Source organism: Arthrobacter sp. NPDC097144 (assembly GCF_044762205.1).
In the GTDB taxonomy this organism is placed as follows: domain Bacteria; phylum Actinomycetota; class Actinomycetes; order Actinomycetales; family Micrococcaceae; genus Arthrobacter_B.
Genome location: NZ_JBIWDW010000006.1, coordinates 56174 through 113505, shown reverse-complemented (window position 1 = coordinate 113505; position 57332 = coordinate 56174). Strand labels below are relative to the sequence as shown.

Annotated in this window: 53 protein-coding genes (1 of these 53 cut by a window edge); 31 read left to right on the top strand and 22 right to left on the bottom strand. The window is 65.0% G+C overall.

The window, feature by feature from the left end; genetic code table 11:
• Positions 1-26 precede the first annotated feature (26 nt).
• The 7 genes from ACIQXM_RS14575 (at position 27) to ACIQXM_RS14545 (ending at position 6543) form a co-directional block, all read left to right on the top strand.
• Complete coding sequence (locus ACIQXM_RS14575) at positions 27-2723, top strand: GNAT family N-acetyltransferase (protein ID WP_400932725.1); 2697 nt, start codon at positions 27-29, stop codon at positions 2721-2723.
• A gap of 109 nt (positions 2724-2832) precedes the next feature.
• The gene (locus ACIQXM_RS14570) at positions 2833-3504 is read left to right on the top strand and encodes a DUF5998 family protein (protein WP_400932723.1); all 672 of its coding nucleotides are present in this window, start codon (positions 2833-2835) and stop codon (positions 3502-3504) included.
• A 6-nt stretch (positions 3505-3510) separates the two neighbouring features.
• Positions 3511-4734 carry an alkaline phosphatase family protein gene (locus ACIQXM_RS14565; protein WP_400932721.1) on the top strand — a complete coding sequence of 408 codons (1224 nt, stop codon included), beginning with the start codon at positions 3511-3513 and terminating at the stop codon, positions 4732-4734.
• Positions 4735-4736: 2 nt separating this feature from the next.
• Positions 4737-5489, top strand: coding sequence for a thymidine kinase (locus tag ACIQXM_RS14560; RefSeq protein WP_400932719.1), 753 nt, complete (start codon positions 4737-4739; stop codon positions 5487-5489).
• A gap of 82 nt (positions 5490-5571) precedes the next feature.
• Positions 5572-5838: a GrpB family protein gene (locus ACIQXM_RS14555; protein WP_400932717.1), complete on the top strand. Its 267-nt coding sequence runs from the start codon at positions 5572-5574 to the stop codon at positions 5836-5838.
• Between the two features lie 44 nt (positions 5839-5882).
• Positions 5883-6347: a hypothetical protein gene (locus ACIQXM_RS14550; RefSeq protein ID WP_400932715.1), complete on the top strand. Its 465-nt coding sequence runs from the start codon at positions 5883-5885 to the stop codon at positions 6345-6347.
• A gap of 1 nt (position 6348) precedes the next feature.
• Positions 6349-6543: a helix-turn-helix transcriptional regulator gene (locus ACIQXM_RS14545; RefSeq protein ID WP_400932713.1), complete on the top strand. Its 195-nt coding sequence runs from the start codon at positions 6349-6351 to the stop codon at positions 6541-6543.
• Between the two features lie 54 nt (positions 6544-6597).
• On the opposite strand, the gene sepH is transcribed toward ACIQXM_RS14545, so the two are convergent.
• The gene (gene sepH / locus ACIQXM_RS14540) at positions 6598-8082 is read right to left on the bottom strand and encodes a septation protein SepH (RefSeq protein ID WP_400932711.1); all 1485 of its coding nucleotides are present in this window, start codon (positions 8080-8082) and stop codon (positions 6598-6600) included.
• 309 nt (positions 8083-8391) lie between these two features.
• On the opposite strand from sepH, the gene ACIQXM_RS14535 reads away from it, so the two are divergent.
• Entirely contained in the window at positions 8392-8694 is a 303-nt protein-coding gene (locus tag ACIQXM_RS14535) for a DUF4193 domain-containing protein (RefSeq protein WP_400932709.1), read from the top strand.
• 62 nt (positions 8695-8756) lie between these two features.
• Here the strand turns inward: ACIQXM_RS14535 and ACIQXM_RS14530 are convergent, their stop codons facing one another.
• On the bottom strand, positions 8757-9221 hold the full coding sequence (locus ACIQXM_RS14530) for a DUF3093 domain-containing protein (RefSeq protein ID WP_400932707.1): 465 nt from the start codon (positions 9219-9221) through the stop codon (positions 8757-8759).
• 149 nt (positions 9222-9370) lie between these two features.
• On the opposite strand from ACIQXM_RS14530, the gene dut reads away from it, so the two are divergent.
• The 4 genes from dut to ACIQXM_RS14510 all read left to right on the top strand — a co-directional run bounded on the left by dut (position 9371) and on the right by ACIQXM_RS14510 (position 11798).
• Complete coding sequence (gene dut, locus ACIQXM_RS14525; protein WP_400932705.1) at positions 9371-9886, top strand: dUTP diphosphatase; 516 nt, start codon at positions 9371-9373, stop codon at positions 9884-9886.
• A gap of 61 nt (positions 9887-9947) precedes the next feature.
• Positions 9948-10718, top strand: coding sequence for a DUF3710 domain-containing protein (locus ACIQXM_RS14520; RefSeq protein ID WP_400932703.1), 771 nt, complete (start codon positions 9948-9950; stop codon positions 10716-10718).
• 4 nt (positions 10719-10722) lie between these two features.
• Positions 10723-11079: a hypothetical protein gene (locus ACIQXM_RS14515; protein WP_400932701.1), complete on the top strand. Its 357-nt coding sequence runs from the start codon at positions 10723-10725 to the stop codon at positions 11077-11079.
• Positions 11076-11798 (top strand): DUF3159 domain-containing protein, encoded by a 723-nt coding sequence (locus ACIQXM_RS14510; protein ID WP_400932699.1) that lies wholly within the window; start codon positions 11076-11078, stop codon positions 11796-11798. Before ACIQXM_RS14515 ends, ACIQXM_RS14510 begins: the two co-directional genes overlap by 4 nt.
• On the opposite strand, the gene ACIQXM_RS14505 is transcribed toward ACIQXM_RS14510, so the two are convergent.
• Both ACIQXM_RS14505 and ACIQXM_RS14500 read right to left on the bottom strand, forming a co-directional pair.
• Entirely contained in the window at positions 11795-12451 is a 657-nt protein-coding gene (locus tag ACIQXM_RS14505; protein ID WP_400932697.1) for a potassium channel family protein, read from the bottom strand. The two genes, ACIQXM_RS14510 and ACIQXM_RS14505, sit on opposite strands and share 4 nt — an antisense overlap.
• Positions 12448-13122: a potassium channel family protein gene (locus ACIQXM_RS14500; protein ID WP_400932695.1), complete on the bottom strand. Its 675-nt coding sequence runs from the start codon at positions 13120-13122 to the stop codon at positions 12448-12450. Before ACIQXM_RS14500 ends, ACIQXM_RS14505 begins: the two co-directional genes overlap by 4 nt.
• Before the next feature lie 137 nt (positions 13123-13259).
• On the opposite strand from ACIQXM_RS14500, the gene ACIQXM_RS14495 reads away from it, so the two are divergent.
• From ACIQXM_RS14495 to ACIQXM_RS14470, 6 genes are all read left to right on the top strand, one after another.
• Positions 13260-14570: a class I SAM-dependent RNA methyltransferase gene (locus ACIQXM_RS14495; RefSeq protein WP_400932693.1), complete on the top strand. Its 1311-nt coding sequence runs from the start codon at positions 13260-13262 to the stop codon at positions 14568-14570.
• Between the two features lie 324 nt (positions 14571-14894).
• Positions 14895-17720 carry an aconitate hydratase gene (locus ACIQXM_RS14490; RefSeq protein ID WP_400932691.1) on the top strand — a complete coding sequence of 942 codons (2826 nt, stop codon included), beginning with the start codon at positions 14895-14897 and terminating at the stop codon, positions 17718-17720.
• Between the two features lie 184 nt (positions 17721-17904).
• Positions 17905-19878 carry a 1-deoxy-D-xylulose-5-phosphate synthase gene (gene dxs, locus ACIQXM_RS14485; protein WP_400932689.1) on the top strand — a complete coding sequence of 658 codons (1974 nt, stop codon included), beginning with the start codon at positions 17905-17907 and terminating at the stop codon, positions 19876-19878.
• 40 nt (positions 19879-19918) lie between these two features.
• Positions 19919-20767, top strand: coding sequence for an SDR family oxidoreductase (locus ACIQXM_RS14480; RefSeq protein ID WP_400932687.1), 849 nt, complete (start codon positions 19919-19921; stop codon positions 20765-20767).
• An 83-nt stretch (positions 20768-20850) separates the two neighbouring features.
• A complete protein-coding gene (locus ACIQXM_RS14475) occupies positions 20851-21168 on the top strand; it encodes a primase-like DNA-binding domain-containing protein (RefSeq protein WP_400932685.1) in 318 nt (105 codons plus the stop codon).
• Between the two features lie 78 nt (positions 21169-21246).
• Positions 21247-22224 (top strand): aldo/keto reductase, encoded by a 978-nt coding sequence (locus ACIQXM_RS14470; protein WP_400932683.1) that lies wholly within the window; start codon positions 21247-21249, stop codon positions 22222-22224.
• A gap of 181 nt (positions 22225-22405) precedes the next feature.
• Here the strand turns inward: ACIQXM_RS14470 and ACIQXM_RS14465 are convergent, their stop codons facing one another.
• The 4 genes from ACIQXM_RS14465 to ACIQXM_RS14450 all read right to left on the bottom strand — a co-directional run bounded on the left by ACIQXM_RS14465 (position 22406) and on the right by ACIQXM_RS14450 (position 27071).
• Positions 22406-23065 carry a maleylpyruvate isomerase family mycothiol-dependent enzyme gene (locus ACIQXM_RS14465; RefSeq protein WP_400932681.1) on the bottom strand — a complete coding sequence of 220 codons (660 nt, stop codon included), beginning with the start codon at positions 23063-23065 and terminating at the stop codon, positions 22406-22408.
• 50 nt (positions 23066-23115) lie between these two features.
• Positions 23116-23556: a cytidine deaminase family protein gene (locus ACIQXM_RS14460; RefSeq protein ID WP_400932679.1), complete on the bottom strand. Its 441-nt coding sequence runs from the start codon at positions 23554-23556 to the stop codon at positions 23116-23118.
• A 126-nt stretch (positions 23557-23682) separates the two neighbouring features.
• Entirely contained in the window at positions 23683-25824 is a 2142-nt protein-coding gene (locus ACIQXM_RS14455) for a 3-hydroxyacyl-CoA dehydrogenase NAD-binding domain-containing protein (RefSeq protein ID WP_400932677.1), read from the bottom strand.
• A complete protein-coding gene (locus tag ACIQXM_RS14450; RefSeq protein WP_400932675.1) occupies positions 25824-27071 on the bottom strand; it encodes a thiolase family protein in 1248 nt (415 codons plus the stop codon). The genes ACIQXM_RS14455 and ACIQXM_RS14450 overlap by 1 nt, the downstream gene beginning before the upstream one ends.
• Positions 27072-27297: 226 nt before the next feature.
• Between ACIQXM_RS14450 and ACIQXM_RS14445 the strand changes: the two genes are divergently transcribed.
• From ACIQXM_RS14445 to ACIQXM_RS14410, 8 genes are all read left to right on the top strand, one after another.
• Positions 27298-28701 carry an MFS transporter gene (locus ACIQXM_RS14445; RefSeq protein ID WP_400932673.1) on the top strand — a complete coding sequence of 468 codons (1404 nt, stop codon included), beginning with the start codon at positions 27298-27300 and terminating at the stop codon, positions 28699-28701.
• Between the two features lie 186 nt (positions 28702-28887).
• Positions 28888-30237, top strand: a complete 1350-nt coding sequence (locus ACIQXM_RS14440) for a hemolysin family protein (protein ID WP_400932671.1) — start codon at positions 28888-28890, stop codon at positions 30235-30237.
• Complete coding sequence (locus ACIQXM_RS14435; RefSeq protein ID WP_400932669.1) at positions 30234-31274, top strand: hemolysin family protein; 1041 nt, start codon at positions 30234-30236, stop codon at positions 31272-31274. Before ACIQXM_RS14440 ends, ACIQXM_RS14435 begins: the two co-directional genes overlap by 4 nt.
• Positions 31275-31422: 148 nt before the next feature.
• On the top strand, positions 31423-32226 hold the full coding sequence (locus ACIQXM_RS14430) for a class I SAM-dependent methyltransferase (RefSeq protein WP_400932667.1): 804 nt from the start codon (positions 31423-31425) through the stop codon (positions 32224-32226).
• Between the two features lie 60 nt (positions 32227-32286).
• The gene (locus ACIQXM_RS14425) at positions 32287-32964 is read left to right on the top strand and encodes a hypothetical protein (protein WP_400932665.1); all 678 of its coding nucleotides are present in this window, start codon (positions 32287-32289) and stop codon (positions 32962-32964) included.
• A 441-nt stretch (positions 32965-33405) separates the two neighbouring features.
• Positions 33406-35895, top strand: coding sequence for an excinuclease ABC subunit UvrA (gene uvrA, locus ACIQXM_RS14420; protein ID WP_400932989.1), 2490 nt, complete (start codon positions 33406-33408; stop codon positions 35893-35895).
• 59 nt (positions 35896-35954) lie between these two features.
• A complete protein-coding gene (locus ACIQXM_RS14415) occupies positions 35955-36509 on the top strand; it encodes a GNAT family N-acetyltransferase (protein ID WP_400932663.1) in 555 nt (184 codons plus the stop codon).
• On the top strand, positions 36473-37057 hold the full coding sequence (locus tag ACIQXM_RS14410; protein WP_400932661.1) for a GNAT family N-acetyltransferase: 585 nt from the start codon (positions 36473-36475) through the stop codon (positions 37055-37057). The genes ACIQXM_RS14415 and ACIQXM_RS14410 overlap by 37 nt, the downstream gene beginning before the upstream one ends.
• Positions 37058-37147: 90 nt before the next feature.
• Here ACIQXM_RS14410 and ACIQXM_RS14405 read toward each other — a convergent pair whose 3' ends face one another.
• On the bottom strand, positions 37148-38971 hold the full coding sequence (locus ACIQXM_RS14405) for an immune inhibitor A domain-containing protein (RefSeq protein ID WP_400932659.1): 1824 nt from the start codon (positions 38969-38971) through the stop codon (positions 37148-37150).
• A 198-nt stretch (positions 38972-39169) separates the two neighbouring features.
• Between ACIQXM_RS14405 and ACIQXM_RS14400 the strand changes: the two genes are divergently transcribed.
• Positions 39170-40966 (top strand): bifunctional metallophosphatase/5'-nucleotidase, encoded by a 1797-nt coding sequence (locus tag ACIQXM_RS14400; protein ID WP_400932657.1) that lies wholly within the window; start codon positions 39170-39172, stop codon positions 40964-40966.
• Positions 40967-41067: 101 nt separating this feature from the next.
• On the opposite strand, the gene ACIQXM_RS14395 is transcribed toward ACIQXM_RS14400, so the two are convergent.
• The 4 genes from ACIQXM_RS14395 to ACIQXM_RS14380 all read right to left on the bottom strand — a co-directional run bounded on the left by ACIQXM_RS14395 (position 41068) and on the right by ACIQXM_RS14380 (position 44174).
• Complete coding sequence (locus tag ACIQXM_RS14395; protein ID WP_400932655.1) at positions 41068-41601, bottom strand: hypothetical protein; 534 nt, start codon at positions 41599-41601, stop codon at positions 41068-41070.
• An 8-nt stretch (positions 41602-41609) separates the two neighbouring features.
• A complete protein-coding gene (locus ACIQXM_RS14390) occupies positions 41610-42041 on the bottom strand; it encodes a GNAT family N-acetyltransferase (protein WP_400932653.1) in 432 nt (143 codons plus the stop codon).
• Between the two features lie 82 nt (positions 42042-42123).
• Positions 42124-43431 carry an HRDC domain-containing protein gene (locus tag ACIQXM_RS14385; RefSeq protein WP_400932651.1) on the bottom strand — a complete coding sequence of 436 codons (1308 nt, stop codon included), beginning with the start codon at positions 43429-43431 and terminating at the stop codon, positions 42124-42126.
• A gap of 113 nt (positions 43432-43544) precedes the next feature.
• Complete coding sequence (locus ACIQXM_RS14380; RefSeq protein WP_400932987.1) at positions 43545-44174, bottom strand: DUF3000 domain-containing protein; 630 nt, start codon at positions 44172-44174, stop codon at positions 43545-43547.
• 203 nt (positions 44175-44377) lie between these two features.
• Here ACIQXM_RS14380 and solA point away from each other — a divergent pair, with 203 nt between their 5' ends.
• Positions 44378-45553, top strand: coding sequence for an N-methyl-L-tryptophan oxidase (gene solA / locus ACIQXM_RS14375; protein ID WP_400932649.1), 1176 nt, complete (start codon positions 44378-44380; stop codon positions 45551-45553).
• Between the two features lie 91 nt (positions 45554-45644).
• On the opposite strand, the gene ACIQXM_RS14370 is transcribed toward solA, so the two are convergent.
• From ACIQXM_RS14370 to ACIQXM_RS14345, 6 genes are all read right to left on the bottom strand, one after another.
• Positions 45645-46736, bottom strand: a complete 1092-nt coding sequence (locus ACIQXM_RS14370) for a threonine aldolase family protein (protein WP_400932647.1) — start codon at positions 46734-46736, stop codon at positions 45645-45647.
• Positions 46737-46817: 81 nt separating this feature from the next.
• The gene (locus ACIQXM_RS14365) at positions 46818-47588 is read right to left on the bottom strand and encodes an SDR family NAD(P)-dependent oxidoreductase (protein WP_400932645.1); all 771 of its coding nucleotides are present in this window, start codon (positions 47586-47588) and stop codon (positions 46818-46820) included.
• A complete protein-coding gene (locus ACIQXM_RS14360; RefSeq protein ID WP_400932643.1) occupies positions 47589-48980 on the bottom strand; it encodes a DUF6421 family protein in 1392 nt (463 codons plus the stop codon).
• 179 nt (positions 48981-49159) lie between these two features.
• Positions 49160-49480, bottom strand: coding sequence for a hypothetical protein (locus tag ACIQXM_RS14355; RefSeq protein ID WP_400932641.1), 321 nt, complete (start codon positions 49478-49480; stop codon positions 49160-49162).
• A 115-nt stretch (positions 49481-49595) separates the two neighbouring features.
• Positions 49596-49979, bottom strand: a complete 384-nt coding sequence (locus ACIQXM_RS14350) for a VOC family protein (protein WP_400932639.1) — start codon at positions 49977-49979, stop codon at positions 49596-49598.
• Between the two features lie 47 nt (positions 49980-50026).
• Positions 50027-51607: a peptide chain release factor 3 gene (locus ACIQXM_RS14345; RefSeq protein WP_400932985.1), complete on the bottom strand. Its 1581-nt coding sequence runs from the start codon at positions 51605-51607 to the stop codon at positions 50027-50029.
• A 299-nt stretch (positions 51608-51906) separates the two neighbouring features.
• On the opposite strand from ACIQXM_RS14345, the gene ACIQXM_RS14340 reads away from it, so the two are divergent.
• Positions 51907-53073 (top strand): acetyl-CoA C-acetyltransferase, encoded by a 1167-nt coding sequence (locus ACIQXM_RS14340; RefSeq protein WP_400932637.1) that lies wholly within the window; start codon positions 51907-51909, stop codon positions 53071-53073.
• Positions 53074-53253: 180 nt separating this feature from the next.
• Positions 53254-54297 carry a tryptophan--tRNA ligase gene (trpS, locus tag ACIQXM_RS14335; RefSeq protein ID WP_400932635.1) on the top strand — a complete coding sequence of 348 codons (1044 nt, stop codon included), beginning with the start codon at positions 53254-53256 and terminating at the stop codon, positions 54295-54297.
• A gap of 139 nt (positions 54298-54436) precedes the next feature.
• Here the strand turns inward: trpS and ACIQXM_RS14330 are convergent, their stop codons facing one another.
• Positions 54437-55717, bottom strand: a complete 1281-nt coding sequence (locus ACIQXM_RS14330; protein WP_400932633.1) for a M14 family zinc carboxypeptidase — start codon at positions 55715-55717, stop codon at positions 54437-54439.
• Positions 55718-56212: 495 nt separating this feature from the next.
• On the opposite strand from ACIQXM_RS14330, the gene ACIQXM_RS14325 reads away from it, so the two are divergent.
• Entirely contained in the window at positions 56213-56593 is a 381-nt protein-coding gene (locus tag ACIQXM_RS14325; protein WP_400932631.1) for a hypothetical protein, read from the top strand.
• A 120-nt stretch (positions 56594-56713) separates the two neighbouring features.
• On the opposite strand, the gene ACIQXM_RS14320 is transcribed toward ACIQXM_RS14325, so the two are convergent.
• Positions 56714-57313 carry a V-type ATP synthase subunit D gene (locus ACIQXM_RS14320; protein ID WP_400932629.1) on the bottom strand — a complete coding sequence of 200 codons (600 nt, stop codon included), beginning with the start codon at positions 57311-57313 and terminating at the stop codon, positions 56714-56716.
• 13 nt (positions 57314-57326) lie between these two features.
• Positions 57327-57332 carry the 3' end of a V-type ATP synthase subunit B gene (locus tag ACIQXM_RS14315; RefSeq protein WP_400932627.1) on the bottom strand. 1407 nt of this gene lie beyond the right edge of the window, so 6 of the gene's 1413 nt are visible here — the last part of the coding sequence; the start codon falls outside the window, past its right edge — the gene reads right to left on this strand; its stop codon occupies positions 57327-57329.

Here is a 57332-nt window from a genome sequence, read left to right as displayed (position 1 = left end):
AGAAAATTTCCCACTACTCTGAGTCTATGGCGGAGCAGGGACATTACCCCGAATATTGGGAAGCTGACGTGGTGTTGCGGGACGGCGGCACCGGGCATCTGAGACCTGTGACACCCGGGGACGCCCAGGCGCTGCAGGAGTTCCACATGCGCCAGTCCCAAAGCTCCATCTATCTGCGCTTCTTCACCTATAAGGCCAAGCTCAGCTCCAAGGAACTGGCACGGTTCACCAACGTGGACTACAAGGACCGGGTGGCCTTTGTCATCACCATCGGCTCGGAGATTATCGGCATCGGCCGCTACGACCGCCTCGATGATCCCACGGAGGCTGAGGTTGCCTTCAACATTTCGGACGGCCACCAGGGCCGCGGGCTGGGTTCCATCCTGCTGGAACACCTGGCCGCCGCCGCCCGGGAAAACGGCATCCGCCGGTTCTCCGCCGAAGTGCTGCCTGAAAACCGCAAAATGATCGGGGTCTTCGCGGACGCCGGCTATGAGGTGCGCCGGCATTTCGACGACGGCGTCATCGCCCTGGATTTCAACATCGACCCCACGGACAAGTCCCGGGCCGTAATGGAAGCACGCGAGCACCGCGCGGAAGCCCGCAGCGTGGCGGACCTTCTCTCGCCGTCGTCGGTGGCGGTCATCGGAGCCAGCCGCGAGTGGGGCAAGGTGGGCTACCAGCTCCTGGAACACATCATCGAGGGCGGGTTCACCGGCTCCGTCTACGGGGTGAACCCGGAGGCCTTCGAGCTGGCCGGAATGGTGTCCTACGCGCGGATCGCGGATATCCCGGAACCGGTGCAGCTGGCCGTCATCGCCGTTCCCTATGACCAGGTGCTGCCCGTGGTGGAGGAGTGCGGCCGCGCCGGCGTCAAGGGACTGCTGGTGGTCACCGCCGGTTTCGCGGGCGACGGCGAACGCGGCCTGGCCCGCCAGCGCCGGCTGGTGCGGCACGCCCGCGCCAACGGGATGCGCGTGGTGGGCCCGGCGTCGCTGGGTCTGATCAACACCCGCCCCGACGTTAGCCTGAACGCCTCCATGGCGCCGTCCATGCCGGTGCCCGGGGGACTGGGACTGTTCAGCCAGTCCGCAGCGATCGGGGTGCTGCTTTACGCGGCGGCACAGCGGCGCAGTTTGGGCCTGTCCTCCACCATCTCTGCGGGAAACCGGGCCGATGTCTCCGGCAACGACGCCATGCAGTACTGGGAGGATGACACTGACACCCGGGTGGTGGGCATGTACCTGGAATCCGTGGGCAACCCCCGCAAGTTCTCCCGCATCGCCCGGCGGCTGGCCACCTCCAAACCCGTGATCGTCGCGAAGTCCGACGTCACCGGACTGCAGCTTCCCCCGGGCCATGCCGTGCGGACCACGCAGGCGCCGGCCGGGGCACTGGATGCCATGCTGCGGCAGTCGGGGGTGATCCGGGTGAACACCAACGAGCAGCTGATGGACGTGGCCCAGATTGCCGTCAGCCAGCCGCTTCCGGCCGGCCGTTCCCTGGCGGTCTTCAGCAACTCCGCAGCGCTGGGACGGGTGGTGGCCGATGCCGCCGTCGGCCTGGAACTGGAAGTGGGCAGCCTGGAGACTGACCTTTCCCTGGACAGCGGCATGAGCGTTGCACTGCCGCTGCTGCGGGCCACCGTCACCAAGGCGCTCGCGGACGATGCCGTACATGCCGGCGTGGTGACCCTGCTGCCCTCGGTTGGGCTGACCACCGAGAAGATTGCCCGGTGCCTGCAGGAATGCGTGGCGGAAACGGGCAAGCCCATCGTCGCCGCCTTCACCGGCATCATGGATCCCGGTGCGCACGTGGAGGGACTGTTCACGGCAGGAGGCCGGGAGGAGGACGGGCGCCAGTCGGGCCTGCCGTGCTTCGCGAGCCCGGGCGCCGCCGTCACCGCGCTTGCCTCCCTGATGAGATACACCGAATGGGCTGCGCGCGACCACGGCCAATACCTGGAGCCGGCCGGAGTGGATCCGGACGCCGCCCGCGTCTTGATTGAGGAACTGCTCACCTCAGTGGCGGGGGATGAGCTGATGCGGCTGCCCTCGGCGGCGGCCGCGCAGCTGCTCGGCTACTACGGCGTGCAGCTGCTGCCCTCGGTTCCGTTTACCAGTGCCGACGAGGCAGTGGCGGCAGCGGATTCCGTCGGCTGGCCGGTCGCCATCAAAACCATGGACGAACACCTGCGCCACCGCCTGGACCTTGGCGGGGTGCGCCTGAACATCTCCACCCCCGAGGAGCTCCGGAGCAACATTGCCCAGATGAAGCAGGCGCTGGAGCCCTACGGCAGCTTTGAGCTTGAAGTGCAGACCATGGCTCCGGCCGGGCAGGGGTGCACCGTGCGGGCCATCGAAGATCCGCTGCTGGGGCCGGTGCTGTCCTTCGGCCTGGCCGGGGATGCGGTGAACCTGCTGGACGACTGGGCGCATGGCATTCCGCCGCTGACCAACACCGATATAGCTGACCTGGTGCGTGCCCCGCGCGCCTCCGGCAAGCTGTTCGGGTACCAGGGGCTGCCCAAGGCCAACGTTGCGGCCCTCGAGGACCTGATATCCCGGCTGGCGCTGCTCAAGGACGAACACCCCGAGATCGCCCTGCTGGAGATCAACCCCGTGCTGGTTTCCACCACCGGAGTCACTGTCCTCAGCGCCGACGTCCGTGTCGGCAACCCGCAGCAGCGCACTGACAGTGCCCGGCGGGCCATGCGGGATTAGGCCCGTTCACGCCGGGTCCGGGCGAAGGTGCAGGGCGATCCAGGACTCACTTGGTGTGCTCCCGCGCGCCATTTAGGTGCTGGGGCGTTCTCTGGGGGAAACTGGAACCATGTCGCCGTTACTTTCCTCTGAACGCCGCAGCCTCGACGCATCCATGGAGCGTGCCGGCTTTTACCCCACGCTTCTGGCCGACGTCGTCCATGACGCCCTCGACGGCCGGGAGCCGCTGTCCCACCTGATTCATCTGGAGACCCACTTCGAGCGCACCGAGGTGCACCGCCACATCACCGTGCTGGTGCTCACCGAGGACATGCTGGTGATCACCCACGTGGATGACCAGCAGCTGGACGAGGCCGGGGAACAGATGATGGCGCAGGTTTCCACCGAATCGGTTCCGGTTACGCAGATCCGTTCCGTGGTCCTGGGCTACATGTACGCCCAGCCGCAGAACTACAAGCCCTCCGACCAGGCCCGCGAACTGACGCTGGCCATCGCCTGGTCCGGCGGCCAGCGGCTGGACATGGGTCCGGCCGGATGCGCGGACCCGCAGTGCGACGCCGACCACGGCTACACCGGCAGCATTGCCCAGGAGGACATTGTGCTCCGGGTCAGTGCCGAGGCGGACGGAGCCCAGGCGGTGCAGAACGCCAAGGACTTTGCCCGGGCCCTGCGCAAGGTCAATACGGACACCGTGAATTTGCGGGCACTGGACACCGGGGAAGCGCGCCAGCGAGCCGCCGGCCTCGGCAGCCGCTTCAACCGCGGCCACCACCAGCGGTAAGGGGTCATGAACTCTCCGTCCGGAACAAGCTCGCCCTCCGGTGAACCGCTGCCTCCCGCTCCCGGCTACGGACGCAGCAGCGTTGCCGATGTCCTCACCAGCTCCGCCGCGGTGCTCGGGGTCCCGGGGTTCGAAAACACCCTGAACCTGCCGGCAGCCAAACGCGTCTGCGTGGTCATGGTGGACGGCCTCGGCTGGTCCCTGCTCAAGCAGCGCGGCGGCCACGCGCCCTTCCTGCGCGGTTTTCTGCCCTCGGCGCGCGTCCTCACTGCAGCATTCCCGACGACGACGGCGGCGTCCCTCGCTTCGCTGGGCACCGGGCGCCCGCCGGGTGAACACGGCATGGTCGGATACGACGTGCTGGACCCGGAGCAGGACAAAGTCGTCAACCTGCTCGGGAACTGGGATGCCGGGGTGGATCCCGCGCGGTGGCAGCCCTGCCCCACGGTCCTGGAACGGGCGGCCGAGCACATTCCGGTGGCATCGGTCAGCCTGCCCCGCTTTGAGGATTCCGCCATGACCCGCGCCGCCCTGCGCGGGGGCGAATTCATCGGCGCCACCGGTGTCCACGCCCGGGTTGCCGCTGCGGTTCAGGCCCTGGCCGGATCACCAAAGATGCTGATGTACCTGTACTGGAACGAGCTGGACAAAGCCGGGCACAAGCACGGCGCCCAATCACAGCAGTGGGGCTTCCAGCTGGAAGAGCTGGACAGCGCGCTCAAGCTTCTGGCCGCGCGCCTGCCGGCCGATACGCTGCTGCTGCTCACCGCGGACCACGGCATGGTGGACGTTGCTCCGGAGCACCGCTACGACTTTTCGGCAGATCCCGCACTCATCGCCGGGGTTCGCCACACGGCGGGCGAGCCGCGGATGGTGCACCTCTATCTGGAACCGGGCACCGACGAACAGGGCCGCGACAAGCTGATGGCTGCCTGGCGCAGCGCGTACGGCAATAAGGCCTGGATCACCACGCGGCAGGAGGCCATTGCAGCAGGCTATTTCGGCGCCGTCGTGACCGAGTCCGTTCTGCCGCGCATCGGTGACGTGCTGGTGCTGGCGCGGGAGCCTATTGCCCTGTATGACCTGCGCCGGATGCGGCCGGCCTCAATGGAAGTGGTGGGCCAGCACGGGTCCCTGACCCGCGCGGAGCGGGAAGTGCCGCTGCTGCAGCTCGCTGCACCGGCCGCCAAGCGCAACCCCGGGGCCTCTGCCGGCGGGAGAAAGAAGTAACAGTGGCTGAGCTTGTTTTCTTTTCCGGAACCATGGACTGCGGAAAATCCACGCTGGCACTGCAGATGGACTACAACCACAGTGCCCGCGGCCGCGGCGGAATCCTGTTCAGCCGCAACGACCGGGCGGGGGAGTCAATGATTTCCTCACGGTTGGGTCTGCGCACCCCGGCAGTGGAGGTCACGGACGCCACGGATTTCTGGGACGAAGTGACGAACCGCCGCCGGGCAGGTTTCCCGGTGGATTACCTGATCTGTGACGAGGCCCAGTTCTATGCCGCGGACCAGGTGGAGCAGCTGGCGCGTGTAGTGGATGAGCTGTGCGTGGATGTGTTTGCCTTCGGCATCACCTCCGACTTCCGCACCCGTCTTTTCCCGGGCTCCCAGCGGCTGATCGAACTCGCTGACCGGACCGAAGTGCTCCAGGTCAGGGCGCTGTGCTGGTGCGGCAGGCGGGCCACCCACAATGCCCGGACCGTGGACGGCGTGATGGTGGTGGAAGGCGACCAGGTGGTGGTGGGCGACGTTGGCAAGCATGCTCCCGCCGCGGCACCTGCCGGAGCGGCACCGGGTGTCACCGAGGAGCCCCTGTTCTCTGCGGAAGCCGTGGAAACAGCGCCGGTCGTGGGATATGAAACTCTCTGCCGCCGGCACTACATGCGCCGGGTCACAGCCCACCAGGCGGAGTCGATCTCCGCTGCAGATGATTCTCCGGCCACCCTGGACGTCTGCGCGGTTCATCCCCGCATTCCCTGAGGAGCCCGGGTTCCGGGGCCTAGTATGATCCCATGGCAGACCGGCACGGCAACGGCATCACCGTTGTGGAGCATTCTCCCGAGTGGGCGCGGCAGTTCGCCGACATCGCCGCGGAGCTTGCGGATATCCTCTCCGGCTGCCGGTGGAGTCCATTGAGCATGTGGGCTCGACTTCGGTTCCGGACCTGCCGGCAAAACCCGTTCTGGACATAGACATCATTGTGCGGCCGGGCATCGTAACGGCTGCCGTACGCACCCTTGAAAACGCCGGATACCGCCTGTCTGTGCCAGGGATGGCCGGAACCTTTGACGACTGCCCGGGTGTAAAGCACGCTATCCATGTAAAGTGACCTGTACATGTAAAGCGCGCCAACCAAGGGAAGGGGAGAGCGGGATGGGAACTGAAACACGCACCAAATGGGGGCAGGCGAGGTTTGGGTCCGGCCGGGTGCCGGCCATGGCAGTTGCTCTGCCCTGCGGGTTGTTCCTCGGAGCAGGCGGAGGATGGCTGGCCGTGCTCACGGGCGTCTCAGCGGCAAATCCGGTGCTTGTCTTTTGGGTCTTCACGGCTTGCCTTACGTTACCGGCAGTCCTTCTGGTCTACGCGGCAATTGTTGACCGCAACACCATCGAGGGTGCGGTCGACCGGCCGGATGATTCGATTGAGGCCGGCTGGTACGAGAAAGCGGCGTCCCGCTCCTTCACCGATCTCATCCTGATACTTGGAGTTGCGGGGACTGTTTTCGCGTTCTTGCCGGGAGAAACTGCCGTGGACCTGAAGCTTGTGCTGCCGGCCGTGCTGATCCTGTGCGCCGCTCTTTTTGGCGTGCGCTATCTGCTGCAGCGGCGCAACGGCTGACGTGCGCAATCGAGTCAAGGAATTCCGCTCGAACCGGAAATGGTCCCAGCAGCACCTCGCCGATGAGCTGGGCGTTTCACGCCAGACGGTTATCTCCATTGAACGAGGACGGTTTGATCCGTCCCTGCCGCTGGCCTTCCGGCTCGCATCTCTCTTCGGCAGTTCCATCGAAGACCTGTTTATTCCCGACGACTAGTCCTCAGGCGTGCCCGGAACGTCCCAGGCACCGGCTAAGCCCCCGGCGTGAACGCTAGTCGCCCTTGGTGCCGAAGACGATGTCGTCCCAGCTGGGTACCGAGGAGCGCTTGGGTTTGACCGCACGGCGGTCGGTGCCGCTCTCATCCTTGCCGGAACCGTCCTCACCTGTTCCCGCATCAGCGCGGCCGGCGCCGGAACCCACCCGGTCCCAGGGGAAGTCGGTCCGGCCGCCTTTGCGGCCCCCGGTCTTGGCCTTGCCCCGGGCCGCAGCTGCGCCGGATGAATTGTCGGTGTCTGGAGCAGCAGCATCCCCTGAAGCAGGGGAAAGCGCCGTATTCGCGGCTGCCGTGATGCCGCTGCCGGCTTCTGCTGCGGAACCGGTCGCCGCCCCGGCGTTGCCTGCGGGTTCGGAGTTCGAGGCTTCCGTACGCGATGCCGCGGCCTTTCGGTCCGGCGATGACTTTTCGCCGGCACCGGTTCCTGCGTCGCTGCGGCGGCGGAGCGGCCTGGTCAGGGCGCTGAGTTCGCGGGTGTCCTGGTTGATGTCGCCGGGCAGCCGGTCCGCATCTACGGTGTCCGGGGCATCCGGAGCGGTATCCGGGCCAGGGGCCGCCAGGGTGAGATGGCCGGTGCGGGGACGGTTGGAAGCGGGGTCATCCGCGTCGGAATGCCCGTCACGGGGATGGGCCGCCGGGATGCTGCCCTTGGCCAGCATTGCGGCCAGGGCGTCATCGCCGTCTTCATCGGTGCCAAGCCGCTGTCCGCGGCGGGAGCGCAGGACCTCCAGCAGATTTGCGTTGTCCTCGTCAGCCTCTACGATTTCCACGTCTTCTTCAGCCGCGGCGGCCTCGAAATCAAAGACGCGGTCTGCAACAGCGGTAAGCCTGCGGGACGGGAGCGGGGAGTCCAGGGGTTCCAGCTCACTCAGCAGCTGGGCCCAGCGGTTGGCATTGGAAATACTCTTCCGCAGGGGGCTGAAGGTCCAGCGGGCAGGTGGTTCTTCACCTACTGAAACCTGTGAAGCGTCCTGCAGATCGAACCGCGCCACCACATCCCAAGTGGAGTCGGGGCGCCGCCAGGCGTCCCACTTGACGCTGTCCGGATCCACGCCGAAGGCCTTGAGCCGGTGATTGACCATATCGCCAAGATTCACGGGGCTGTCCCCAAAAGTGCTGCGGTAGCCGTCATGTGCGGCGGACAGAGGGGCTGCCACCTCAACGGACTGTGCCTGCCGGGCTACGTAGTCGCGTTCGGCACGGACCGGACCCTCGTAGCGGCGGATGTGCGCGAGGTCCAGGCCGGAAGCTTCAGCAACTTCTTCGGCGCTGGCACCGGACCGGATCCTGGCCTGGATGTCGCGCGGCGCCATGGCCGGACCCTCGGGGCGTGCGGCAGCCGCGGTGGAGCGGTGCATGGAGCGGGATACTGCCACCCGAAGCGCTTCATCCATGCGCAGGCGGAAAGTCTCTCCGCCCTTGCCGCTGAGCAGCAAATGCTCGCCACCCTCATGGACACCCACGAGACGTAGATCCTGCATGAACCAATCCTCCACCCGATAGCAATTCCTTCTGGAAACAATGCCACCCGGCGGGCCGAAAGCCTACTGTTTGCGCGGGTGTGGCGCGGATTCGCCCCGGCGGGAGCCATGTGTTTTTGACCTCCCGCCGCCCCGGCGGAGCCACGGTGTGGTGTTTTGCTTCCGGGTCCGCAAAAATCTCGGGTTTACGGGCACAAAACCCCAGCTCATTGCGTTGATACCTCAGAGCCGAAGAAGCTTGCCGGTCCAGCGGCAGGTCGGCCCGACTACCCCTCCCGAAAACTCGACCGGATGGTGAGAGTACTAATTATGGCGACTGACTATGATGCGCCGCGTAAGACCGACGAGGACATCAGCGAGGAATCCCTTGAGGAACTCAAAACACGCAGGACTGCCACCACGCAGTCGGCGGTTGTGGACGAAGACGAGACTGAAGCGGCAGACAGCTTCGAACTGCCCGGCGCGGACCTCTCCGGGGAAGAGCTCCTGGTCCGGGTCCTTCCTGCACAGGCTGACGAATTTACCTGTGCATCCTGTTTCCTGGTTCGGCACCGATCCCAGATAGCTGCTGAGAAAGACGGGCTGTACTACTGCATCGACTGTGAGGGCTGAGGGCCCGCCGCAGCCTTCGGCGTGCAGGCGGCCGGCCCGCATCCGCCACCTGCACCGCGGTCCTAGCTGTTCAGCGCGCGGACCAGCTCTTCCGGATGACGGGTGGAAGTGAGCCAGTAGGGCGTGCGGTCTGCGGGGTCGGTGATTTCGATCTTGACCACCGGCGAAATCCACCCGCGGAAGCACATAAAGGCGGTCGCGTTCAATCCGCGGCCGCGCTGGTAGGTGGCGTCGTCCCCCCGGAAGCCTTCCACAGCGCCGACGTAGCGCCGCTCAATTTCGGCCTTGCCCACCTGCAGGGTGTCCGCGGTAACCCGGATGGTGGGAGTGGACAGCAGCAGAAGAGTAACCATGATTGCCGCAAAAACGACGGCGGCAATAATCCCGGTTTCGACGCTGATCGGCAGGAACACAAGGATGCTGGCGCAGGCGGCCCCGAAGACCATCACCCAGATCCAAAAAGAGGGAAGAAGCCGCTCCGTGTATAAGACGGTGCTGGCCGGGGTCTGGGAAGAGGGGGATGACATACCTTTAGCTTGGCACTTTTATGCCGGCATTTCATCTTGGACCCGGGCAGGCGGATTGCCGGTTTGGCGCGTACGGAGAAGCGTCAGGAAAACGCGCTAAAGTGAGGTTCGGTATTCCCTGGAGGCATCCGGGGCGCGCGCGGATCCGCTTGGAACGCGTACCAGGAACCACACAAGGAAAGTCGGAGACACTGGTGTTTGAAGAAGGCCCCACCATGACCGTGCAGCTGAAAATGCTCGACGACGGGCTGGAACCGCCGTCGTACGCCCACCCGGGCGACGCCGGAGCGGACCTTCGCACACGCGTTGACTTGGTCCTTGAACCGGGGGAGCGCAAGCTGGTTCCCACCGGAGTGGCCCTGGCACTTCCTTTCGGCTATGCGGCATTTATCCATCCCCGGTCCGGCCTTGCCGCCAAGCACGGCCTCACGGTGGTTAACGCTCCCGGCACGGTCGACGCCGGCTACCGCGGCGAGATCAGTGTCACGCTGCTCAACACGGACAGCTCCAATTCCATCACCCTGAGCCGGGGTGACCGGATCGCCCAGATGGTAATCCAGCGGGTGGAGACGGCGTCTTTTGAACTCGTTGATGAATTGTCCGAGTCCGTCCGCGGCACCGGAGGATTCGGTTCCACCGGCGGTTTCACTGCACTGCCTGCCTAGAGCGGCTGTCCCCGGGGGCCGGCAGCGCGCGGCCCTCCCCATAAGAGAGAGGAACCCGGTCATGGCATTTGGGCGGAAGAAAAACAAGCAGGAACAAAACAAGCAGGAACTGAGCGGCGAGGAGCAGAGCGGCAAGGAGCAGGGCGAAGCCCCCGGGGCTTCGGGATCTGCAGCTGCCGGTTCGGCATCCTCCGACGTTATGAGCGGTTCGGAGGCAACACCGGCCGCGGGCCCGTGGGACGCCGCAGACAAGCCGTCCCTGGATGGCTACGTGGACCTGGGCGCGCTGCGCATCGCTGCAACCCCGGGTCTGCAGCTGCGTCTGGAAGTAGAAGAAAAAACCCAGCGCGTCGTGGCCGTAACGCTGGACCTTGAGGGGTCCAGCCTGCAGCTCCAGGCATTCGCTGCACCGCGCTCGGAGAGCCTCTGGGACGACATCCGCGGACAGATCGGCAAATCCGTGGGCTCGCAGGGCGGCACCGTGGATGAGATTGCCGGCGTCTTCGGCACCGAACTGCTGGCCAAGGTTCCTGCCCAGGCACAGGACGGCTCCAAGGGCTACCGGGTGGCACGGTTTGTAGGCGTTGACGGGCCCCGCTGGTTCCTGCGCGGTGTCTTCGGCGGACCGGCAGCGTTGAACCCCGAGGCTGCCAAGCCGCTGGAAACGGTCTTCCGGAACGTAGTGGTGGTGCGCGGCGAACAGCCGCTGCCGCCGCGGGACCTGCTGCAGCTGCGGCTGCCGCGCGATGCTTCGCCCCTGCCCAAGCGCACCGAAGAATCGGACCGCCCCGCTCCTCCCGAGCGGGGCCCCGAGATCACGACCATCGGCTAGCCGAATGCCCTCCCAGCAATCCCTCCCGCCCGGCAAGCAGGCGCCGGTGCACGTCAGCGCTCTGCCCGAGCGCGGCCGGGTGTACAGCGGCGGCTACGTAGAGTCCATCACCCTGGTTCCGGCGACGGAACCTCCGCGCTTCACGGCGATGGTGGAGGACCGGGACGCGGCGTACCGGGATCCGGCATCGCGGAAACCGCGTGCACGCGTCCGTCTTATCTGGCTGGGTCAGCGGCGGGTGCCCGGGGTGGAAGCCGGTACCCAGCTGGCCTTCGAAGGCATGGTCAGCACCGTGGGAAATTACCCCACCATTTACAACCCCCGCTATGAAATCATCGGACGTCCGGAGAATGAAACATGACTGAGCGACCCGGCAGCGACCGGCCCGAACCCTCAACGGGCGAGGGCAACAGCGGCGAGCAGCCCAGCTTCGGTGACGTAGCCGGCGCCTACGCCGCCCGTGCCGGCGTGGAGCGTAAGGATGACGGCCAGATCGACGTGCTCAGGTCTGTGGGCGGAATCCGGGGCCTGGCGGAAGCCATTGTGCCCGGCCTGCTCTTTACGCTGCTCTTTACCCTGACGTCCGGGCTCTACCTGCCGCTGGCCGCAGCGGTGGCCTCGGCCGGCGTCTTCTCGGTGGCCAACCTCGTCCAGAAGCGCCCGCTGATGCAGTCGCTGACCGGGGTGATCGGGGTAGTGATCTGCGCCGTCGTCGCCCTGCGCAGCGGCAGCGGGACGGAATTCTTCCTGCCGGGCTTCTACCTCAACGCCGCGTATATCCTGGCGTTTGCCGTGTCCATTGCCGTCCGCTGGCCGGTGGCCGGCCTCTTGTTCGGATTTATCCGGGGCGAGAATGTGGAATGGCGCGCCAGCCGGAAGCGGACCCGTGCCTACGCACTGGCCACCTGGATCATTATCGCGGTCTTTGGACTGCGCCTGGGGGTCCAGCTTCCGCTCTATCTGGCGGACAATGTGGGCGCCCTCGGCACCATGCGCCTGGCCATGGGAGTGCCCCTCTACGCGCTGGGGCTTTGGCTGGCCTGGGTGGTGTCCCGGCCGCTGCCGCAGCAAAACCCCTAGGGAAGCAGGACCGCCCGCAGCTGGTCCTCGGCGGCAATCGTGCAGATAAAGAAAAGCTCGTCCCCGGGCTCGATGACGTCATCGCTGCTTGGCGTGATGGGCGCGTCATCGCGCAGGATGGCGGTGACAGCGGCGTCCAGCGGCCAGTCAATGGACCCCAGCGTCCGGCCCGTCAGCGGGGAATCCGCCGGAACGGTGAATTCCACCATGGAGGAGACGCCGGTCTGCAGCGTCAGCAGCCGCACCAGGTCGCCGACCTCCACTGCCTCCTCCACGAGGGCCGTCATCAGGCGGGGCGTGTTGACCGCCACATCCACGCCCCAGGAATCATCAAACATCCAGTCGTTCTTGGGGTTGTTCACGCGGCCCACGGTGCGTGCCACGCCGAACTCGCTCTTGGCGAGCAGGGACACCACCAAATTAACCTTGTCGTCGCCGGTGGCGGACACCATGACGTCGGCTTCCTCGAGCCGGGCATCCTTCAGCGTGGTCAACTCGCACGCGTCCCCGATGAGCCAGTGGGCGCCCAACAGTCCGCTGCGTCCCACCACCTCCGGCTTCTCGTCAATCAGGAGAACTTCATGCTTGTGGGACAGGAGCTCCTTGGCGATGGAGGACCCCACGCTGCCGGCCCCGGCTATGACGACTTTCACTGGATCTCCTTGACGGGCGCGACGGACAGAATGCGGCTGATTTCGCTGGTGCGTTCCACGTTCATCATGGCGTGCAGGACGTCGCCCTGCTGGTAACTGGTGTCAGGCCGGGGGAGTATCCCCTCGCCGAACCTGGTCAGGTACGCGATGCGCACACCGGCGGCCTGTTCAATGCCGCTGATCGTGGCGCCCATCCAGCCCTCATGCAGGGACAGTTCGCCCAGGATCAGCCGGCCGGAGGACTCGCGGAAGTCACCGTTGATGCTCTGTTCCGGCAGGATGCGCCGCAGGACCTGATCCGCACTCCAGCGCACCGCGGCTACTGTGGGGATGCCCAGGCGCTGGTAGATCTCAGCGCGTCCCGGGTCGTAAATCCGCGCCACAACATGGGGGACATGGAACGTCTCGCGGGCAACGCGGGTGGCAAGGATGTTTGAGTTGTCGCCCGAGGACACCGCTGCAAAAGCGTAGGCCTCCTCGATCCCGGCCTCTTTGAGGGTTACCCGGTCAAAGCCGACGCCGGTGACCTTCCGGCCCGTGAACGTGTGGCGCAGGCGCCGGAAAGCCCTCTCGTCCTGGTCAATGACGGCCACCGTGTGGCCGGCATTGTCCAGTGTGTGGGCGAGGGATACGCCTACGCGTCCACACCCCATGATGACGTAATGGGCCACCTGCTACCTCGGTTCCTGATGATCTGCTGCGAAAAAACCCAACCGCCAGCATAGACCCCGGACCCGGGCGAATATGCACCCGGGTCAGGGACATGGTGTGATGGTCTTTTAGGCTCCATCAGGAAGTATCCGGCACTATGACGACCGACACCACTGAATCCGAGATCGAACTCACCATCGGCGCGCCCGCACACGGCGGCCACTTTGTGGCCCGCCACGAAGGCCGGGTGGTCTTTGTCCGCCATGCGCTGCCGGGTGAGCGGGTCCGCGCCCGCCTGACGGAAGCGGGCGACGGCGCCAAGTTCTGGCGCGCGGACGTCACCGAGGTGCTCGAAGCAGCTCCGGGCCGGGTGGAGCACTTCTGGCCCGAAGCCGACGCGCTGCGTGCAGCCTCCCGCGGGCGCCTGCCGGTGGGCGGCGCCGAATTCGGCCACATCGACCTGTCCGTGCAGCGCGAGCTCAAGGGACAGATTTTCGCGGAGCAGCTGCACCGCCTCGCCAAAGTGGACCGCGGTGTGACGGTGGAACCGGCCCTGGACGAACGCGAAGACGGACTGCACTGGCGGACCCGCGCAAGCTTCTCGGTTGCTCCGGGCGGTCGGCTGGCCATGCACGCCCACCGCTCCGATGAACTCATCCCGGTCCAGCGCATGCCGCTGGCCGTTGACGCTGTCAATGATCTGCAGCTGTGGGACGTGGACTTCAGCGGGGTCTCCCGCGTTGAGGTGGCCGTTCCGTCCTCGGGCGCTCCGCTGGTACTCCTTATTCCTGCTGAAGGCGCCCATCCCAAGGCTCTGGGCCGGATTGCTTCCGCCCTTCCCGAGGGAACCTCCATTGCCTCCTGGGATCCCGAAACGTCCACCCTGAACCGGCTCCGCGGCCGCACCTGGGTGTCTGAAAATGTGCTGGGCCATGACTACCGGGTGACCGGCGCCGGTTTCTGGCAGATTCACCGCAGTGCGCCCGCCACCTTGGCGGGGGCCGTCCTGGAAGGGCTGCAGCTCCAGCCGGGCGAGCAGGTAGCGGACCTGTACGCCGGTGCCGGACTGTTCACGGCACCGCTGGCAGACGCCGTCGGCGAAACCGGCCGCGTGCTGTCCGTGGAAGGTTCTCCGTCCGCCAGCCGCGACGCCCGCAAGAATCTCTTTGCTGCCCCGCAGGTGGAGATCCTGCAGGGACGCGTGGACAAAGCGCTGGCTGCCTACGAGGGCCGGCTCGACGTCGTCCTGCTGGATCCGCCGCGCGTCGGCGCAGGCAAGGATGTGGTGGCCAGGATCAACGCCGCCGCACCCCGCGTTGTGGGTTATGTGTCCTGCGATCCGGCGTCGTTTGCCCGCGACCTGGGCTACTTTCAGGACCTCGGCTGGCAGCTGGACTCGCTGCGGGTCTTCGACCTGTATCCCCACACCCACCACATGGAATCCTTCGCCGTCCTGACCCGCCCCTAACAGCCGCACCCGGCGCCGGTTACTCTGCGTCATAAAGCGACTCCCGGAGCCGAGGGCCAAAATTGGCGGGCGGCTCGGGGCTGTCTTCGGGCTCACAGGCCCGTGTAACCGATAGTATAAGAGCAGTTGTGCAGATCCGCGCCGTGTAGGGGAGCTTTATCCGCTTGAGCGGAGAAGATTTTTTCGTCCGGCAGGGGGCCTTCCGGCAGAGAAAATAGTCCACCCATTTTCCTGCCGTCCCCCGTGGCTGCCGGTTAGGGATACCTAACTGGCATGCCGCGGACCGCTGGACAAAGATAAAACGGTGGCGAGAGGAGTCCTATTATGACTAATGTGGACAGCTTCGGGTCCAAAGGCGTACTAAACGTCGGCGGAAACGAATATGAAATTTTCCGGTTGAATTCCGTCGAAGGTGCAAAGAGCCTTCCGTTCAGCCTCAAGGTCCTGCTGGAAAACCTGCTGCGCACCGAAGATGGTGCCAACATCACCGCGGACCACGTGCGTGCACTTGCACAGTGGGATGCAAACGCAGAGCCCAGCACTGAAATCCAGTTCACCCCTGCCCGGGTGATCATGCAGGACTTCACCGGCGTTCCCTGCATTGTGGACCTGGCGACCATGCGTGAGGCCGTGGCTGAATTGGGCGGAGACCCCAAGCGGGTCAACCCCCTGGCCCCTGCGGAAATGGTCATTGACCACTCCGTCCAGATTGATGCTTTCGGCAACTCCGGTGCGCTCGAGCGCAACATGGAAATCGAATACCAGCGCAACGGCGAGCGGTACCAGTTCCTTCGCTGGGGCCAGACGGCCTTCGATGACTTCAAGGTAGTTCCCCCGGGAATGGGCATTGTCCACCAGGTCAACATTGAGTACCTGGCCCGCACTGTCATGACGCGTGAAGTTGACGGCGTCCTGCGTGCCTACCCTGACACCTGCGTCGGCACCGACTCCCACACAACCATGGTCAACGGCCTGGGCGTACTGGGCTGGGGCGTTGGCGGCATCGAAGCCGAGGCTGCCATGCTTGGCCAGCCCGTCTCCATGCTGATCCCGCGCGTTGTCGGCTTCAAGCTCACCGGCGAAATCCCCGCCGGCGCCACCGCCACCGACGTCGTTCTGACGATCACCGAAATGCTGCGCAAGCACGGCGTCGTCGGCAAGTTCGTGGAGTTCTACGGCGAGGGTGTCGGCGCTGTGCCGCTGGCCAACCGCGCCACCATCGGCAACATGAGCCCCGAGTTCGGTTCCACCGCTGCGATCTTCCCGATCGATGACGTCACCCTGGAATACCTGCGGCTGACCGGCCGGTCCGAAGAGAACGTGGCCCTCGTTGAGGCCTACGCCAAGGAACAGGGCCTGTGGCACGATCCGTCCGTCGAGATCCAGTACTCCGAGTACCTGGAACTGGACCTGTCCACGGTGGTTTCCTCCATCGCCGGACCGAAGCGCCCGCAGGACCGCGTGGAACTGACGAACGCCAAGGAACAGTTCCGCAAGGACCTGAAGAACTACGTCCACGAGAGCGTTGACGCCGAGAGCGGCACCGTTGACGAGGCGCTGGAAGAGACCTTCCCGGCCTCGGACGCGCCGTCGTTCAACGCCAATGCCACTCAGGTGGAAGACAAGGGCCACGATCTGGTCGCAAAGGCCGACGCCCCGGCCGAACGCTCCGTGAACTCGGTTCCGGTCACCATGGCCGACGGCCGCAGTTTCGAGCTGGACCACGGCGCCGTGTCGATCGCGTCGATCACCTCCTGCACCAACACGTCCAACCCGTCGGTGATGATGGCGGCAGCAGTGCTGGCCCGCAACGCCGTCGAAAAGGGCCTGGCAACGCAGCCGTGGGTCAAGACCTCGATTGCTCCGGGTTCCAAGGTAGTCACCGACTACTACGAGAAGTCCGGCCTGATTCCCTACCTCGAGAAGCTTGGCTTCTTCGTGGTCGGTTACGGCTGCGCCACCTGCATCGGCAACTCCGGTCCCCTGGAAGACGAAATCTCCACGGCCATCCAGGAAGCCGACCTCGCCGTCACCGCTGTGCTCTCCGGTAACCGCAACTTCGAAGGCCGCATCAACCCGGACGTGAAGATGAACTACCTGGCTTCCCCGCCGCTGGTAGTTGCCTACGCCCTGGCCGGAACCATGGACTTCGACTTCGAGAATGACCCGCTGGGCCAGGACGAAGCCGGCAACGATATCTTCCTGAAGGACATCTGGCCGAACCCGGTCGAGGTCCAGGAAATCATCGACGCCTCCATCAACAAGGAGATGTTCAGCAACAGCTACGACACCATCTTCGAAGGCGACGACCGCTGGAAGTCCCTGCCCACCCCCGAAGGTGCAACCTTCGAGTGGGATACGGAGTCCACGTACGTCCGGAAGCCCCCGTACTTCGAGGGCATGAAGGCACAGCCGGAGCCCGTAACCGACATCGAGGGCGCCCGCGTCCTGCTGAAGCTCGGCGATTCGGTCACCACCGACCACATCTCCCCGGCCGGTTCCTTCAAGTCCGACACCCCCGCAGGCCGTTACCTGTTGGACCACGGTGTTCAGCGCAAGGACTTCAACTCCTACGGCTCCCGCCGAGGCAACCACGAAGTGATGATCCGCGGCACGTTCGCGAACATCCGCATCAAGAACCAGCTGCTCGACGGCGTTGAGGGCGGTTTCACCCGTGACTTCAGCCAGGCCGATGCACCGCAGGCAGCCGTTTACGACGCCTCGGTCAACTACCAGGCCGCCGGCATTCCGCTGGTTGTCCTGGCCGGCAAGGAGTATGGTTCCGGTTCCTCGCGTGACTGGGCAGCCAAGGGCACCGCACTGCTGGGCGTCAAGGCTGTTATTGCCGAGAGCTACGAGCGCATCCACCGCTCCAACCTCATTGGCATGGGCGTCCTGCCGCTGCAGTACCCGGCCGGCGTCAATGCCGAGTCCCTGGGCCTGACCGGCACGGAAACCTTTGCAGTCTCCGGCGTGACCGAACTGAACAACGGCAACACGCCCAAGACCGTGAAGGTTACCGCCACCCCGGAGAACGGCGAAGCCATCTCCTTCGACGCGGTCCTGCGCATCGATACCCCGGGTGAAGCGGATTACTACCGCAACGGCGGCATCCTGCAGTACGTACTGCGACAGATCACTGCCAAGTAACACGCAGCGTTTCCGGGTCCGCTGATACGGAGCCGGGAAATGCGGAGCCCCGCCTCACGAGCATTTGGACTCGTGAGGCGGGGCTCTTTGCCTCTTATGGAACCGGCGGCGCTTCCTCAAGCGTTAGAGTTAAATCGTTGTGACGGTGTGCAGTGCCGTTGCCTGAAAGCAAGGGAGGCGCCCGTTGGGACTTCTGGAAACCATCCGTGATCCGCGGGACCTGAGCAAACTCTCCACGGAGCAGCTGGAACGTTTGTCCGAAGAGATCAGGTCCTTCCTGATCAGCAATGTGGCCCAGACCGGCGGCCATCTGGGACCCAACCTGGGTGTAGTGGAACTGACCGTGGGAATCCACCGGGTCTTCGACTCGCCCCGGGACAGCATTGTCTTTGACACCGGCCACCAGTCCTACGTGCATAAGATCCTCACCGGACGCCAGGATTTCTCCACCCTGCGCCAGCAGGGCGGGATGTCCGGCTACCCCTCGCGGGCCGAGTCCGTACACGACATCGTGGAATCCTCCCACGCTTCCTCCTCGCTTTCCTGGGCAGACGGCATCTCCCGCGCCCGGCAGCTCACCGGCGAAGGGGACCGCTACACCGTGGTCATGGTGGGCGACGGCGCACTGACCGGCGGCATGGCTTGGGAAGCCCTCAATAACATCGCTGCTGACCAGCGCCGCCGGGTCGTCATCGTGGTCAACGACAACGGGCGTTCCTACGCCCCCACCATCGGCGGCCTCGCCGACTACCTCGCGTCCCTGCGCCCCACCCTCGACGCCGTCCGTACCCACCGTGCCTACGAAAACACCCTGGGCTGGTGGAAGAACCGGCTCCAGCACGGCGGCCCGGTGGGCAAATTCACCTACCACAGCCTCCATGCTGCCAAACGCGGGATTAAGGACTGGTGGGCTCCTCAGGGCTTGTTCGAGGACCTCGGCATGAAGTACATCGGTCCCATCGACGGACATGACATGGCCGCCGTGGAACGCGCACTGACCAAGGCGAAGAACTACGGCGGTCCGGTCCTGGTCCACGCCATGACGGAAAAGGGCCGCGGCTATGCGCCGGCCCGTGCCGACGTGGCAGACCAGTTCCACGCCGTCGGAATCATAGATCCTGAGACCGGAAAGGCTGTGGAACCCGGCGGAAAGCAGTCCTGGACCTCAGTTTTCGCCACGGAAATCGCTGACATTGCCGATGAGCGCGAGGACATCGTGGGCATTACCGGCGCCATGCTGATTCCGGTGGGCCTGCACCGGTTCGCTGAAAAGCATCCGGAACGGGTATTCGACGTCGGCATTGCCGAGCAGCACGCCCTCACCTCAGCGGCGGGCATGGCCTTCGGCGGGCTGCACCCCGTCGTCGCGCTCTACGCCACGTTCCTCAACCGCGCGTTCGACCAGCTGCTCATGGACGTGGCCCTGCACAAGGCGGGCGTCACCATCGTTTTGGACCGTGCCGGAGTCACCGGGCCCGACGGCGCCAGCCACCACGGCATGTGGGACATGTCCATGCTGCAGATCGTCCCCGGGCTGCACCTGTCCGCCCCCCGCGACGCCACCCGGCTGAAGGAGGAACTGCGCGAGGCGGTCGCCATCAATGACGCGCCCAGTGTGGTCCGTTTCTCCAAGGGCACGGTAGGACCGGACGTGGACGCGCTGGAACGCACTTCCGACGGTGTCGATATCCTTGCCCGCCGTCCCAGCGGCGAGAAGTCCAACGATGTCCTGATTGTCAGTGTGGGCGCCATGGCCGAAATGGCGCTGCAGGTGGCAGGACGGCTCGGGGACCAGGGCATCAGCTCCACAGTGGTGGATCCCCGCTGGGTCCTGCCCGTGCCGCGCTCCATTATCCGCATGGCAGCCGAGCACCGGATTGTGATCGTGATTGAGGATGGGGTGCGCGCCGGGGGCGTCGGTTCCAGGATCCGCCAGGAAATGCGTGCCGCGGGAGTGGATACAGCTTTGAACGAAGTGGGTCTTCCGGTGGAATTCCTTGACCACGGCACCCGCGGGGAAGTTCTGGCACGCGTCGGGCTGACGGCCCGGCAGGTGGCCAACGACGTCGTCGCGCAGGTCCTGGGAACAAAGGTGCCGTTTGCCCGCCCGCTTCCCGGGCAGGAAATGCCCACCGGCCAAATCCCGAAAATCCAGTAGGCGCATTCCGCGGCAACGGCAACGGCGAGGAGCAGACACCATGGCACAGGAACAACCGGACGTAGCGGTCACCGGCGCCACCGGAGCACTCGGCGGCGCCGTGGCCCGGCTGCTGGCAGAAGCAGGGATCCGACAGAGACTGCTGGCGCGGCATACAGCCAGGCTCCCGGAGTTTCCCGGCACGCCGTCGTACGCCATCACGTACTCGGACCGTGAAGTTTCCGCCCGTGCGTTGGAGGGTGTCCGCACACTGTTCATGGTCTCCGCGGCGGAAAGCCGGTACCGGCGCCAGGACCAGCGCACCTTCGTGGACGCCGCCGTTGACGCCGGTGTGCATCACATCGTGTACACCTCCTTCATGGGAGCAGCACCGGACGCTGTCTTTACGCTTGCCCGCGACCACTGGGACACCGAGGAGTACATCAAGTCCACGTCGGTGGAGTACACGTTCCTCCGGGATTGCCTGTACCAGGACGTCCTGCCGTCTTTCGTGGGGCGTGACGGGCTGCTCCGCGGTCCGGCCGGCAACGGCCGGCTGGCCGCCGTGGCGCGGGCGGATGTGGCCCGTGCCGCTGCCCGGATCCTGGTGGACCCGCAGGCGCACGCCAATGCGGTGTACACGCTCACCGGTCCTCAGGCGCTGACCTTTGAAGAAATCGCCGCGGTCCTGACCCGGGTGACCGGTTCAGAGGTGCGCTTCCGCAATGAAACGGTGGAAGAAGCGATGGAATCCCGCCGGGGCAGCGATGTGGAGAAATGGCAGATCGAGGCCTGGGTCAGCACCTACGCGGCCGTCGCGGCCGGTGAGATGGCGGAGGTTAGCTCTGACATTGAGCGCCTCACCGGAACTGCCCCGCTGGCGCTGGAAGAATACCTGCTTCAGGGGTGAGTGGAGAACAGCAACCGCTGTATATATTTCTGATTGGTACACGCAGGCTTTCCTGCCTGTGCAATTTTGCTTAGTGTCGGAGTATGCCTGAGCACAACGCAGATCACATCAACCTGTTCTTCAACGAATGCACTCTAGCTGGACTCGACGAAACCGAGACCGTTCCTGCCGCCGACCTTTACGGCATGTACATGGTCTGGTGCGAAAATGCCGGCAGGGAGCCTGCATCCGCACAGCACTTCTACGGTGCCGCACGTGCGGCAGGCCTGCCGGAAGCGCGGCGGCACTCGGAGCGGGTCTTTGAAGGCGTGCTTCCCACGGGGCCGATTCCGGTTCAGTACATCATGGAGACAGACAAGGCTCCCGGGCCCAATACGAACCCGTTCCCTTTCAGCGGTTGACGCTTCTTCAAACGTCATGCCGCGGGTCAGATGCAGGTTCCGCCGCAACAAACGCTGATATTCGGTAGCGTTGGCCCCATGACTTCATATAACAGACTTGGAAACTCCGGATTGACCGTCTCCACGGTTGGTCTGGGATGCAACAACCTGGGACGTCCGGGAACACCCACGGAATCGCAGGACGGGACCGACGCTGTCATCAACGCGGCAATTGACGCCGGGATCACGCTGTTCGACGTTGCTGACAGCTACGGACGCACGCCCGGACTGAGCGAGGAAATGCTGGGCAAGGCCCTGGGCAGTCGCCGCGACGACGTTGTGCTGGCGACAAAGTTCGGAATGGACATGAAGGGCGTCAACGGAAACGACTTCGACGCCCGCGGTTCCCGCCGTTACATCGTGAAGGCAGCGGAGGCGTCGCTGCGGCGGCTGGGCACGGACTGGATTGATCTGTACCAGTTCCATACCCCGGACCCGCTGACTCCCATCGAGGAGACCCTCGCGGCATTGGATGATCTGGTGACCAGCGGCAAGGTCCGCTACATCGGGCACTCCAACCGCTCCGGGTGGCAGATTGCCGAAGCCGAATTCACCGCCCGGATGGGCGGCTATACACCGTTCATTTCCGCCCAGAACCATTACAACCTGCTGGACCGCCGTGCCGAACTTGAGGTAACCCCGGCAGCTGAAGCGTACGGACTGGGCGTGCTGCCGTACTTCCCGCTCGCCAACGGCCTGTTGACCGGAAAATACAGCAGCGGCAAGGCTCCTGAGGGCAGCAGGCTCTCGCACTCCCGGACCAATCTCCTGGAAAATGCTGACTTTGACCAGCTGGCAGCGTTTGGCGACTTCGCGAAGGACCGCGGACTGACCGAAATCCAGGTGGCCTTCTCCTGGCTCGCAGCTCAGCCGTCCGTTGCTTCCGTGATTGCGGGAGCCACCAAGGTGGAGCAGGTCCAGCAGAACGCCGAAGCTGTTTCCTGGGAGCCGTCGGAGAAGGATCTGGAAGAACTGGACCGGATCTTCCCGCAGACGCCGAAGGTTGCTTTGTTCTAAGGTTGCGTTTCCTTCTTTGGTGACTCACCTTGAGCGGGCCGGTGGGCCCGGAACGGCGGCAACGAAAATCCCTCGCTCGCAGAGCTCGCCGGGATTATTAAAGCCGCCTAACCCGGGCCCTCCGGCCCTTCCGGACCGGACCCCTCGCCTAACGCTGGTCCTTCGGCACTTCGCGGCCAGGTCACTTCGCAAGGGCGGAAAGAAATGCTTCAGCCCCGGGGCCGGACAGCTCGTTGGAGTGAACCGGGCGTCCGGAGACTGCAAGCAGCAGGACGATGACCGGGCCCTGGACTTCGGGGCCGGACCCGTGCGAAAACGCCGCGTCTGAGGCCACCAGCCGCCAGCCCTCGGCAGGTTCTTTGCCGCCTCCGATTTTGATGGTCGTTTTCAGCTGGTGCTGCAGGGCAGTGATGACGTAGGGAGCTGGATACGTCCGGCGGATTCCAAGCGGACGCCGGATGTCCTCACCGTGAATGAAGGCTTCGACCAGCCGGGTCGCAAGCGGTGCCGGCGGCCCGGTCCGCCGCATCTGAACTGCCCTGAACCCGCTAAGAGCGGCACCGGAAGGCGCCCTTCGCTCACGTGCTATCCCCGAGGCGTTGGCGCGGTCAAAGTCGAATCCGGCAGTGACCATGCCGCGCACAAAGCTCAACTTGGTGGTCTTTGCGGTATCAGTGAGGTGGGCCAGCACATCCTGGACAGTCCAGCCCGGACACAGCGACGGGGTCTGCCATTGGGCGGACGGCAAGCCCTCCAGGTCCTGGATCAATGCCCGGCGCTCCTCCTGCACCACCGGCCAGATGATGGAACCGTTTTGGGAGGTCCTGAAGGAAGAGAACATATGAGGACCCTATCCGTGCGTTCCGTTCCACAGAAGACATTTCAGGGGCCCTAACCCTGCTCGCCCCGGGTGTTGAAGGCCAAGGGCAGCAGTTCGCGTGCGGCAATGCAGGTGAGTCCGTCCGGCGTCGGCATGATGACCTGAAGGTCGGGGTAGTAATCCGCGAAGACCTGCCGGTCCCGTCCGCACGGACTCTTGACTCCGCGGCCGTGGTTGGCCACGGCAACAATGTGCGTGAACTCAGTGGCGCCTGCAGCCCGGGCCGCCCCGAGTGCCACCAGCTCGGCGCATGGACCGCCGGCGAAGTGATAGAGGTTGACGCCGGCGAACATGCGGCCGTCGGCGGATCGGACGGCTGCGCCCATGGTGTGGATGCCGTCTTCATCGGGGGCGGCGTCGGTGGTCGCGTCGATGGTCGTGCGGGCCAGGTCGATCAGGGCCTGCTCAAGTGCCGGAAGTGTGTGCGTCGGCTGGGCTGGGTTTTCATTCACGGCCCTATGCTAGCCGCGCCTGCCAGTACACAAGCGCCGGACGCGGACAAACCCGGCGCGGACAAAAATGAGGGCTCCCACCGAATGGCGGGAGCCCTCATTTTTGGTCTGCTGGGAAGCGATTCGCTAGGAAGCGGCCTGAGCCGGTTCCTTCTCGGCGTGGAACTTCTTGCCGTTCACGCGCTCGGAGGCGCCGACGCGGTCCAGGTACGGCGTGATGCCGCCCAGATGCATCGGCCAGCCGGCGCCCAGGATCATGCACAGGTCGATGTCCTCGGGACCTGCAACAACGCCTTCGTCCAGCATGCGGCCAATTTCATCGGCCAGCGCATCCTGAGTACGTGTCAGGACTTCCTCGGAGGTGGACGGCGTGTTGCCGAAGTCCAGCATTTCCAGAGTCTCGGCCGGGATGTAGGCCTTCCCGTCCTCGTCCTTCTGCCAGAGCGACTTGATGCCGGCGTCGATAATCTTCTGGGAGTTCTCCGACAGCCAGAACCGCTCGCCAAACGCTGCATGCAGGGATTCCTGCACATGCTGTCCCACCGGCAGGCCCACCAGGGCCAGCAGAGTGAACGGGGACATCGGCAGGCCCATGGGCCGCAGCGCATTGTCGGCCGTTGCGGCGTCGGTGCCCTCGTCGAAGACAGCGGTGATCTCACCGAACATGCGGCCCAGGATGCGGTTCACCACAAATGCGGCGTCGTCCTTGACCAGCACGGCGGTCTTCTTCAGCGCCTTGGCCAGGACGAACGCCGTGGCCAGCACGGCGTCGTCGGTCTTGGGGGCACGCACAATTTCCAGCAGCGGCATGACAGCCACCGGGTTGAAGAAGTGGAAGCCCACCACGCGCTCGGGGTGCTGCAGATCAGCGGCCATCTCCGTTACGGACAGCGAGGAGGTGTTGGTGGCCAGAATGCACTCGGCGGAGACCACGGCCTCCACCTCGGCGAACACCTGCTTCTTCACCGAGAGTTCCTCGAACACGGCCTCGATGACGAAGTCGGCGTCGGAGAACGCTTCCTTGGACACCGAGCCTGAGACCAGGGCCTTGGTGCGGTTGGCGGCGTCGGGGGAGATGCGCTTCTTGGCCAGCAGCTTGTCCACCTCGGCGTGCACGTAGCCCACACCCTTGTCCACGCGCGCCTGGTCGATGTCCGTCATCACCACGGGCACCTTCAGCTGACGCGCGAACAGCAGGGCGAGCTGGCTGGCCATCAGACCGGCACCCACGACGCCCACCTTGGACACCGGGCGGGCCAGCTTCTTGTCCGGCGCGCCGGCGGGGCGCTTGCCGCGCTTCTGGACCAGGTCCAGGAACGCATAGACGGTGGAGTGGAACTGCGGGGTCTGCATCAGGTCGGCCAGGGCTTCGCACTCGGCCTTGCGCGACTGCTCGGCGGTCCAGTTCTTGCCGGCCTCGAGCAGGTCCAGCACCTTCGCGGGAGCCGGGGCGGCGTTGGAGGTGCGGGCCTCCACCACGGCACGGCCGTGTGCGACGGCGGCGTCCCAGGCTTCGGGAGTGGCGGACGGATCTGCGGCGTTCGGCCGGGAGACGGCAACTTCACCGGTAATGACGCGGGCGGCCCAGGCGAGGGACTGCTCCACGAAGTCGGCCGGTTCAAAGAGTACGTCGGCGATGCCGAGCTTGAACGCTGCGGGGCCGGAGAGGGTGCGGTTGTTGCTCAGCGGGTTCTCGATCATCACCTTGACGGCGTTCTCCGGTCCGATCAGGCGCGGCAGGATGTACACGCCGCCCCAGCCCGGGACCAGGCCGATGAAGGCCTCCGGCAGGGCCAGTGCCCCGGCACCGGTGGAGACGGTGCGGTACTGGGACTGCAGGGCAATCTCCAGCCCGCCGCCCAGCGCCACTCCGTTGATGAACGCAAAGCTGGGTACGCCCAGGGTATGCAGCTTGCCGTAGACCTCGTGGCCCAGGCGGGCCATGGCCAGCCCGTCCTCGTAGGAGGCCAGCTTCTGCGTGGCAGACAGATCGGCGCCGGCCACCAGGTAGTGCGGCTTGCCGGTGACGCCGACGCCGACAATTTCGCCCGCCTCGGCGCGCGCCTTGAGCGAATCAAGGACCTCGCCCAGTTCCAGCAGGGTGTTGGGGCCCAGCGTGGTGGGGCGGGTGTGGTCGACGTCGTTGTCCAGGGTGATCAGCGCAAAGGTGCCGGCACCGCCGGGCAGGGCGATGTCCGAAACATAGGAGTGGGTGACAACCTCGGTGGGGAAGAGGCCGGCCAGCCGCTGGTAATCGCTTGCAGTCATTACTTTGTGGCCTCCGTGGACTCGGTGTCGGTGTTGTAATCGGGGTGGAACGCGTTCTCCCAGATGATGGTGGCGCCCATGCCCAGGCCGATGCACATGGTGGTCATGCCGTAGCGCACCGTGGGATCTTCTTCGAACTGGCGGGCCAGCTGGTTCATCAGGCGTACGCCGGAGGAGGCCAGCGGGTGCCCGACGGCGATCGCGCCGCCGTAGCGGTTGACGCGGGGGTCGTCGTCGGCGATGCCGTAGAAGTCCAGGAAGGAGAGCACCTGGACGGCGAAGGCTTCGTTGATTTCGAACAGTCCGATGTCCTCGATGGACAGGCCGGTCTGCTTCAGCACCTTCTCGGTGGCCGGCACGGGGCCGTAGCCCATGACCTCCGGTTCGACGCCGGCGAAGGCGTAGCCAACCAGGCGCATCTTGACGGGCAGGCCCAGTTCCTCGGCGGCGTCGGCGGAAGCGAGCAGCGCGGTGGTGGCGCCGTCGTTCAGGCCAGACGCATTGCCGGCGGTGACACGGCCGTGGGCACGGAAGGGGGTGCGCAGCTCGGCGAGGTCCTCCACTGTGGTGCCGGGACGCGGTCCCTCATCAACGGTGTTCAGCGTCCAGCCCTTGCCGGGCTTCTTGGACGCAACCGGCACCAGATCCGGCTGGATGGAGTTATTGGCGTAGGCCTTGGCGAGCTTCTCCTGGCTGGCGGCGGCGTACGCGTCGGTGCGTTCCTTGGTGATGTCCGGGAAGCGGTCGTGCAGGTTTTCGGCGGTGTTGCCCATGTTCAGGGCGGCCGGGTCCACAATCCGTTCGGTGACGAAGCGCGGGTTGGGGTCGGCGTCCTTGCCCATCGGGTGGTTGCCCATGTGCTCCACGCCGCCGGCGATGACGACGTCGTACGCGCCGAAGCCGATGCCCGAAGCCGTGGTGGTCACAGCCGTCAGGGCCCCGGCGCACATGCGGTCAATGGCGAAGCCGGGAACGGACTGCGGCAGCCCGGCCAGCAGTGCTGCGGTGCGGCCGATGGTCAGGCCCTGGTCACCGGTCTGCGTAGTGGCGGCGATGGCCACTTCGTCGATCCGTTCCGGGGGAAGCGAGGGGTTGCGGCGCATCAGCTCGCGGATGCACTTGACCACCAAGTCATCGGCACGCATGCCGGCGTACATGCCTTTTTCGCCGGCTTTTCCGAAGGGGGTCCGCACTCCGTCAACGAAAACTACGTCCCTGATCTGCCGTGCTCGGCTTTGTGGGCTCACGTGCAACTCCTCTTTGAGATATGAAACGGAACACTGTCCGGCCTTGATGTTACTCGTCAGTAACATAGCCTGCAAGCCGCCGCCCGGAAGCGGAGGGGAGTGCCGGCCCTGCCATTTTCCCCGAGAATGGCCCACTTGTAATAAGTCTGCTGATGAATAGGTAATTTGCGGTGTCGCGAGTATCGTTTCTGCGGCCATTCTAAGTTTCATCCAGACGAGGAACGCAGTGACACAACAACTAAATCCCCCCACGCGGACCCAAAGAGGACTCCTTGGTTTTCTTGCCGCGCCCCCGCCCGCCCCGCGGCTGGACGCCGCGACGGTAAAGGCACGCTATTCGCGGCTCCGGCTGCAGGTGTTTATGGGCATTTTCATCGGCTATGCCGGGTATTACCTCGTCCGCAATAATGTGCCGCTGGTGGCGACCATCCTCCGCGACGAGCACGGTTTCAGCGCCCTGGGCCTGGGCGTCGTCACCAACGGCGTCCTGGTGGCGTACGGACTGAGTAAATTCTTCAGCGCCATTGTCAGCGACCGCAGCAGCGCGCGGCTGTTCCTGCCGATCGGCTTGGCCCTTTCCGCCTTGGCGAATCTCTTTATCGCATTTGTTCCGGCAGTCGGCAGTTCCGTTGCCTTCTTTGCCGTGGTCATGATCTTCAATGGTTTCTTCCAGGGAATGGGATGGCCTCCCGCGGGCCGGACCCTGGTCCATTGGTTCTCCACCTCGGAGCGCGGATCCAAAACCGCCCTGTGGAACATTGCCCACAATGTCGGCGGCGCGGGCTCCGGCGCCCTGGCAGGCCTGGCCCTGGCATGGTTTGGGGGCTGGCGGTCCGCGTTCTGGTTCCCTGCCCTTATCTGCCTGGTCATCGCCGTCATTGCTTTCCTGCTGCTCCGGGACACCCCGGAGTCCGAAGGCCTGCCGCCCATCGAGGAATACCGGAATGACCCGGCACCGGTGGAAGAGGACGCAGCCGACGAATCCGCCAGCACCTGGGAGACTGTCCGCCGCTACGTACTGACCAACGCCACCATGGTGAAACTGGCCCTGGCCAACGTGTTTGTCTACACCCTGCGTTACGGCGTGCTCGTCTGGGCGCCGGTTTATCTTGCTGATGTCCGCGGCGCCAGCCTGGGCGAAGGCATTGCCGGGTTCTCGCTCTTTGAGCTGGCAGGCATACCCGGCACTTTGCTGTGCGGCTACATCAGCGACAAGGTGTTCCGCGGCCGGCGTTCGCCGGCGGGAATTACGTTCCTGATCGGTGTCTTCCTCGCCGTGACGGTGTACTGGCTTTCACCGGTTGAATGGCCGCTGTGGATCTCCTACGGCGCCCTCGTCATCATAGGCGGGCTCATTTACGGTCCGGTCATGCTGATCGGCCTGCAGGCCCTGGACCTCAGCCCGCGCAGGGTTGCCGGGACGGCCGCAGGCTTCACCGGCCTGTTCGGCTACGTTCTGGGCGCCACGCTGGCCTCCACCGGAATCGGCCTGGCCGTGGACCAGTTCGGCTGGGACATCACCTTCATGCTGATCCTGGTCTGCGTGCTGCTGGCCATCGGATTCATGTTCTCCGTGGGCCGCGACGAAGATGCCATGCGTGCCCGCAGGGCCAAGGCAGCGCAGCACTAGCAGCTGCTGTGGGAACAGCTCCGCCCGGGTCCAGGCTGCTGGCACGGGCGGAGCTGTTCGCTGCTCAGCAAGCATTCAGCATTTTCCCGTATTATCGTCGGACTATGGATGACCCTCCCTCACATAAACCCTTGCCCCTCCACGCTCTGACCGGACTTCCGGCCACCACCAGAGAGGGGCGCCCGAATGTATGAATTAGTCATGCTCGCCGTGGGCCTTCTGCTCACGGTCGGCACCGGGCTGTTTGTTGCTTCCGAGTTTTCGCTGGTCAATCTTGACCGCAGTGACCTCGAAGCCCGGCAGGCCCAGGGCGAGAAGCGCCTCGGCCCCACCATCAAAGCCCTCAAGATCACCTCGACGCACCTCTCCGGCGCCCAGCTGGGCATTACGCTGACCACGCTGTTGACCGGTTACACGTTTGAGCCCGCAATCAGCTCCCTCCTGCGCGAACCGATGCTCAGCCTCGGAGTTCCGGAAGCAGTGGTCGGCGGAGCCGGCGCCGTCGTCGGCATCTTCCTGGCAACCATCTTCTCGATGATTGTCGGTGAACTGGTTCCGAAGAACTTCGCCCTGGCTCTGCCGCTCGCAACCGCCAAACTGGTGGTTCCGTTCCAGGCCCTGTTCACCGCGGTGTTCAAGCCCGTGATCCTTTTCTTCAACAACACCGCCAACGCGATCATCAGGTCCTTCGGCATTGAGCCCAAGGAAGAACTGTCCGGCGCCCGCAGCGCAGAGGAGCTCAGCTCCCTGGTCCGGCGGTCCGCGCTGGAAGGCGTGCTGGACCTGGACCATGCACAGCTGCTCAGCCGAACCCTTCGCTTCTCCGACCACACGGCAGCCGACGTCATGACGCCGCGCGTGCGGATGCGTTCGGTGGCTGCGGCGGATACGGCGGAGCAGGTCATTGACCTGGCTATCTCCACCGGATATTCGCGGTTCCCGGTGATCGGCCGCGACTCCGATGACGTCCTCGGCGTGCTGCACGTGAAGCAGGCCTTCGCCGTCGCCCTGGCCGAGCGCGGCAGTATTGCCGCTGAAAACCTCATGGTGGAGGCTCTTCGGGTTCCCGAATCCATGGGAGTTGACTCGCTCCTGGGGCTGCTGCGCCAGCAGGGGCTGCAGGTTGCCATTGTCTCCGACGAGCACGGCGGAACCGCTGGGATCGTTACCCTGGAGGACCTCGTGGAAGAGATTGTCGGCGAACTGGAGGACGAGCATGACCGCGCCCGCGTCGGCGTCGTCCGCAGCGGCCGGTCACTCACCTTTGACGCGTCGCTGCGCCCGGACGAACTGCGGGACCGCACCGGCGTCGTCGTACCCGACGGCGAGGAATACGACACTGTTGCCGGTTTTGTCACCGACCGGCTGGACCGGATTCCGGAACTGGGCGACGAGGTGCCCCTGGCCAGCGGAATGCTGCGCGTGGAGCGCGTGGTGGGCACGCATGTGGAACGGCTGCGCTACACCCCTGCGGGGGATGAGGAGCAAAGCACCCACGACCGCATCATCGACGAGCTCACGAAGGACCTGGCATGAGTGAATATCTTCCCGGAATTATCTGGCTGGTTGTCCTGCTGGTCGTCAACGCGTTCTTTGTGGGCGCGGAGTTCGCTGTTATTTCGGCCCGGCGCTCGCAGATCGAGCCTAAGGCGGAGGCCGGCTCCAAGGCGGCCAAGACCACCCTCTGGGCAATGGAACATGCCACCCTGATGCTGGCCACCAGCCAGCTGGGCATCACCGTATGCTCCTTGGTGATCCTGAACGTCTCCGAACCGGCGATCCACCATCTGCTGGAAATCCCGCTGGGCCTGACCTCGCTGTCCGGCGAAGCGATTGGCATCGTTGCCTTTGTGGTGGCCCTGCTGCTGGTGACGTTCCTGCACGTGGTGATCGGGGAGATGGTTCCCAAAAACATCTCGTTCTCGGTCCCCACCCGTGCCGCCCTGCTGCTGGCCCCGCCCCTGGTCATGGTGGCCCGGATCTTCAAACCGGTCATCTGGTCATTGAACGGGATTGCCAACAGCGTCCTGCGCCTGTTCAAGGTGGAGCCCAAGGATGAGGCGACCAGCGCCTACACCATGGATGAAGTGGCGAACATCGTGGAGCAGTCCACCCGTGAGGGAATGCTGGCCGATGCCAGCGGCACGCTCAGCGCCGCCTTCGAGTTCACGTCCAAGACGGTTGCCGACGTGGAGGTGCCCATCGGCCGGATGGTCCTCCTGCCCGAAACTGCCACCCCGGCGGACATCCAGGAGGCGGTGGGCCGCCACGGCTACTCGCGCTACATCCTCACGGATGACGACGGCGTTCCCAGCGGCTACCTGCATCTGAAGGACGTCATGGACCTGACCAAGCCGGAGAAATTCACCGCTCCGGTGCCCGCCAAGCGCATCCGCCGGCTGGCGTCCGCCTTTGTCGGCAGCGAGCTCGAGGACGCCCTGGCCACCATGCGCCGCAGCGGCGCCCACGTGGCACGGGTGTTCGACGCCGAAGGCAACACCACCGGCGTGTTGTTCCTTGAGGACATCATCGAGGAGCTGGTGGGCGAGGTGAGGGACGCCACCACTGTGTAGCGTTCGGCACTGATCCCTGCCTTTATCTACCGGGTCCGCCGGCTGCCCCTCCGGGCGGCCGGCGGATCTGTTTAAGGCAGGCATGGTTTACGGCCGCTGATACGATCCCGGGAACTGTAGGAGCCAAACATGCGGGGGAGCGACGGCGATGGAGGAGAACTTCTACGCCCGGCCGGAACTCGCTCAGCTGTACGACGCCGACACGCAGGACCGCGCCGACCTTCCCTTTTACCTCGCTCTGGCCCGGGACCTGGATCCTGCCTCGGTGGCCGACGTCGGTGCCGGAACCGGGCTGTTCTGCAGCATGCTGGTGCGTTCCCTGGTGCCTGCGTCCCGGCCGCCGGCCAACGAGCCTGACGGGAGCAATCCCGGGATCTCGGTCACCGGCGTGGAGCCGCAGCAAACCAGGCTCGACGTCGCCGGCCGGCAGTCGCTTGCCGACCGGGTGACGTGGATTCACGGCACGGCGGCGGACCTGCCAGGCACAGCGTTTGATCTGGTCTTCATGACCGGGCACGTGGCCCAGTATTTCCTCGATGATGCTGCCTGGGGGGAGGTCCTGCAGCAGATCGCCCGTGCCCTGGTGCCCGGCGGCCGGCTCGTGTTTGAGGTCCGAAATGCTGCCGCTGAAGCCTGGCGCGGGTGGAATGATGCGGAGCCCCGGGAGGTCATCGGCGGGTCGGTTCGTCAATGCACCACCATGGCCGGGGACTGCGCCACCCATGTGGATGAATGGACCATCGGCGGTCGGACCTTCACCACACGGGAAACCCTGCGGTTTCCGGACGATGCCGCCATTCTTCGAGGACTCGATACCGCAGGGCTGAAGCTCGAACGGTCCTGGGGGAACTGGGACGGGTCCCCGGTTACGCCGGACAGCCCGGAGCGCATTGTCGTGGCACAGAGGCCGTATCTGCCGTCGTCGTCGGTTTCCCCGTTTTCGGTGCGGTGAACGCAATCCCTAGAATGGATGGGGTCCCGCCCGCGCACGTTCAGAATTGGGGAGTCTGCATTGTCCCGAGGAAAACACCATCCGCCGAGGCCCAAGCCGGCCAACAGTGAAGGGCTGCTGATTGCCAACGACCTGAAAAAGGACCGGGGCTGGACGGACACGCAGATCAAGACCTTCCTGCCGGAACCTGACCAGACTGCCCGCAACCCATTTTCCCGCAAAGCCGCGCCGATGAAGCTGTACGCGCTGGAACGGGTGGAGGCCATCGAAGCAACTCCCGAATACCGAAAAGCCCGGGAAGCCTCACGGACCCGGCAGATTGCCGCCCGCACCCGTGCCCTGGCGAAGAAGAAGGAAGCCGTTGCCGCAGCGGAGGCGCTGGAGCTGAGCATCGTGCCGGAGCCGTGGCAGGAGATGCAGGACAAGGCTATTGCGCACTTCAACAGCCGGTTACGCCGAAGCCAGTCCCCGGCCAGCCGAAATACCTCCAAGGCACGGCTGGACCGGCTCACCGTCAATTACCTGCGGCACAAACAGACCTCCTATGAGGAGGAGCTCAAAGAGTTCAAGGGCGTGGTGGGCGTAGGGGAGGCGTATCTTGTGGTCCGCAACCGCATCCTGGATCTCATCGCGGACACCTATCCTCTGCTGCGCACTGAATGTGAGCGGCAGAAGTTCGAAGCGCCGGACCTTCCGGACGGCGTGCACTTGCCCGACAACTTCACGGTCCGGGGCTGACCTGCCCATACTCCTGAGCGGATCGTGGGCCTGGATCTAGGGTTCGAACCTGTCGGCCTGAATCGGTGATCCGAATCCTTCGGGCAGATAAGGGGACCTGACAAAATCCTCCGTGCACATGAGGGGCGCAAACGGGCCTATTTGACGATTTTGAACCCGGTATCTGTACGGAGGATCTGCGGGCCTGCTATTTAGGCCCGGTATCTGCACGAAGGATCCGTGGGGCACAGTTATGGGCCCGATATCTGCACGAAGGATTCACCCGAGTCCCCCGGCCACGGCGAAATCGTGCGGCTCCCGGACGCTGTGACGCTCTAGGCGGAAAGCCTGCTGATTATTTAGCCCCGCGGCCGCCTCATCGGTAGGCTAAAAGTGATGAGTACTGCTGATTCCTCCCCGAAAACTGCCCCAACTGTCAGCACCGACGTGAGCGCCAACGGCATGGTCCGGGTGCGCGGAGCGCAGGAAAACAACCTGCGCAACGTCGACGTCGACATACCCCGCGACGCGATTGTTGCCTTCACCGGCGTCTCCGGCTCAGGGAAGTCATCGCTGGCCTTTGGCACCATCTACGCGGAGGCCCAGCGCCGCTACTTCGAGTCGGTGGCTCCCTACGCGCGGCGCCTGCTCGCCCAGGGGCACACGCCGAAGGTGGAGGAAATCACCGGGCTGCCTCCCGCCGTCGCACTCCAGCAGCGCCGAGGCACCCCCAGCTCCCGATCCACGGTGGGAACACTGACGACGCTCTCCAACTCCATGCGCATGCTCTTCTCCCGCGGAGGAACCTATCCGGCGGATGCGAAGCCGGGAAGCCTGGACTCCGACGCGTTTTCGCCCAACACGGCCGCCGGTGCCTGCCGCGAATGCTCGGGTTTGGGGATTGCGCACACGGTGACCGAGGACTCGCTGGTGCCCAACCCGGACCTGACCATCCGTGACGGCGCCATCGCTGCGTGGCCCGGCGCCTGGCAGGGTAAAAACCTGCGCGATATCCTCATCCAGCTGGGCTACGACGTAGACGTACCGTGGAAAGACCTGCCGAAAAAGGACCGCGACTGGATCCTGTTCACCGAGGAACAGCCCGTGGTGATGATTACCCCGCAGCGGGACCGGGTGGCCAAGCCGTATAAGGGCCGGTTCTGGAGTGCAAAGTCGTACGTCATGCATACCCTGGCCGACTCCGGCAGCGAGCAGATGCGCAAGCGCGTGCTCGAATTCATGGTCTCCGGACCGTGCCCGGTCTGCGGCGGTGCCGGCCTGCGTCCCGAAGCGCTCGCCGTAACGTTCGCCGGCCGGAACATTGCCGAGCTGAACGGTGCCACCCTGGGCGAATTGGCGGAGATCATCCGGCCGACGGCAGAGCTGAAGTCCGCGGGAACGGCCTCGCGGGCAGCGGCGTCCAACGAGGACACCGAGGTTGCCGTCACGATCACCCGCGACCTGCTGTCCCGGCTTCAGATCCTCATCGATCTGGGCCTGGGCTACCTGAGCCTGTCCCGGTCCACGCCCACGCTGTCGCCCGGTGAGATGCAGCGCCTGCGCATCGCCACCCAGCTGCGTTCGGGCCTGTTCGGTGTCATCTACGTCCTGGATGAGCCTTCCGCGGGCCTGCATCCGGCCGATGCCGAGCCGCTGCTTGCCGTTCTGCAGGAACTGAAGGCCGCCGGGAACTCGGTGTTCGTCGTCGAGCACAACATGGACGTGGTCCGCAGCGCCGAGTGGATCGTGGATGTGGGTCCGCAGGCCGGCGACGGCGGCGGCACCGTTCTTTACAGCGGTCCCGTGGATGGCCTGGCGCAGGTGGAGGAAAGCGCCACCCGCCCGTTCCTGTTCCGTGAGGCGGAGGAGCCGGCCTCCGCAGGCCGCACTCCCGAGCAGTGGCTGAACCTCAAGGGCATCAGCCGGCACAACCTGCGCGAACTTGACGCCGAAATTCCGCTCGGCGTCCTCACCGCCGTCACCGGCGTTTCCGGCTCCGGCAAGTCGACCCTGGTCAGCCAGGTGCTGGCCGAAACCGTGGGGGTTCACGTCAACGGTTCCGCCGCCACGGCAGCAGACCGGGAGGAAGACCCGGACGCGGAAACGCAGGACGACGTCGATCCCGGCGCGACGGTGCGCGACATCGCCGGACTGGAGCACCTGGACCGTCTGGTGAAGGTGGATCAGCGTCCGATCGGCCGCACGCCGCGCTCCAACCTCGCCACCTACACCGGACTGTTTGACGCCGTGCGCAAGCTCTACGCCGGCACTGACGAGGCCAAGGCCCGCGGCTACACCGCCGGCCGGTTCTCCTTCAACGTGGCCAGCGGACGCTGCCCCACCTGCCAGGGTGAAGGCTTCCTCGCCGTCGAACTGCTGTTCCTGCCCGGCACCTACGGTCCCTGTCCGCAGTGCCACGGCGCGCGCTACAACGAGGAAACCCTCGAAGTGACCTACCGCGGCAAGAACATAGCCGACGTCCTGGGCATGCGCGTGGAAACTGCGGCGGAGTTCCTCGCGGATGTCCCGGCGGCGTCGCGGAGCTTGCAGACCCTTCTCGACGTCGGTCTGGGCTACCTGCGCCTGGGCCAGCCCGCCACCGAACTCTCCGGCGGCGAGGCCCAGCGCATCAAACTGGCCACCGAGCTGCAGCGTGCCCGCCGCGGCCACACCCTGTACCTGCTCGATGAGCCGACCACGGGTCTGCATCCCCAGGACGTGCGCCTGCTGCTCGCGCAGCTCAACCGGCTGGTGGACGCGGGCAACACCGTAGTGGTGGTGGAGCACTCCATGAACGTGGTGGCCGCGGCCGACTGGGTGATCGACATGGGACCGTCCGGCGGTGACGACGGCGGCCGGATCATCTGTGCGGGCACCCCGGCCGAAGTTGCCGAGTGCGAGGCCAGCCGGACCGCTCCGTACCTGACTGCTGCCCTGCAGACGCTGCGGTAGGTTGCCGGCCAGGGAGTAACTTTCCGGGTTAGCAGGCAGGCGCCGGGTTAGGCTGTGGTGTGCTTACCAAACCGCAGGACTTCCCCGCCGCCACACTGCTGGACGGCATCACGCTCACCGTACTGAGCTCCGACGACGCCGACCGGCTGGCGGCTGCCTACCGGCGCAACCGGGACCATCTGGCGCCGTGGGAGCCGGTGCGTCCGGACGCCTTTTTCACGGCGAAAGGGCAGCAGGCTGTGATCGACGCCAAACTGGCCCTGCATCAGGCCGACAGCGAGGTGCCGATGATCCTGTCCGAGGCCGGGCGGATCATTGGCACCGTCACCCTGACCGGGATTGTCCGCGGCCCCTTCCTGTCCGCCAATCTCGGCTACTGGATTGACGCTGCCTGCACCGGACGCGGCGTGGGCACCGCAGCAGTGGCCGCCGTCATCGACACCGCGCGGGAAACGCTCGGCCTGCACCGCGTCCAGGCGGCCACGCTGCTGCATAACGCTGCGTCCCAGCGGATTCTGGCGAAGTCCGGTTTCGAGCGGATCGGGCTGGCTCCGCAGTACCTGAAAATTGCCGGGCAGTGGCAGGACCACCTGCTGTTCCAACGGATCCTTTGACTGGCCTGGATCCTGTCCTGAGGGCCGGAATCATCTCCACGCCCCGTCTGACGCTGGAGCCGCTGGGTGTTCACCACGCAGGAGAGATGACCACTGTTCTGGCGGGAACGGCTATCTACCGGTACATCGGCGGCCGGGCCCCAACGGTCGAGGAACTGTCCGGCCGCTACGCTGCCCAGTGCGTGGGCGCGTCCAGCGACAGCGGCGAGACGTGGCTGAACTGGATCATTAGGGAAACGGGCACTGCGGTCGGATTTGTCCAGGCCACCGTGGTCGCGGAGGGTGAGGGGCCGACGTCGTACATCGCCTGGGTGGTGGGCGAGGCGTACCAGGGCAGGGGAATCGCAGCCGAGGCTGCCAACGCGATGCTGCGCTGGCTGCTACCCCGTACAGGCGGGTCCGCGGCGGCCTGTATTCATCCGGAAAACCGGGCCTCGGCCGCCGTGGCGCGAAAGCTCGGCCTCACTCCCACCGGGCGGTTGGACGACGACGGCGAGGAACGGTGGGTGGGCGGCCCGCCGGCGCCGGGAACCGGAACCGCTCCATGAAAAAGCGGCAGGTGCCGGAGATCTGCTCTCCGACACCTGCCGCCCGGGCTTCCGGTTCAGGGCCTCTGCCGATGGCCCCGGGATGTGGTGTTACTTAACCTTGACGGTCATCATGCCCTTGGGATTGCTCTGAATGACCTCGATGCTGGTGCCGGAACCGGCTACCCGAACGCTGCCCTGCGGGTTGGCGGGGTCGTAGTAGGCGTTGGGGTTGCTGTCGTTGAAGACAGCAATGCCGGGACGCGACGGAACGTTGAGGGTGGTCATGCCGGCAGCGGTCTCCCGGTGCAGGCTCAGCGGATCAGTGGCTTCCTTGCCGAACGTGGCGTCGAAACTCTGGATACGGTTGCGGGCAACCGCGCCGTCGGACCACCGCAGTGCCTGCGGGCGGGCGTCGACAGGAAGAACCAGTCCTGCGCCGGGGTGCTGGCTGGTGTTGTTGTTGCGCTGCCCGGCGTTCCAGTACGTCACGAGCAGGCCGTTCTGGTACGGGAAGTGCTCCACCCGGTCAGGAGAGCTCAGGGCCCAGCCGAAGTTGTACGGCCCGGTCTGCAGCGTGGCGTCGTATCCAACGTACTGGCGGTTCTCCGCGAGGTAATACCGGCCGTTGCCCTGGGCATCCTTGGGCAAATTGACCACGAGGGCCTGCTGCTTCTTGGTGGCGTGGTAGGACGGGCCAAGCATGTGCGTGGACTTCACGCCGGCGGTGGCTACGTCATAGTCCAGCCAGCCCAGCTGCAGTTTCTCCCAGGCACCCATGTGGTTGGGAGTGGTCCCGATGGAATCGGTGCCGCGGCCAAGCCAGGAACCGGAGCTCATGAGAGTCCAGAAGCCTGTGCCGTTGTCTCCGCCGGCCGTGTCATAGAGATCGGGCAGGCCGAGGTCATGGCCGTACTCGTGGGCAAAGACACCCAAGCCGCCGTTCTCGGGTTCGGTGGTGTAATCCCGGATCCACACCTTGGAGTCGCCGATGCGGATGCCGCCGAAGAGGTTGGCGGCAGGGCCCTGCGTGCCCCGCCCGGCCTGGCCCACGGACCAGCGGTGTGACCAGATGGCCGATTCCGGTGCCCCGGCTTCTTCACCTTCGCCGGCATGGATGGCCTGGAAGTGGTCGATGTAGCCGTCAGGCTCATCAAAGTTTCCGTTGTTGTTGTAGTCGTAGCGGTCCCATTTGTCGAAACCGGCCAGGTACGCGTCGATGTCGGCGGCAGACTTGCCGGAGGCCAGCTGTGCGTCATACCAGGCGTCCGCAGCGTCCTGGACAAAGCGGGTCATGTCCGCCTGGCTTTCGGTCTGGCCGTAGCTGGCCGAGTTGAAGGGGACCGTCACCCAGTCGCTGACATCGCCGTCCACTGTGTAGCGTCCGCTGGACATCTCTTCATAGAGGGTCTTCAGCGACTCACCCTCGGCGTCAAAGAACATGTCCTGATAATGGTCGCGGCTGAAATCGGGGAGCCAATTCGTGGAGTTGTCAGCGCTGCGGTCCGGCTGCGGGATCTGGTTGTGGACCGGACCGGGGGAGGAGGCGGGGAAGCGCGGGTCCACCTGAGTGCCGAAATCAATGAGGAAGGACAGGATCTGGTCGCTGTCCTCCAGCCCGTACTGGGCCCACTGCCCGGGTGCCACCTGGACGGACTTCGAACCGCCGCGCTGCTGCACGGGAGCCTCCCCGCGCACCACCTTTTCCACCGCCTGCTGGTTGAGCGTGCGCCGCTGTTCCTCGGCAGTGTCCGTGCGGTCATCGGCTTTGGCAGCGGTGCCGTCGGCTCTTGGGGCTCCGAAGGAGCTGCTGTTTTCAGGTGCCGGCGGCGGAGCGGACGGAGCCGCGAAAGCTGCCGTCGCCGGAGAAAGAAGAAGGGCTCCGCTGACGGCCAGTATGGCCGCCTGCCGGGCATTGCCGTGTTTCTTAACCAATTGGTCCCCTTAGAACGGGTGTGAAGTGAGGTGGAATAAAAGTATGTCCGCACAACTGAAGCGCGAAACGCGGGGTGTCTCCGGAAGTAATTTCCGCAAAAATTACGGTCATTTGGCACGCGCCTCTGTTGGAATTGTCCTTTAACCTGTAAGGGTGCCTAGGGGGACTTTTATACGTACTACTAGGAGTTGTTTACATTGCTGTTTTCATCCGCCCGACGCCGGGGTGCTGCCACCGCAGTCACCGCCGCCGTGGCAGTTTCACTTGTTTCCATGACCCCCGCGGCAGCGGCGCCGCCGGAGCATGCAGGCAAGGATCAAAAGACCAGCGTCACCGTGCTGGGCACCTCTGATCTGCATGGGTACGTGGAGAACTGGGATTACTTCAAGGACGGCGAATACGACGACGCCGCACACAATGATGTGGGCCTCGCCAAGATCTCCACCCTGGTGAATTCCGTCCGCGCCGACCGCGGGCGGGAATCCACCCTCCTGATTGATGCCGGCGATACGATTCAGGGCACTTCACTGACCGATTACTTTGCCAACACGGAACCGATCACCGAGACCGGCGAAATCCACCCCATGGCTGCGGCCATGAATGCCATGGATTATGACGCTGCCGCGCTGGGGAACCACGAATTCAACTACGGGCTGGACATGCTCCGCGGTTTTGAAAAGCAGCTGAACTTCCCGCTGCTCGGTGCCAACGCGGTTGATGCAAAGTCGGGCAAGCCCGAATTTACTCCGTACATCATCAAAACGGTCAAAACCAAGGGCAACAAGCCCGTCAAGGTTGGCATCCTCGGAGTCACGAACCCCGGTGTGGCCATTTGGGACAAGAACAATGTGGAGGGCAAGCTTGTCTTCCCCGGAATTGTTGAGCAGGCACAGAAATACGTGCCGGAAATGAAGGCCCGCGGCGCCGACGTTGTGGTGGTCAGTTCCCATTCGGGAACCTCCGGAACCTCCTCCTACGGCAGTGAGCTTCCTCTGGAGAACGCGTCCACCCAGCTGGCCGAGACGGTTCCCGGCATTGACGCCGTCCTCGTGGGGCACGCGCATCAGGAAATACCGGAGCGCTTTGTCACCAACAAGACCACCGGCGAGCAGGTGCTGCTCACCGAGCCGATGAATTGGGGCATGCGCCTGTCCGTGATGGACTTTGAGCTGACCAAGGTCCGCGGTCAGTGGGACGTGACGGCGGCGTCGTCGTCCCTGCTCAACGCCAACACGGCGGCTGCTGATCCGAAAATCTCCAAGCTGGTGGCCGAACAGCACCAGCGGGTCATCGATTACGTCAACACCCCCGTTGGCACTGCCACCGAAACCATGCCCGCGCGTGAATCCCGCTACCGGGACACTGCGGTAATGGACTTCGTGAATTACGTTCAGGCCCAGGCGGTGGACCGCGCGCTCGACGGCGGAGCCAACGCGGACCTGCCGGTGCTGTCCATCGCGGCGCCCTTCAGCCGCACCGCCGAAATCCCCGCCGGTCCGGTCACCATCCGTGACCTTGCCGGACTGTACGTGTTCCCGAATACCCTCTTCGGAGTGGAAATGACCGGAGCCCAGGTGAGGGAGTACCTGGAGTATTCGGCCAAGTACTTCGTCCAGACCGCACCGGGAGCCACGGTGGATCCCGAGACACTGACCAACGCCAACGGAACCCCGGACTACAACTACGACATCATGTCCGGAGTGTCCTATGACATCGACATCTCCAAGCCGGTGGGCCAGCGCATTCAGAACCTCAGCTTCAACGGGGCTCCGGTGGACCCGGCCCAGCGGTTTGCAGTGGCCACCAACAACTACCGGCAGTCCGGCGGCGGGAACTTCCCGTACATCGCCGATGCTCCGGTGCTCGTGAACCAGCAAACGGAAATCCGTCAGCTGCTCATCGATTACGTGGTGGCCCAGGGATCGGTTAACCCCGCGGACTTCGTGGAGAACAACTGGCAGCTGGTACGCAACGGCATGCCGGTCTTCGAGTAACCCCGGGGGATTACACCCGGAGTCAACACCGGAAGACAGCAGCGAAGCCGAAGCGGGCGATGGATCTCAGCCCGCTTCGGCTTCTGCAGTTTCCGGATCCGTTATCCGTGCTCCGGGCGGCCGCGTGGGGTATCCGGCAGGTGCTCCGATGCGCGCTTTGAGGAGGAGGAGGCGGTGAGGGGAGTCAGGAAGGATGACGGAGCTGCGACCAAAACCTCCCCGTCACCTCCCCGGAAGGCAGCAATCCGCCAGGCCGGGCTGAAGCGGAACAGGAATTCGGCGGTGCGGGCTTTGCGCAGGCCCGCAAGGTTTTCGGGTCGCACCACCACCGGGTCATCACTAGAGGCGGTTCTCCCGGCCAGGAGCTGCAGGGTGATGCGGTCCGGATAGGGTGTTGCGAGTGCGCGCATCCACCGCCGCCGGGATGGTGCGGCAGCGGACGGCAGCCGGACCCGGCACTCGAACTGGTGTCGCACCGCATAGCGCCGGCGGGTCTGCCTCTGGCTGCGCAGCTGGCCCAGGGTGGTGCCCCCGAGAATGGCGAGTGCCCATGACACTGGGCTGTCGCCGAGGAGTAGGAAAGACGCAGCCGTCACTGCCGCCCAGATCACCATCACCAGGACGTCCCGCCTCACGGCATGGTTCATGCGTCAAAGCGGACAAATGCCCGCAGCGGCAGCCCGCCGTCGTCGGCGTCGCCGCCCGACTGCCGGTAGCCGAGAGATTCGTAGAAGGCCTTTTGCCCCGGGTCGGTATCCGTCAGCAGGACTTTCTGCCGCACATGGACGTAGGGCGCCAGAACGAGTTCGACGAGACTCCTGCCGAGCCCGGTGCGCTGGTACTGCGGATCAACCAGGACATCCTGGAGATAACAGATGGAATGACCATCGGAGATGACCCGGGCCAGGCCCGCCAGGTCGTTCCCGTCGCGGGCCACGGCCAGCAGCGTGGAACCGGCGAGGGCAGCGGCCAGCTTCGGCGGGTCTTCGGTGTAAGCGCTCCAGCCCACTGCGTCATACAGCCGCACGACGGCGGCAAGGGGCAGGTCTGATCCGTCGGAGTAAGCAAGTTCCATGGGCCACAGCCTAGCGGCGTGGTTCGGGATGCCGGGACTGCCCTGCCGGGACTGCCCTGCCGGGACTGCCGGCGGGACCGTCCTAGCGGGACGCCGCGGTGTCCTTTTCCTTCTCCACCAGCGGATCCGGATCCAGGAACGCGACGGTGAGCACGGCAGCCGTCTGTTCGATCTGCCATTCACGGGCACCAAGATCGCGCAGCGCAGCGCTGATGGACTCCAGGTTGATCTGGGCGGGCGGACGCCAGGCGACCCGGCGTAGGGTGTCGGGAGTCAGGAGATTCTCGATGGGCAGGTTCAGCTTTTCGGCAAGCGCGGCCAGACGCGGCTTGGCCGTCTGCAGGCGCGCTGCGGCGGCCGGATCGTTCTTGGCCCAGACCCGCGGAGGCGGCGGCGCGTGGGTGGGAATGTGCAGGGGCGGCAGGTCGCTGGTGGACCGGGCGGCCGAGATGCAGCGCATCCAGCGCGGTGCTTCCTTCTGCGCAGCGCGGCCGTGGAAGCCCGGGGTGCCCAGCAGCTGCGGCACCGTGGTGGGCATGGCCCGCGCGGCGGCGACGATCGCGGAATCAGGGATGAGCCGTCCCGGCGCAGTGTCGCGGTTTTCCGCCAGGTGTTCGCGTTCGGTCCACAGTTCGCGGACGGCGGCGAGCTGCCGGCGGTCACGCAGCTGGTGCATCCCGCTGGTGCGGCGCCACGGGTCCACACGCGGGGCCGACGGCGGTGCGGTGCGGATCGCTTCGAACTCCTCTTCGGCGAAGGCGAGCTTCCCGGCGTCGTCGAGCACCTTGATCAGTTCCACCCGAAGCTCCGCGAGCACCTCAACGTCCAGGGCCGCGTAGCGCAGCCATGGCTCGGGCAGCGGGCGGGTGGACCAGTCGGCGGCCGAGTGTTCCTTGGCCAGGGTGAAGCCGAGCAGGTTCTCGATGACGGCGGCCAGGCCCACGCGCGGCAGGCCCGCCAGCCGTGCGGCAAGTTCCGTGTCGAAGAGTTTGTCCGGCCACATGCCCAGTTCGGACAGGCAGGGAAGGTCCTGGGTGGCCGCGTGCAGAATCCACTCCACGCCCTGCAGCGCATCATTGATGATGTCCAGGTTGTCGAACGGTTCAGGGTCAATCAGCCAGGTGCCTGACCCTTCGCGGCGGATCTGGACCAGGAAGGCACGCTGGCCGTAACGGAAACCGGAGGCGCGTTCCGCGTCGACGGCGGCAGGACCGGTCCCTGCGGCAAGTGCCCTGGCTGCCCGTTCCAGTCCGCGGGGAGTATCGATGACCAGCGGCACCCCGTCTTTCGGTGCCTCCAGCAGCGGGAGCGCTACGGGCTCAGCGTTCGGGTCGGCGTTGTGGTCAGCGGAAGAGGGGTGCGTGGCGGAGCCGGGTATCTGCGCGGTCATAAGGAGTCCAGTCTATCGAGTCCGGCGGTGCCGTGCTGACAGCCGGTGCCTGCGGGCGGCGTTCTGCGCGGGGTTGGGCGCCCGAATGGCACCGGAGTTGGGTGCTGCAGGGTTTAGCTTCGGCGGACCCGCGGGAGGGGAGTGACGCCGTCGGGCAGGGGAGGCAGCCCGGCAAAGGTGCACACCATGTCCGACCAGGCTTCCAGATGGTCCTGCACATCAGCAGAATCCGGGGTCCAGGAGGCGCGCAGCTCAATGTCGATGGCGTCGCCGCGGCCGGCCAGGGTTCCGTAGCTCTCGGAAAGGATGCGGGTGGCAGTTCCCCCGGCATGGGAGTATCCGGCGTTGTGTTCCTGCAGGGCGTCCACAAGCCAGGTCCACGCCACGGAGCCCAGCAGCTCATCGTTGCCCATGTCCGGTTCAAGTTCGGCCCGGATATAGGTGACGATCCGGAAGGTGCCGTTCCAGACCGGGGAACCCTCCGGATCATGCAGGAGGATAAAGCGGCCGGTTGCCAGTTCGGTCTGCTCCGGAATCACGATCCCGGACGGGCCGTGGCCGAGTCCCTCATCGCGCGCAAGCGGTCCGCTCGCCAGGATCTCCGCACCGAGCGACACGGCAAACGGCGCCAGCCGGGCGGGAGCCGGAATCTCGTTCAGATGCAGCTCCGGACGGCACCGTGCACGCCGCAGGGAACCGAGGGCTTTCAGGAAGTCTGGGGGTACTTGTGATAAGTCACCGATTGCACTCACCTTCGCAGACTACGGGCGCGCGGTTCAGACCACGGGACGGGCTCGCCGCCGTGACCCATTCGTTACCTGTCCAGCGTAGGCAGGGGCCCCGGCCCGGCGGAAGGGCTGCACCCCTCACACAGGACTTCACATTTCCGGCAGAAGCCCCCAGGGAACATAGGCTTAAACCTGAACTCAATAGTCAAGGAGCAGTCGTGTCAAAGGGATATTCGCACATTGTGATTGGAGCCGGAGCAGTTGGTGCTGCCACCGCTTACTGGCTCTCGGCCAACGGTGCCGAGCGTGTGCTGGTCCTTGAACAGTTTGATCTGATCAATACGCTGGGATCCTCCGGAGACCATTCCCGTATTATTCGGCACGCCTATCACAGCACCGATTACACGTCCCTGACGCCGGCAATGTTTGCGGCCTGGGACCATGTGGAGGAACGTTCCGGACTGAAGCTGGTTCACCGGACCGGAGGCCTGGACATGGCGCCGGCCAACAGCGTCGGCGCCGCCGATATTGCCGGTTACACGGCCGCCATGGACGCTGTGGATATCCCCTATGAAACCTTGGACGCCGCGGAAATCCGGACCCGCTACCCGCAGTGGCGCATTGAGGACAACGTCACCGGCATCTATCAGCAGGACGGCGGGCTGCTGGATATTCGCAGGGCCGTCTCAGCGCACACGTCGCTGGCGCTTTCCAACGGTGTGGAGTTCCTGCCGCGCACCAAAGTGGAGGGGATCAAGGTTCGGGAGTCCGACGTCGACGTTGTCACCTCCAAGGGCACGTTCACCGCAGACAATCTGGTGGTCTGCGCCGCGTCCTGGCTGGGTGAGCTGATGCCTGATCTGGGCCTCAACTTCCGGCTCACCCTGTCCCAGGAGCAGGTGAGCTACTTCGCCGGCAGGAACCTGAACCGGTTCACCCCGGACAAGTTTCCGATCTGGGTTTGGCATGACACGGAAACTTTCTACGGCTTCCCTGTTTACGGTGAAGCCGCCACCAAGCTGGCCCGGGATATGCGCGGCCGCTACATTTCCAGCAATGAACGGGTATTCGAGGGCGACGACGACGAAGCCGCCCTCCTGCGTGCCTTCCTGGCCGAGCACCTGCCGGACGCCGTTGGACCGGCGCTGGCCAACAAAACCTGTGTGTACGACATGCCGGCTGACCGGAACTTTGTCCTGGACACGCTCCCCGGACATTCCCACGTTGCCGTCTTCAACGGTGCGGGCCACGCCGGCAAGTTCAGCAGTCTGATCGGAAAGATCATGTCTGACCTGATGCTGCAGGGCACCACCGAGCATCCTATTGAGGCCTTCAGCCTCACCCGGCCGGCTATCACCGACCCGGAGTTCACGGATACTTTCCGTCTGGTCTAAGTGAAAGCTGGAGGTAGGTGCGGGCGCCTCGAACAGCGGGCAGGGTGCCCCGGTCCCGGAACTGCGACGGCAGCCCCGGGACCGCAGCCTCCTAGCGGGGAGAGGCGGCTTCGGAAACCTCGGGGTCCGCAGCAACCTCGCGGGCAATTGCTTCAGCGAAGGCGTCGACGTCGGCCTCGGAAGTGTCAAAGGTGCACATCCAGCGCACCTCGCCCGTGGCCTGGTCCCAGTCGTAGAAGCGGAAGGCGGAGCGCAGGCGGTCGGCAACTCCTGCCGGGAGCTTCGCGAACACGGCGTTGGACTCGGTGGGCTGGGTGAGCTCCACGCCGTCGATCTTCTCCACCGCCGCGCGCAGCCGCTGCGCCATCGCGTTGGCGTGCGAAGCCGAGCGCAGCCACAGATCATCCTCATACAGCGTGACGAACTGGGCGGAAATGAAACGCATCTTGGAGGCCAGCTGCATGTTCATCTTTCGCAGGTAATCCAGGCCGGGGGAGGCCTCCGGATTCAGCGAGACGATGCACTCGCCGTACATCATGCCGTTCTTGGTGCCGCCCAGGGACAGGATGTCCACGCCGGCGTCGGTGGTCATGGCGCCCATGCCCACGCCGAGCGCCGCGGCGGCGTTGCCCAACCGGGCGCCGTCCATGTGCAGGAGCATGCCGTGTTTGTGGCAGTGCTCGGCGATGGCGGTGATTTCCTCAACGGTGTACAGGGTGCCGAGTTCGGTGGACTGCGTGATGGACACGGCCAGCGGCTGGGCGCGGTGCTCATCTCCCCAGCCCCAGGCCTCCTGGTCAATCAGTTCAGGCGTCAGTTTGCCGTCCGCAGCGGGGATCTGCAGCAGCTTCATGCCGCCGATCCGTTCCGGTGCACCGTTCTCGTCCACGTTGATGTGGGCGGTGGAGGCGCAAATGACGGCGCCCCAGCGCGGCAGCAGCGACTGCAGGGCGGTGACATTGGCGCCGGTGCCGTTGAAAACCGGGAAGGCGCGCATCTGGGCACCGAAGTGCGCGGACAGGACCTCGCGCAGCTTGGCCGTGTAGACGTCTTCGCCGTAGGCCACCTGGTGGCCCTGGTTGGCAGCGGTCAGGGCGTCCAGGATTTCGGGGTGCACACCGGAATAGTTGTCCGAGGCAAACGCGCGGATGGATATGTCATGCAGGGGGGAAATGTTCGTCACAGTGTCCAGTATCTCTTACGGGGTGTTCGGTTTGGTGCGTGCCGTGCCGGTGCGCCGGCGGTCCGGCGCAGGCAGTGCAGCTCAAAGCTGCGGAACCAGGGAGATGCGCTGTCCGTTCAGCTGCGCGGCATCCTGGCCAAAGAGCCCGACGGCGGCGTCGGCCAGGGCGTGCACGTCGGTGTAGGTGCTGAAGTCCCGGTCCGGTTCGGCGGTCCGCATGGCATCGTCCACCAGGGCCTTCACCACGAGGACGACGGCGGCCGAATGCTGGGGCTGCGGGTTTTCCTTTGCGCCGGACTGGGCCCGGCGGAAGCCCTGCGCGATGGCCTGGACCCAGGCCTCGGCCCCGGCCTTGGCTGCCGCGTAGCCGGCACCACCGGCGGTGGGGGAGTCCACGGCGGTGGAGGACACAATGGCGAGGCGGCCGTCGTCGGACGCTGCCAGCTGGTCATAGAAGCTGCGGCTGACGTTGCGCAGGGTCTGCAGGATGTTGGTCTGCAGGAAGTCCCAGTCATCTTCCTTCTGTCCCGTGATGCCGCCGCCGCCGCGCCAGCCGCCCACCAGATGGATCACTCCGTCAACGCCGCCGTAGATCTCCTGCAGGTCCTGCGACAGTGCGTCCACATCGCCGGGACGGGATAAATCGCAGGTGCGAAGGTCCGCATCGAACAGGTCAAAGAGCGTGGTTTCCAGCCGGGCGGCATCGCGGCCCACGGCCACCACCTTCGCCCCGGCGGCTTCCAGTGCCTTGCAGACCGCTGCGCCGGAGGGCGAGGCGGCGCCGGCCACGAGGACTGTCCGTCCGCGGACGGAGGACGAGGTGACAGATCCTGCGGCCGGCTCAGTGCTCATTTACTTTGAACTCCCTGTAATTCCCGAGGTGGACTCGATGACCGGAGCCATCTTCTTGGACAGCGCTTCGTAGAACATGGACAGCGGAAATTCGTCATCCAGGACCTGGTCGGTGAGCCCGCGCGGCGGACCGTCCAGCGGCAGGGCGTCCGGGCCCTTGGCCCAAACGGAGGCCGGGTTGGGCGTCAGCGTGGCGGACACCAGATCGTAGGCGGCAAACCAGTGGGCGGTCTTCGGCCGGTCGATGGAGCGCCAGTACAGTTCCTCAATGTTCGCACCCAGGCGGACAACGACGTCGGCCACGTCTTCCCAATCGATGCTCAGCTTGCCGTCGGTCCAGTGCAGGACGTGGTTCTGGTGCATCCAGGCGAACAGCAGCTGCCCGCCGAGGCCGTCGTAGTTGCGCACCCGGCTGCCCGTAATGGCGAACCGGAAGATCCGGTCAAAGATCACCGCGTACTGCACCAGCGTGGCATGCTTGCGAGCCTCCGGGGAAGCATCCTCGTCCTTTTCGATCTTCACGGCTTCGCGGAAGGCGGTCAGGTCGCAGCGAAGTTCCTCCAGGGAGTAGAGGAAGTACGGCATGCGCTGCTTGATCATGAACGGATCGAAGGGAAGGTCCCCGCGCATGTGGGTTCGGTCATGGATCAGGTCCCACATGACAAAGGTGTCCTGGGCCAGCTTCTGGTCATCGAGCAGTGCAGCGGCATCGGCGGGCAGCTGCAGCGAGGTGATCTCTGCTGCGGCGCGCAGGACGCGGCGGAAGCGGGCGGCCTCCCGGTCGGCGAAGATGGCGCCCCAGGTGAAAGTGGGGGTTTCGCGGACGGCCACGGACTCGGGGAACAGCACCGCGGAGTTGGTGTCGTAGCCGGGCGTGAAGTCCAGGAACCGGATCGGCACGAAGAGCTTGTTGGAGTACTCGCCGGCCTCCAGCTCGCCGATGAATTCCGGCCACACAACCTCGATCAACACGGCCTCCACGTAGCGGTTGGTGGAACCGTTCTGGGTGTACATGGGGAAGAGGACCAGGTGCTGCAGGCCGTCGGTCCGGTCCAGCTGCGGGGAGAAGGCGAGCAGGGAATCCAGGAAGTCAGGTTCACCCAAACCGTCGGCAACCCAGCGCTCAAGGTCGCTGACCACCAAAGACAGGTATTCGGCGTCGTGCTCAAAGGCGGGTGCCAGGGCCTGGACGGCGGCGGCGAGGACGGAAATGAGCTCTTCCGCTGCGCTGCGGTTTTCCGGATCCACGGAGCCGTTCTTGTTCTGCAGCGGCTGCAGATCGGTGGCGGCCTGCTTCAGCGCCTGCCAGGCCTCGGAGGTTTCCGGTGCAGTGCCGGCAGGAACGGCGGCAAAATCCGGGCGGGAAAGCGAGGGGAACGCGTGGACAGACATGGCTGCGACCTTCCAGAGGGAGGCCGCCCCGAAGCAGTGGAGCGGCAGTGAAGTATTGCGAAGAGCATACTCACGAAAAACTAACGCTTACGTTGTTTCTGGGCTTAGGTAAGCATCTCTTATGCTCGGGGTTCCCGGGAAGTGTCCCGACCGTAACGTGTGCTGCGGGTCACACCTGCTCAAGAGGAGGCAGAGGGCTGCAGATCAACCGTGCCGTCCCCGATGACAACCTGCTGCCCGGGACACACCTGTTCGTTGAGCACGGTCTCCTGGCCGGAAGGGAACCGAACGCTGATGTCGTCCTCGCTGCAGCCGTAATCCAGGATCACGACCCCGCCGTCGGCGTCGACGGTGAAGTCCTGGTCTCCGGTGGAGACCGTGACGGCTTCAGGGCCGTCGTTGCTGAACTCAAGGTCGCCGGCGGGGCTGCAGGCGGTGAGACCGCCCGCCAGCAGTGCCACAAAGAGCACTGTTCCCCCGGACTGCTTCGGATATCGCATTTGTTCCCCGCCCTCCCGCCCTCCCGCCCTCCCGCCGGCATGGCACGGCCTTGGCAGTGAGCCTATACCGGGAGGGCGCTTATTGGTGCGGCGCACCGGTCAGGGGCACCATCTCTCACGGCCGCCTTGCGTGCTCGGTCCACATGCCGAAGGACACCCCGGTAGGATCTCGAAAAATGCCGAACCACCGATCGTCGCCGCCCAACGCAACCCGGGATCGCTCTACCAGGCCGCCGAGGGCTGCAACATGGTTGAGCGCTGCCTCAAGATCATCGACAGCTACATACAATCGTGGGCCGGCGGACGGAGGGGATGCTGATAGGCCGGCCCGCTGAAGCCCGCCAATTCCGCGATCGCCCGCCCGAATTATCCAGTAGTCCGCACCCAGCTCCGTGTCCGCGAAGGCAGGCTCAAAAGACCAACCTGAAAGCGCCGCATGAAACTGCTGAAAGAGCTCCGGATCGGCCGTCTCGACTTCCCACCAAACCACCTTGTCCATGGGCTCATGCTATGGAAAAGCAATTAGGCCGCGTTTACCAACACGCCCTAGTAGCCGCGGCTGTTAGGCGATTCGGTGCCAATCACGCTCAGCGACACTTCGGGGTGGTTCTTTTCCACGCGCCGCAGTGCCCAGATGTCGTTGAACAGCGCCAGGAACGCACCGTCGGTGCGCTGCAGCACTTCGGCGCCGTGGACGTTGGAGAGGATCTCCGCGGCGTCCGGCGTGGTGAGCCGTGCCAGTGAATAGGAGAGCTGCTCGTAGCGCATGGGGGCGTTGAAGTCCTGCGTCATGCGGTCCTCCACCACCTCGAACTGCATGGGGCCGACGGCGGCCAGCACCGGCGCCTGGTCTCCGCGCCGGTCCGAGCGCAGCACCTGGATGATGCCCTCATGCTCAAGCTGGTCGATGCCGCGGCGGAACTGCTTGTAGCGGCTGGGGTCCTTGGACCGGGCCACGCGGAAGTGCTCGGGGCTGAAGAACGGAATCGGCGGGTACTCCACCGGCTCCTCCACATACAGGCTGTCGCCCACGCGCAGGGCCGAAGCATTCACCAGCCCGACGACGTCGCCCGGGTAGGCCTGGTCGATGACTTCGCGTTCCCGGCCGAACAGGTGCTGGGCGTACTTGGTGGCGAATGTCTTGCCGGTGTTGGAGTGAGTGACCACCATGCCGCGCTCAAAGATGCCCGAGCACACGCGGATGAAGGCAACGTGGTCGCGGTGGGCCTTGTTCATGCCGGCCTGGACCTTGAAGACGAACCCGGAGAACGGTGCCTCGACCGGGCGGAGCCCGCCGTCCTTGTCTTCGCGCGGTCCGGCGGAGGGCGCCAGATCCACCAGTGCGTCCAGGATCTGCTTTACGCCGAAGTTCAGTGCTGCGGAAGAGAACAGGATGGGAGTGGCCTTGGCGGCCAGGAACGCATCGCGGTCAAACTCGCGGCCGTCGATGACGAGCTCGGCTTCGCCCAGGGAGTCCTCCCACACGTCGCCTTCGCGGGCCAGGGCGTCCTCGGGGCTGAGGTGTTCTTCCTTGGCGAGGGAAGCGCCGGAGTTCTGCCGTTCAAAGTGGACGTATTCGTCCTTCTGCAGGTCCCAGACGCCGCGGAAATCGCCGGCGATGCCCACGGCCCAGGTCAGGGGCATGGGGGTGAGTCCGGTGCGTTCGGTGATTTCATCCATCAGGGCCAGCGGATCCAGCCCGGGACGGTCCCACTTATTGATCACGGTGATGATCGGCAGGTTGCGGGCACGGCACACCTCAAAGAGCTTCATGGTCTGGGTTTCCAGGCCCTTGGCGGCATCCACGAGCATGACGGCGCAGTCAACGGCGGCCAGCACGCGGTAGGTGTCCTCGGAGAAGTCGGCGTGGCCCGGAGTGTCCAGCAGGTTGATCACGGTGTCGCGGTACGCGAACTGCAGGGCCGTCGAGCTGATCGAGATGCCGCGGTCCTTTTCCATCTGCATCCAGTCGGAAACCGTCTCGCGGCGGTTCTCCTTGCCGTTGGTGGCACCGGCGGTGCCGATCACGCGGGCGTGCAGCGCCAGCGCTTCGGTGAGCGTGGACTTACCGGCGTCGGGGTGGGAGATCACCGCGAAGGTGCGTCGCCGGGAGGACTCCCGGGCGATGGCCTGATTCGCCGATTTGCCGGCCGGGCTGGTGGTGGCGCTGACGGTGGGCTGAACCTGTAAGGACACTCCGCTGCTTTCACGTGTGGTGGGTAGGTGGCCGCGGGGTTGGACACTCGCGGCGGTGCTGCCAGTAATGGCAGCCTTTCCATTCTAGCCGGTGCGGGGCCGGGGCCCGACGGCGCAGCTCACGGCACCCGACTGCCGGCACGCATACCGGCAGTCGGGTGCCGCCGTCGCCGCCGTCCTTTACTGTGGGGGGAAAGCAGCAGCTCTTACGACGACGAAAGGCCTGTTCCATGGCTGAAGCATTCATTATCGACGCAGTGCGCACCCCGGTGGGCCGGCGCAACGGCGGTTTGAGCACCATTCACCCGGCGGACATGGCCGCCCACGTGATTGCCGAGACTGTCCGGCGCACCGGAATCGATTCGGCAGAGTTTGACGAGGTCATCCTCGGCGTCATCGACCAGGTGGGTCCGCAGGCCATGGACATTGCGCGCACCTCCTGGCTGGCGGCCGGGCTGTCCGAGCGGGTGCCCGGCACCACGGTGGAGCGCCAGTGCGGTTCCGGACAGCAGGCAGTGTCCTATGCGGCGCAGGCCGTCATGAGCGGCACCAGCGACCTGGTCCTGGCCGGCGGCGTGCAGAGCATGTCCTCAGTTCCCATCGGCTATGCCAACACCGCTGCCCGTGAGCTCGGTTTCCCGAATCCCTTCGCCGGGTCCGCGGGCTGGGCCGAGCGCTACGGGGACCAGCAGGTCTCCCAGTTCATCGGTGCGGAAATGATGGTGGACAAGTGGGGCCTGACGCGCTCCGAGATGGAGGACTTCGCCGTCGAATCCCATGTCCGGGCGCTCGCCGCCCAGGCCCAGGGCCGGTTTGACCGGGAGATCCTGCCGCTGAACGGCCTTAGTGCGGACGAAGGCCCGCGGGAACCGAACCGCGCCAAGATCGAGTCCCTTGCTCCGCTGTCCGACGGCGGCCGCCTCACCGCTGCCACGTCATCGCAGATTTCCGACGCCGCGGCGGTGCTGCTGCTCGCGTCCGAAGATGCCGTGCGCCGGTACGGCCTCAAGCCGCGGGCACGCATCCATTCCATCTCGGCCCGCGGCGATGATCCCATCATGATGCTCAGCGCGCCCATCGAAGCCACGCGGCATGCCCTGGGCAGGACGGGCATGAGCCTCGACGACATCGACCTGCTGGAAATTAACGAGGCCTTCGCCTCCGTTGTGCTGGCCTGGCAGCGCGAACTCGATGTGGACATGGACAAGGTGAATGTCAACGGCGGCGGTATTTCGCTGGGGCATCCCATTGGGGCCACCGGAGCGCGGATCATGACCACCCTGCTGCATGAACTCGAGCGCACCGGCGGACGTTACGGTTTGCAGACCATGTGCGAGGGCGGCGGCCAGGCCAACGTCACCATCATTGAACGCCTCGATGAGGGCTTCCGGCTGTAGGGCAGGTTCCGGCCGGGGTTAGTATGGTGCGCATGAACCTTTGCCCCATGAGCTGGTGGCGGCTGCACTAGGCAGCCGGTTCATTCATCATGTCCGCGGGCTGCACGGCAGCCCGCGACGCGTTCCCTCTCCGCTGTCCGCAGCGCTGCAGCCCAACACGCTCAGATAGAGGAATTAGCCATGAATTCATTTGCCGCCGCGGAAGAGCGTTCCCGACAGCTTTCGCAGACCATCCTGGAATCGCCCCGGGACTATCGGGTCCTCACCGGTGAACGCCCCACCGGCCTCCTGCATCTCGGCCACTTTTTCGGAAGCATCGTCGAGCGCATCAGGCTCCAGCGTGCCGGGGTGGAAGCCTTTCTGGTACTTGCCGACTATCAGGTGATTACGGACCGCGATTCCATGCCCCGGGTGCGCGAGTACGTATACAGCGCCGTTCTCGATTATCTTGCCGCCGGGATGGATCCGGACCGGACGACGATCTTCACCCATTCGTCGGTTCCCGCACTGAACCAGCTGATGCTGCCGTTCCTCAGCCTGGTCACTGAAGCAGAGCTGCACCGCAATCCCACGGTGAAGTCGGAGCTGGCGGCCTCCGGGCGGGCGCTGAGCGGGCTCCTGCTGACCTATCCCGTGCATCAGGCTGCGGACATTCTGTTCTGCAAAGGAAACCTGGTGCCCGTGGGGAAGGACAACCTGCCGCACGTTGAAATGACCCGCGTCATCGCGCGGCGCTTCAATGAACGGTACGGCAGGGTTTTTCCGGAGCCGGAGGCTCTGATCACCTCTACTCCCGAAGTTCCGGGACTGGACGGACGCAAGATGTCCAAAAGCTACGGCAATGCTATTTCGCTGGGCATGTCTGCTGACGAAACAGCGCAGGTCATCCGCCGAACCCCCACTGATTCCGAGCGCCGCATCAGTTTTGACCCCGCGTCGCGTCCCGGAGTGTCAGCCCTGCTCTCCACTGCGTCCCTGTGCCTGGGGCAGGCACCGGAGGAAGTTGCGGAAAGCATCGGGGACGCCGGCAGCGGGGCCCTCAAGAAAAGAACAACGGAGGCGGTCAACGGCTTCCTTGCCGGCCACCGCGAGCGGCGGGCTGAGCTGGCCAAAGACCCGGGTTTTATCGCGAAGATTCTGCAGCAGGGCAATGACCGGGCCAATCAGGTTGCCGAGCAAACCCTTAATGAGGTTCGGACGGCGATGGGTACGCGCTACGAGTGAGAGCGTCCTACCATCGCCGGACCGGTCCAGGAGCCGGCATGGAACCCGCATGGCAGAAAGGGAGACCGCCATCACCGATGACGGTCTCCCTTTCCGATGCGGACCAGTCCGGAGAATCCACGTTCTTGACGCGTTCTCCTTACGGGCAGGTGTCCAACGGGATGGCTTCGCTGACGTTGAACGGTGCACGCGCATCAAACATCAGCGGAATGAGGGTCTTGGCAGGCTGGGCCATGGTGACAACGGCTCCGTCCCTGTTCCTCTTCCAAGTGATGCCGTGCAGCTCCAGGACCGGACGCAGATCAGTCAACTGAGCGGCGGAGAGCTGGTAACCGCACATCGGGTGGGGCTCTGCACCTTCAGGGGTGGTGGGCAGCATGTCATCCTGGCCGTCGAAGTACACAACCCCGGAGCGTTCGGCACCGGCCTGGGCAGCCTTGCTCGCGGCATCAGCTGATGCCTGCGCCAGGGTTTGCCGGTTCTCGATGAGCATCGAGACCGATCCCACGGCGCTGTCATACTGACCCACAACGCGGCGCCGGTTAAGCAGCGTCACGTCGCTTTCTTCCTCCGGGGTTACAGCATCGCCGGCGGTTTCGGTCAGCTGGCCCGTGATGTGCTGGAGGCCGGCGTAGTTACGGAGGATCCTGCCCTGCCCGTCGCCGGCGATCTGCTGGAAGGGAACACCGTCCTTGACCAGTTGCCCGTAGATGCCCGTGGTGTAGCCGTCGGACGCGACCTGCGCCAGGGAGTAGTCGTTCACCATGGTCTGGGAGAGACCATGAATCTGCGGATCTACGTTGCGGTTGCGCGGCCACAAAGCCAGCACCTGTGAGTCATAAAACTCCCGTGGGCCGAATTCGTGCAGGTCATTGAGGACATCAGGCTTCCAGTCACGCATGACCTTGGCCAGTGCGCGGGCTTCGGGTGTGGCGAGGGCAAGGAAATCGCGGTTGATATCAACACCGGCAGCATTGCCGCGGGTGTCGGCCTGCCACCCATCAGGATTAATGGTGGTGAACAGTACCGTGGTTTCTTTCAGCAGACGGATCCAGGACGGATTTGTTGTAGTGGACATGTCCCGTGCCAGTTGCATGCAGCCTTCCCGGCCGGAAGGCTCATTGCCGTGAATGGAGCAGTTGAAAAGAATCACGGATCCCTTAGCAGCCTCGGAAACGGGTTTGGGCTCCGGATATCCGACCGACACCATTTGAATCGGTTGTTTGGCCCCCGAGGTTCCGATCCTTTCCACCTTGACCCGTGGACTGCTGTCGTCGAGCCGCTGGTTGAAATTCCGGGCTTCAGCCACCGACGTCCACGCGGCGCCGTTGCTGATCTCGAACGGTGTCCTGAGGTCCTGGGCCTTCGCGGCCGTTGCCCGGACCGAGGTGTCCTGGACGCTGGTGGGTGCTTCCTCCAAGGTCCTTTTCAGCTCATCTGCGGATGTATCCGACAGGGATGCAACACTGGCTACGGTCCGCGGCACGGCAGATGTTACCGGTGCATGTCCGGAGGTGAGCAGGGCGCCTGTTATTGAGGTGACGCAAATTAATATCGCTGAGCGTTTGAAATGCATACGATTATCCCCTTTGCGAGTGATGCCATCGCATTCGCAAACGGTGAGTGCACCGTGCCATGCGATGCCCTCAACCTGCCATAACGCCGAAACTGTTGTGCAGGATTGCTGACTAAAAGACGAATCAGCAGGTTCAACGTGGCGCCGGAGGCCGCTTCGGATTACTGTTCCGGTTTGGCGCCGGAAATCCGCACACCAAGCCGCGGCAGCGCCGGCCGTGATGTCAGAGCAGGGCTAGGAGGGCGTATTACAGTGCTTGACGGGTCAGATGAAGCTGAGGGAACTGTCCGTCTCTTTGTGGGGTATGGGGATTCCCCTGTCTGGGTCCCAGGGGGGCCAATGAAATATCCAGATACCAACCTGAGTGTGGAACTCACGTCAGATCTGGCTGCTTGGGAGGAAGACTATTACGCAGGCAGAGCCAGCGAGAAGAGCGAAGGCCCTGCCAGCCACACCGCCAGAGGACGCGAGCTGGCCGAAAGACTGTCAGCGGAGCTGGGGTGGCGCTTTTCTGTCTCTGTCGACAGCGGAGGTCAGCGGGAACAGGTCCTTATCCGCAGCAGCAGGCCTGCCGCGAATCCGAAGGCTGAACAGGCCTTTGCAGCGCGATTCTCTGAGGAGGCGGCTGAGGCTGAGCGGCTGCGCCACGAGGACCTGGAGGCTTATGCGCCGAACTCTAAACAGGTGTTTGCCAGAGGAGGCAGGAAGAAAGGGCGCTAGGGCCTGCCCATCCAGGCACCGGTGCGGCACCAAAGCACAGCATGCATCAGTGGTCCTTCACGGAGCTGTCACCTCATTTGCCGGCGGTCACCTCACTGAGGAAAGCCGGATCAGCAAATGTCAGATCAGCCCGGCCGACCAGCGCAGCCTCAGGCTCTCCTCCAGCTCCTGTTCCGCGATCTTCCGGCCAATCTCCGCCAGCTGTTCGTGAAGCAGCGGAATCCACCTGTTCTCCACGGCGCGCTGCCGGGTACGGGTGGCCACCAGTTCACGGGACACCAGCAGCAGGGCCCGTTCGGCGCTCGCCGCCGCCACGGCTGCCTGCAGGGCATCACGATGCGCGGAGGCGGCGTAGGCGAGGGCTGAACTTCCGCCGGTCGGCTCGGGAACGGGCAGGACGCAGTCAGCACCCCGGGGATAGGAAATGCCCATGGCCCCTCCCCACCGCACCTGCACGGTTGCGGGCACATCCGGTGCGGCTTCGCTGATCCGGTCCGAGCCGTCGAGACCGGCAGCCCGCTGCAGCCACACCGCCGCCAGGGCTGCCTGCTCCTCCCAGGCCAGCCGTGCGGCGTCGGCCTCGCCCTGCAGGCCGTCAATGGCGCGCTGCAGGATGCGCTGTTTGCGGTCCAGCAGTTCGGCTCCGCGGGTGGCGGTGGCCAGGCGTCGTTCAATGTCGGCCTTGTCCGCCCGGCTGCCGCTGCTGCGGAACCCGCTCACGACGCGTCCGCGCTCACCG

Bases quoted from the DNA above. Each gene is read 5' to 3' on its own strand.
- ACIQXM_RS14385 (WP_400932651.1), bottom strand. From the start codon at position 43,431: ATGACCGCGCAGATACCCGGCTCCGCCACGCACCCCTCTTCCGCTGAC.
- ACIQXM_RS14390 (WP_400932653.1), bottom strand. From the start codon at position 42,041: ATGGAACTTGCTTACTCCGACGGATCAGACCTGCCCCTTGCCGCCGTC.
- trpS (WP_400932635.1), top strand. From the start codon at position 53,254: ATGAATTCATTTGCCGCCGCGGAAGAGCGTTCCCGACAGCTTTCGCAG.
- ACIQXM_RS14470 (WP_400932683.1), top strand. From the start codon at position 21,247: ATGACTTCATATAACAGACTTGGAAACTCCGGATTGACCGTCTCCACG.
- ACIQXM_RS14510 (WP_400932699.1), top strand. From the start codon at position 11,076: ATGACTGAGCGACCCGGCAGCGACCGGCCCGAACCCTCAACGGGCGAG.
- ACIQXM_RS14535 (WP_400932709.1), top strand. From the start codon at position 8,392: ATGGCGACTGACTATGATGCGCCGCGTAAGACCGACGAGGACATCAGC.
- ACIQXM_RS14455 (WP_400932677.1), bottom strand. From the start codon at position 25,824: ATGACTGCAAGCGATTACCAGCGGCTGGCCGGCCTCTTCCCCACCGAG.
- ACIQXM_RS14570 (WP_400932723.1), top strand. From the start codon at position 2,833: ATGTCGCCGTTACTTTCCTCTGAACGCCGCAGCCTCGACGCATCCATG.
- ACIQXM_RS14490 (WP_400932691.1), top strand. From the start codon at position 14,895: ATGACTAATGTGGACAGCTTCGGGTCCAAAGGCGTACTAAACGTCGGC.
- ACIQXM_RS14430 (WP_400932667.1), top strand. From the start codon at position 31,423: ATGGAGGAGAACTTCTACGCCCGGCCGGAACTCGCTCAGCTGTACGAC.
- ACIQXM_RS14350 (WP_400932639.1), bottom strand. From the start codon at position 49,979: ATGGACAAGGTGGTTTGGTGGGAAGTCGAGACGGCCGATCCGGAGCTC.
- ACIQXM_RS14440 (WP_400932671.1), top strand. From the start codon at position 28,888: ATGTATGAATTAGTCATGCTCGCCGTGGGCCTTCTGCTCACGGTCGGC.
- ACIQXM_RS14360 (WP_400932643.1), bottom strand. From the start codon at position 48,980: ATGTCTGTCCACGCGTTCCCCTCGCTTTCCCGCCCGGATTTTGCCGCC.
- ACIQXM_RS14520 (WP_400932703.1), top strand. From the start codon at position 9,948: ATGGCATTTGGGCGGAAGAAAAACAAGCAGGAACAAAACAAGCAGGAA.
- uvrA (WP_400932989.1), top strand. From the start codon at position 33,406: ATGGTCCGGGTGCGCGGAGCGCAGGAAAACAACCTGCGCAACGTCGAC.
- ACIQXM_RS14355 (WP_400932641.1), bottom strand. From the start codon at position 49,480: ATGCGATATCCGAAGCAGTCCGGGGGAACAGTGCTCTTTGTGGCACTG.
- ACIQXM_RS14515 (WP_400932701.1), top strand. From the start codon at position 10,723: ATGCCCTCCCAGCAATCCCTCCCGCCCGGCAAGCAGGCGCCGGTGCAC.
- ACIQXM_RS14325 (WP_400932631.1), top strand. From the start codon at position 56,213: ATGAAATATCCAGATACCAACCTGAGTGTGGAACTCACGTCAGATCTG.
- ACIQXM_RS14365 (WP_400932645.1), bottom strand. From the start codon at position 47,588: ATGAGCACTGAGCCGGCCGCAGGATCTGTCACCTCGTCCTCCGTCCGC.
- sepH (WP_400932711.1), bottom strand. From the start codon at position 8,082: ATGCAGGATCTACGTCTCGTGGGTGTCCATGAGGGTGGCGAGCATTTG.
- ACIQXM_RS14530 (WP_400932707.1), bottom strand. From the start codon at position 9,221: ATGTCATCCCCCTCTTCCCAGACCCCGGCCAGCACCGTCTTATACACG.
- ACIQXM_RS14550 (WP_400932715.1), top strand. From the start codon at position 5,883: ATGGGAACTGAAACACGCACCAAATGGGGGCAGGCGAGGTTTGGGTCC.
- ACIQXM_RS14435 (WP_400932669.1), top strand. From the start codon at position 30,234: ATGAGTGAATATCTTCCCGGAATTATCTGGCTGGTTGTCCTGCTGGTC.
- ACIQXM_RS14575 (WP_400932725.1), top strand. From the start codon at position 27: ATGGCGGAGCAGGGACATTACCCCGAATATTGGGAAGCTGACGTGGTG.
- ACIQXM_RS14465 (WP_400932681.1), bottom strand. From the start codon at position 23,065: ATGTTCTCTTCCTTCAGGACCTCCCAAAACGGTTCCATCATCTGGCCG.
- ACIQXM_RS14495 (WP_400932693.1), top strand. From the start codon at position 13,260: ATGACGACCGACACCACTGAATCCGAGATCGAACTCACCATCGGCGCG.
- ACIQXM_RS14340 (WP_400932637.1), top strand. From the start codon at position 51,907: ATGGCTGAAGCATTCATTATCGACGCAGTGCGCACCCCGGTGGGCCGG.
- ACIQXM_RS14480 (WP_400932687.1), top strand. From the start codon at position 19,919: ATGGCACAGGAACAACCGGACGTAGCGGTCACCGGCGCCACCGGAGCA.
- ACIQXM_RS14565 (WP_400932721.1), top strand. From the start codon at position 3,511: ATGAACTCTCCGTCCGGAACAAGCTCGCCCTCCGGTGAACCGCTGCCT.
- ACIQXM_RS14475 (WP_400932685.1), top strand. From the start codon at position 20,851: ATGCCTGAGCACAACGCAGATCACATCAACCTGTTCTTCAACGAATGC.